Origin of the sequence: Agromyces bracchium, from assembly GCF_009709675.1 — a bacterium.
Classification (GTDB): domain Bacteria; phylum Actinomycetota; class Actinomycetes; order Actinomycetales; family Microbacteriaceae; genus Agromyces; species Agromyces bracchium.
Genome location: NZ_WMLB01000006.1, coordinates 284,533 through 331,729 on the forward strand (window position 1 = coordinate 284,533; position 47,197 = coordinate 331,729).

The 47,197-nt window shown below is 72.5% G+C and carries 44 protein-coding genes (1 of these 44 cut by a window edge); 20 read left to right on the plus strand and 24 right to left on the minus strand.

All coding sequences use genetic code 11. The features are described 5' to 3' along the window. Positions 1–212, plus strand: partial view of a diacylglycerol/lipid kinase family protein gene (locus GJ743_RS02555; protein ID WP_155050330.1) — the final stretch only. It extends 868 nt beyond the left edge of the window; 212 of the gene's 1,080 nt are visible here — the last part of the coding sequence; the start codon falls outside the window, past its left edge; it ends in the stop codon at positions 210–212. Between the two features lie 2 nt (positions 213–214). Here the strand turns inward: GJ743_RS02555 and GJ743_RS02560 are convergent, their stop codons facing one another. The 7 genes from GJ743_RS02560 to GJ743_RS02590 all read right to left on the minus strand — a co-directional run bounded on the left by GJ743_RS02560 (position 215) and on the right by GJ743_RS02590 (position 4,445). Further along, complete coding sequence (locus tag GJ743_RS02560) at positions 215–604, minus strand: PIN domain-containing protein (protein ID WP_155050331.1); 390 nt, start codon at positions 602–604, stop codon at positions 215–217. Next, on the minus strand, positions 601–864 hold the full coding sequence (locus GJ743_RS02565; RefSeq protein ID WP_155050332.1) for a hypothetical protein: 264 nt from the start codon (positions 862–864) through the stop codon (positions 601–603). Before GJ743_RS02565 ends, GJ743_RS02560 begins: the two co-directional genes overlap by 4 nt. A 92-nt stretch (positions 865–956) precedes the next feature. Continuing rightward, positions 957–2,150 (minus strand): UDP-N-acetylmuramate dehydrogenase, encoded by a 1,194-nt coding sequence (locus GJ743_RS02570; RefSeq protein ID WP_155050333.1) that lies wholly within the window; start codon positions 2,148–2,150, stop codon positions 957–959. 1 nt (position 2,151) lies between these two features. Beyond that, entirely contained in the window at positions 2,152–2,598 is a 447-nt protein-coding gene (locus GJ743_RS02575) for a MaoC family dehydratase (protein WP_155050334.1), read from the minus strand. Then, positions 2,598–3,044 carry an FAS1-like dehydratase domain-containing protein gene (locus GJ743_RS02580; RefSeq protein ID WP_328288716.1) on the minus strand — a complete coding sequence of 149 codons (447 nt, stop codon included), beginning with the start codon at positions 3,042–3,044 and terminating at the stop codon, positions 2,598–2,600. Before GJ743_RS02580 ends, GJ743_RS02575 begins: the two co-directional genes overlap by 1 nt. Positions 3,045–3,161: 117 nt before the next feature. After that, the gene (locus GJ743_RS02585) at positions 3,162–3,743 is read right to left on the minus strand and encodes a DUF937 domain-containing protein (RefSeq protein ID WP_328288717.1); all 582 of its coding nucleotides are present in this window, start codon (positions 3,741–3,743) and stop codon (positions 3,162–3,164) included. An 84-nt stretch (positions 3,744–3,827) separates the two neighbouring features. Then, positions 3,828–4,445 (minus strand): TetR/AcrR family transcriptional regulator, encoded by a 618-nt coding sequence (locus tag GJ743_RS02590; RefSeq protein WP_155050335.1) that lies wholly within the window; start codon positions 4,443–4,445, stop codon positions 3,828–3,830. Positions 4,446–4,629: 184 nt separating this feature from the next. On the opposite strand from GJ743_RS02590, the gene GJ743_RS02595 reads away from it, so the two are divergent. From GJ743_RS02595 to GJ743_RS02610, 4 genes are all read left to right on the plus strand, one after another. Then, positions 4,630–5,925, plus strand: coding sequence for an MFS transporter (locus GJ743_RS02595; protein ID WP_155050336.1), 1,296 nt, complete (start codon positions 4,630–4,632; stop codon positions 5,923–5,925). Beyond that, positions 5,922–7,610 (plus strand): amidohydrolase, encoded by a 1,689-nt coding sequence (locus GJ743_RS02600; RefSeq protein ID WP_155050337.1) that lies wholly within the window; start codon positions 5,922–5,924, stop codon positions 7,608–7,610. The genes GJ743_RS02595 and GJ743_RS02600 overlap by 4 nt, the downstream gene beginning before the upstream one ends. A 116-nt stretch (positions 7,611–7,726) precedes the next feature. Beyond that, entirely contained in the window at positions 7,727–8,101 is a 375-nt protein-coding gene (locus tag GJ743_RS02605; protein ID WP_155050338.1) for an ArsR/SmtB family transcription factor, read from the plus strand. Between the two features lies 1 nt (position 8,102). Next, on the plus strand, positions 8,103–8,756 hold the full coding sequence (locus tag GJ743_RS02610; protein ID WP_155050339.1) for an SRPBCC family protein: 654 nt from the start codon (positions 8,103–8,105) through the stop codon (positions 8,754–8,756). A gap of 94 nt (positions 8,757–8,850) precedes the next feature. On the opposite strand, the gene GJ743_RS02615 is transcribed toward GJ743_RS02610, so the two are convergent. The 12 genes from GJ743_RS02615 to GJ743_RS02670 form a co-directional block, all read right to left on the minus strand. Further along, positions 8,851–10,401: an APC family permease gene (locus tag GJ743_RS02615; protein WP_155050340.1), complete on the minus strand. Its 1,551-nt coding sequence runs from the start codon at positions 10,399–10,401 to the stop codon at positions 8,851–8,853. Between the two features lie 11 nt (positions 10,402–10,412). Continuing rightward, positions 10,413–11,288, minus strand: coding sequence for a universal stress protein (locus GJ743_RS02620; protein WP_328288718.1), 876 nt, complete (start codon positions 11,286–11,288; stop codon positions 10,413–10,415). Beyond that, positions 11,285–12,670, minus strand: a complete 1,386-nt coding sequence (locus GJ743_RS02625; protein WP_155050341.1) for a flavin monoamine oxidase family protein — start codon at positions 12,668–12,670, stop codon at positions 11,285–11,287. The genes GJ743_RS02620 and GJ743_RS02625 overlap by 4 nt, the downstream gene beginning before the upstream one ends. 109 nt (positions 12,671–12,779) lie before the next feature. Further along, the gene (locus GJ743_RS02630) at positions 12,780–14,246 is read right to left on the minus strand and encodes an NAD-dependent succinate-semialdehyde dehydrogenase (protein WP_155050342.1); all 1,467 of its coding nucleotides are present in this window, start codon (positions 14,244–14,246) and stop codon (positions 12,780–12,782) included. Between the two features lie 43 nt (positions 14,247–14,289). Then, on the minus strand, positions 14,290–15,615 hold the full coding sequence (locus tag GJ743_RS02635) for a Glu/Leu/Phe/Val family dehydrogenase (RefSeq protein ID WP_155050343.1): 1,326 nt from the start codon (positions 15,613–15,615) through the stop codon (positions 14,290–14,292). Next, positions 15,612–16,970: a 4-aminobutyrate--2-oxoglutarate transaminase gene (gene gabT / locus GJ743_RS02640; RefSeq protein WP_155050344.1), complete on the minus strand. Its 1,359-nt coding sequence runs from the start codon at positions 16,968–16,970 to the stop codon at positions 15,612–15,614. The genes GJ743_RS02635 and gabT overlap by 4 nt, the downstream gene beginning before the upstream one ends. 136 nt (positions 16,971–17,106) lie before the next feature. Continuing rightward, on the minus strand, positions 17,107–19,014 hold the full coding sequence (locus GJ743_RS02645) for an ABC transporter permease (protein WP_155050345.1): 1,908 nt from the start codon (positions 19,012–19,014) through the stop codon (positions 17,107–17,109). A gap of 2 nt (positions 19,015–19,016) precedes the next feature. Further along, positions 19,017–20,186, minus strand: a complete 1,170-nt coding sequence (locus GJ743_RS02650) for a type 2 periplasmic-binding domain-containing protein (RefSeq protein WP_155050346.1) — start codon at positions 20,184–20,186, stop codon at positions 19,017–19,019. A 106-nt stretch (positions 20,187–20,292) separates the two neighbouring features. Then, positions 20,293–21,435, minus strand: a complete 1,143-nt coding sequence (locus GJ743_RS02655) for an ABC transporter ATP-binding protein (protein ID WP_328288720.1) — start codon at positions 21,433–21,435, stop codon at positions 20,293–20,295. An 80-nt stretch (positions 21,436–21,515) separates the two neighbouring features. Beyond that, entirely contained in the window at positions 21,516–23,105 is a 1,590-nt protein-coding gene (locus GJ743_RS02660; protein WP_155050348.1) for a DHA2 family efflux MFS transporter permease subunit, read from the minus strand. Positions 23,106–23,136: 31 nt separating this feature from the next. Beyond that, a complete protein-coding gene (locus GJ743_RS02665; protein ID WP_196216883.1) occupies positions 23,137–24,762 on the minus strand; it encodes an LVIVD repeat-containing protein in 1,626 nt (541 codons plus the stop codon). A 125-nt stretch (positions 24,763–24,887) separates the two neighbouring features. Then, entirely contained in the window at positions 24,888–25,856 is a 969-nt protein-coding gene (locus GJ743_RS02670) for a LysR substrate-binding domain-containing protein (protein WP_155050350.1), read from the minus strand. 82 nt (positions 25,857–25,938) lie between these two features. Here GJ743_RS02670 and GJ743_RS02675 point away from each other — a divergent pair, with 82 nt between their 5' ends. The 12 genes from GJ743_RS02675 (at position 25,939) to GJ743_RS02730 (ending at position 37,856) form a co-directional block, all read left to right on the plus strand. Beyond that, positions 25,939–27,453, plus strand: a complete 1,515-nt coding sequence (locus tag GJ743_RS02675) for a 2-hydroxymuconic semialdehyde dehydrogenase (protein ID WP_155050351.1) — start codon at positions 25,939–25,941, stop codon at positions 27,451–27,453. Next, a complete protein-coding gene (locus tag GJ743_RS02680) occupies positions 27,450–28,313 on the plus strand; it encodes a 2-keto-4-pentenoate hydratase (protein ID WP_230386347.1) in 864 nt (287 codons plus the stop codon). The genes GJ743_RS02675 and GJ743_RS02680 overlap by 4 nt, the downstream gene beginning before the upstream one ends. Then, entirely contained in the window at positions 28,310–29,239 is a 930-nt protein-coding gene (locus GJ743_RS02685) for an acetaldehyde dehydrogenase (acetylating) (RefSeq protein ID WP_155050352.1), read from the plus strand. Before GJ743_RS02680 ends, GJ743_RS02685 begins: the two co-directional genes overlap by 4 nt. Continuing rightward, positions 29,236–30,288 carry a 4-hydroxy-2-oxovalerate aldolase gene (dmpG, locus tag GJ743_RS02690; RefSeq protein ID WP_155050353.1) on the plus strand — a complete coding sequence of 351 codons (1,053 nt, stop codon included), beginning with the start codon at positions 29,236–29,238 and terminating at the stop codon, positions 30,286–30,288. The genes GJ743_RS02685 and dmpG overlap by 4 nt, the downstream gene beginning before the upstream one ends. Beyond that, on the plus strand, positions 30,285–31,112 hold the full coding sequence (locus GJ743_RS02695) for a 2-keto-4-pentenoate hydratase (protein ID WP_155050354.1): 828 nt from the start codon (positions 30,285–30,287) through the stop codon (positions 31,110–31,112). The genes dmpG and GJ743_RS02695 overlap by 4 nt, the downstream gene beginning before the upstream one ends. After that, complete coding sequence (locus GJ743_RS02700) at positions 31,109–31,573, plus strand: RidA family protein (RefSeq protein WP_155050355.1); 465 nt, start codon at positions 31,109–31,111, stop codon at positions 31,571–31,573. Before GJ743_RS02695 ends, GJ743_RS02700 begins: the two co-directional genes overlap by 4 nt. Further along, on the plus strand, positions 31,570–32,094 hold the full coding sequence (locus GJ743_RS02705) for a 3-hydroxyanthranilate 3,4-dioxygenase (RefSeq protein WP_328288721.1): 525 nt from the start codon (positions 31,570–31,572) through the stop codon (positions 32,092–32,094). The genes GJ743_RS02700 and GJ743_RS02705 overlap by 4 nt, the downstream gene beginning before the upstream one ends. 4 nt (positions 32,095–32,098) lie before the next feature. Further along, positions 32,099–33,124 (plus strand): amidohydrolase family protein, encoded by a 1,026-nt coding sequence (locus GJ743_RS02710; RefSeq protein WP_328288722.1) that lies wholly within the window; start codon positions 32,099–32,101, stop codon positions 33,122–33,124. Beyond that, the gene (gene kynU, locus GJ743_RS02715; RefSeq protein WP_155050356.1) at positions 33,121–34,416 is read left to right on the plus strand and encodes a kynureninase; all 1,296 of its coding nucleotides are present in this window, start codon (positions 33,121–33,123) and stop codon (positions 34,414–34,416) included. Before GJ743_RS02710 ends, kynU begins: the two co-directional genes overlap by 4 nt. 83 nt (positions 34,417–34,499) lie before the next feature. Beyond that, the gene (locus GJ743_RS02720; RefSeq protein ID WP_155050357.1) at positions 34,500–36,053 is read left to right on the plus strand and encodes a PucR family transcriptional regulator; all 1,554 of its coding nucleotides are present in this window, start codon (positions 34,500–34,502) and stop codon (positions 36,051–36,053) included. 775 nt (positions 36,054–36,828) lie between these two features. Next, complete coding sequence (locus tag GJ743_RS02725; RefSeq protein ID WP_155050358.1) at positions 36,829–37,014, plus strand: DUF1918 domain-containing protein; 186 nt, start codon at positions 36,829–36,831, stop codon at positions 37,012–37,014. 74 nt (positions 37,015–37,088) lie between these two features. Then, complete coding sequence (locus tag GJ743_RS02730; protein ID WP_155050359.1) at positions 37,089–37,856, plus strand: SGNH/GDSL hydrolase family protein; 768 nt, start codon at positions 37,089–37,091, stop codon at positions 37,854–37,856. Positions 37,857–37,897: 41 nt separating this feature from the next. On the opposite strand, the gene GJ743_RS02735 is transcribed toward GJ743_RS02730, so the two are convergent. Together GJ743_RS02735 and GJ743_RS02740 are read right to left on the minus strand one after the other, a co-directional pair. Continuing rightward, complete coding sequence (locus tag GJ743_RS02735) at positions 37,898–38,392, minus strand: FBP domain-containing protein (protein ID WP_155050360.1); 495 nt, start codon at positions 38,390–38,392, stop codon at positions 37,898–37,900. Positions 38,393–38,575: 183 nt separating this feature from the next. Beyond that, entirely contained in the window at positions 38,576–39,940 is a 1,365-nt protein-coding gene (locus GJ743_RS02740) for an aminotransferase class V-fold PLP-dependent enzyme (RefSeq protein ID WP_155050361.1), read from the minus strand. Positions 39,941–40,272: 332 nt separating this feature from the next. On the opposite strand from GJ743_RS02740, the gene GJ743_RS02745 reads away from it, so the two are divergent. Further along, positions 40,273–41,859: a stealth family protein gene (locus GJ743_RS02745; protein ID WP_328288725.1), complete on the plus strand. Its 1,587-nt coding sequence runs from the start codon at positions 40,273–40,275 to the stop codon at positions 41,857–41,859. 21 nt (positions 41,860–41,880) lie between these two features. Here the strand turns inward: GJ743_RS02745 and GJ743_RS02750 are convergent, their stop codons facing one another. The 3 genes from GJ743_RS02750 to GJ743_RS02760 form a co-directional block, all read right to left on the minus strand. After that, positions 41,881–42,849: a phosphodiesterase gene (locus tag GJ743_RS02750; RefSeq protein ID WP_328288723.1), complete on the minus strand. Its 969-nt coding sequence runs from the start codon at positions 42,847–42,849 to the stop codon at positions 41,881–41,883. A gap of 148 nt (positions 42,850–42,997) precedes the next feature. Then, positions 42,998–43,570 (minus strand): hypothetical protein, encoded by a 573-nt coding sequence (locus GJ743_RS02755; protein WP_155050362.1) that lies wholly within the window; start codon positions 43,568–43,570, stop codon positions 42,998–43,000. A 207-nt stretch (positions 43,571–43,777) separates the two neighbouring features. Beyond that, a complete protein-coding gene (locus tag GJ743_RS02760; RefSeq protein ID WP_155050363.1) occupies positions 43,778–44,599 on the minus strand; it encodes a universal stress protein in 822 nt (273 codons plus the stop codon). Positions 44,600–44,706: 107 nt separating this feature from the next. On the opposite strand from GJ743_RS02760, the gene GJ743_RS02765 reads away from it, so the two are divergent. Both GJ743_RS02765 and GJ743_RS02770 read left to right on the plus strand, forming a co-directional pair. Then, positions 44,707–46,425, plus strand: a complete 1,719-nt coding sequence (locus tag GJ743_RS02765) for a GAF domain-containing sensor histidine kinase (RefSeq protein WP_155050364.1) — start codon at positions 44,707–44,709, stop codon at positions 46,423–46,425. Then, the gene (locus GJ743_RS02770) at positions 46,422–47,063 is read left to right on the plus strand and encodes a response regulator (RefSeq protein WP_155050365.1); all 642 of its coding nucleotides are present in this window, start codon (positions 46,422–46,424) and stop codon (positions 47,061–47,063) included. The genes GJ743_RS02765 and GJ743_RS02770 overlap by 4 nt, the downstream gene beginning before the upstream one ends. Positions 47,064–47,197: the final 134 nt, after the last annotated feature.

The window sequence follows — 47,197 nt, forward strand, 5'->3', positions numbered from 1 at the left end:
GCGTCGAGGCGTTCCGGACCACCGATCTCACGGTCGACGTGCGGCCTCGGAACGGACAACCGCCCGGGTTCGTGCACGACGGCGAGATCGCGCTCGAGGCGCCGGCCGCGGCATCCGCCGACCTGTCGGCACCCGGCTATCGCACGCGCATCCGCGTGGTTCCGGGCGCGGTCGACGTCTACCGGCCGGCGACGCACCCGCCCGCACGCTGAGGTCAGCCGAGGTCGACGACCGCGACGCCCACCTCCACCGCCGCGCGGGCGAGCCGGGCGTCCAAAGTCGCGAGCGGATGCCGCGTCGTCATGGCGGCGTCGAGCACGCAGCAGTCCGGCAGCTTCAGCCCGGTCTCGACGCGCAGTCGCGCGAGCCGGAACGCCCCACCTTCGCCGGGTGACCACTCCGCGATGCCGAGCGAACCGAGGTGCTGCTCGGCGACGGCGCCCCGCCCGACGCGGATCGGTCCGAGGAGGACCTCGGTCAGCGTCATGGCATGCAGGAGGAACCCCTCGTCGGGGTGGTCCCGGAAGAACTGCGTGGCGGCGGCGTGGTGCGCGTCGTGCGAAGCGAGGTGCGCGATGACCACGCTCGCGTCGAGCACGATCACTCGGGCCACTCCGCACGCAGGTTCTCGAGGTAGCCCGGTTCGTACGCGACGTCGAGGGCGCCTTCGGTGAGATCGACGGTCGCTCGCCACTCGCCCGCTCGGTCGCGCTCCTCCTCTTCGAGCGTCGCCGCGGCGCGCTCGAAGATGTGCGAGACCAACTCGGCCCGACCGGCACCGGGCCACGCCCTCGCAGCGGCGCGCAGCGCGCGTTCGACTTCCGGGGTCTCGGTGACCTGGAATCGCGGACGGAGGGTGGGCATGGCGCGAGTGTACCACCGCGAGAATCGGTGCAACACTTCCGGCCTCGAGACGACGCATCGACGCCGCGGGCCGCGGCATCCGTCACCGGACCCTAGAGCTCGACGCCCACCAGCACGGGCTCGGGGTGCAGCACGATCCCGAACTCGGCCTGCACTCGGCCCTGCACGAACCGCGCGAGCTGGGCGAGCTCCTCGGCGCTCGCGCCGCCCCGGTTCGTGAGGGCGAGCGTGTGCTTCGACGAGATCGCCGCGCGCGAGCCCGGCAGGGCGAAACCGCGACGGATGCCGCTCTGCTCGATCAGCCACGCGGCCGAGAGCTTCACGAGCGGCTCGGACGGATCGGCGTGGGCGTGCGCCTCGGCCGCCTCGACCTCGGCCTGGTGGGCGAGGAACGCGTCGAGCGGCGACTGCGCCTCGAGTTCGGCGAGCGGCACGACCTCGTCGGGCTCCTCGGGCTCGACGTACCAGCGCGGGGCGTCGCCGGGCAGCGTCCGCGCGACGTGCTCCGAGACGATCGGGTTGGTGAAGAACGAGCCGGCGCTCACCGAGTCGGGGTCGTCGGGGTCGAGCACCATGCCCTTGCCCGAGCGGAGCGCGAGCACCGCCTCGCGCACGTCGGCGATCGGCACGCGGTCGCCGAGTTGCACGCCGAGCGCGCCCGCGAGCTGCGCGTATGCGACGGGCGTGCCGAGCGCTTGGCCGAGCACCTCGCGCTCGGCGGTCGTGTCGTGCAGGGCGACCTCGATCGAGACGACGACGCCCGCGAGGCCCTCCTTCAGCACCGACGTACGGTAGCCGAGCTCGAGTTCGTCGGCCGACATGCGGCGCGGCCGATCCGCGCCCTCGTCGAGGACCTCGATCGCGACGAGGGCATCCGAGAGCTCCTGGCCGTAGGCGCCGATGTTCTGCACCGGCGCCGCGCCCACCGAGCCGGGGATGCCGCTCAGCGCCTCGAGCCCCGAGAACCCGCGCTCGACCGTGAAGGCCACGAGCTCGTCCCAGACCTCGCCGGCCTGCACGCGCAGGTGCACGCTGCCGGGCTGCACGCCGGGCAGCACCTCGATGCCCTTCGTCGCGATCCGGATCACGGTGCCGTGGAAGCCCTCGTCGCCGACGAGCAGGTTCGACCCGCCGCCGAGGACCATCCACCGCCCGCCCGACGCGTCGGCCTCGCGCACGAGGTCGACCAGCTCACGCTGGAGCGTCGCGGTGAGGAGTCGATCGATCGGGCCGCCGACGCGCAGCGTCGTGAGGTCGGCGAACGGGACGTCGTGCTGCTCGCTCATGTCAGGCGAGCACCACGCGCACCTGCGCCTTGCCGAGCACGGTCGCCCCCTCGAAGCTCACGGTGAGGTCGACGCGCACGGCGCGCGCCTCGGCGTCGAGCTGGCCGACCTTGGCCGTGACCGAGACATCCGCCCCCGCCTCGGGGTCGACGACGACCGGCCGGGTGAAGCGCACCTGGTAGTCGGCGACACGCGCGGGGTCGCCCGCCCAGTCGACGACGGGCTGCACGGCGAGGCCCATCGTGAGCATGCCGTGCGCGAGCACGCCCGGCAGGCCCACCGACGCGGCGACGTCGTCGCGGTAGTGGATCGGGTTGAAGTCGCCCGAGGCGCCTGCGTAGCGGACGAGCGAGTCGCGGGTCAGGTGGAATGCGCGCTCGGCGACGATGTCGCCGACGGCGAGCGCGTCGAAGTCGGGGGCCGCGGGGGCGGCGGCGGTCTCGGGCATCAGTCGTCTCCTCGCACGACGAGGGTGGAGATCGCGGTGACGACGTGCGCGCCCTCCGCGTCGGTGATCACGGACTCGGCCGTGACCATCGAGTGGGCGCCGAGCGTCTTGACACTCGAGACGGTCAGCGTCGCGGTGAGCTCGTCCCCTGCGACGATGGGCCGGGTCGATGTGAACCGCTGGTCGCCGTGGACCACGCGCGAGAAGTCGATGCCCGCGTCGGGCTCGGCGAGCAGCTGCGCGAGGGTGTGCTCCTGCACGACGACGGCGAACGTCGGCGGCGCGACGATGTCGGCGTGGCCGGCCGCGCGCGCGGCGTCGACGTCGAGGTTGATCGGGTTGGTCGCGAACACGGCGCGCGCGAACTCGCGCACCTTCTCACGGCCGACGAGGTACGGCGCGGTCGGCGCGAACTCGCGCCCCTGCAGCTCGGGGTTCACTGGCACCGTGCCAGTCTACGCAGCGCGCTTCGCGCGGCTTCGTCGAGGGCGGGCGAGCGGATGCCGCGGGCTCGCGTCGCGCGCCGCCTCAGCGCTTGCCGCGCGCTCGCGCTCCGCACTCCCTCAGCGCTTGCCGCCGCCGAGGAGCCCGCCGAGCAGGTCGCCCAGCCCGCCGAGCCCGCCGAGGCCGCCGGCCGCGCCACCCGAGGCACCGCCGCCGGCCGCACCGCCCAGCAGCCCGCCGAGCAGGTCGCCGATGCCTCCGCCGCCGCCTGTCGACGCGTCGGAGGACGACCCCTGCTGGCGCTTGGCGAACTGCCCGGCCAGGAAGCTCAGCACGATCGGCGCGAGGATCGGCAGCAGCTTCTGGATGAGGCCGGGCTCGGCCTTCCCGCCGCCCGATCCGAGCTTCTGCACCACCTGATCGGTGTTCGCACCGAACACGTTGTGCACGATCTTGTCGCCGTCGTCGGCGTCGACCTCGTCGAGGTTCACGCCGCCCTCGAACAGCTGCGGCGGATGGTGCTGCACGGCGCGTTCGAGCGAGGCCGCGCCCGCGGCATCCTGCGCGTTCGCCCCCATGCCGCCGAGGAGCGCCGGCAGCGCCTGGTCGACCGCCGCGCGCGCGGTGGCCTCGTCGACGCCGAGCCGCGAGGCGAGATCGGCGATCGGGATGTTGGCGATGATGTCGTCGTACGAGGCCACGGGCCGTCCTTCCGCCTGTGCGCCCTCCCCCGGGCGCCCACGCTCACGCTAGCCGCCGCGCGCGGTGCGCGGAACCCCAGCCCGTCAGTCCGCCTCGCGGAGCCGCGAGAGCCGCAGCCGCAGCGAGGCGAGCAGCAGGTCGAGCCCCTCCTCGAACGCCCGGTCGGACCGCGCGGCGCCGCGCTCCGCGCCCGCGAGCAGCCGCCCGAGCGTCGCGGTCGGCCCCTGCGGCTGCCAGATGTCGTCGGGCGAGGCGAGGTCGAGGCCGAACCCGAGCGCGAACGAGTCGAGGATCGCGACGACGGTGAGCACCTCGTCCTCGGGGAAGCCCGCGTCGAGGAGCCCCGTCGCGAGGTTGTCGTAGCTCGCGATGACGAGCGGGTCGGTGATCGTCTTGCCGACGATGAGCGGGATCGCGTTGGGGTGCTCGGCGTACATGCGCCGTTGGGCGCGAAGGGTCGCCGCGACGACCTCGTCCCACGTGCCCTCGGGGAGCTCGGGCAGGTACTGGGCCGCGATGCGGCCGCGGATGAGCTCGATGATCTCGTCGCGCCCGCGGACGTGGTTGTAGAGCGATGAGGGCGTGACGCCGAGGGTGCGCGCGAGCGCGTTCACGCCGAAGGGCTGCCCCGAGTCGACGAGCTCGAGTGCGGCGTCGGCGATGCGATCGGCCGACAGCAGCGGGACCTTCGGCCTCGGCATCTGCACCTCCTCGTCGCGCCCAGCCTAGGGCGACGTCGGAACGGATTCCGAATCACCTCTTCCCAACAGGCGGGTCGGCGTGAATAATAAACGAACAGCATTCGTTAGAGCGGATGCCGCACCGGGCGAACCGCGAATCCTCCCCCTTCGCACAACGACGTGCACTCCCCGACAGGAGACTCCCGTGACCGACCACACTCCCACCACGCGCGTGCCGCTCCGCCTTCCGGGCGCCGTCGCGACCTTCGGCATCGGCATCGCCGGCTACCTCGGCGTGAACCTCTCGCCGTACATGATCGCCGCGCTCCAGACCGCACTCGCCACCGACGTCCTCACCGCCAGCTGGATCGTCACCGCGACGCTCCTCGCGACCGCGATCACCGGCCTCGTGGTCGCCCGGCTCTGCGCCGGACCCCGACGACTCGCCGTGGCCCGCATCGGACTCGTGATCGCGGCCGCCGGCTTCGGCGTCGCCGCGTTCGTCCCGGTGCCCGCCGCGGTCGTGGCCGGCCTCATCGCGGGCGGCATCGGCGCGGGCGGCGCGGTCGCCTCGTCGGGCGCGGCCCTCGCCGCCTTCATCAACCCCGAGCGCGTGGCGGGCGTCAACGGCCTCGCCAACCGCGCCGTGATCACGGTGATCCTCGCGGTCGTGCCGATGATCGGCCTGGCCCCCGCGAGCGTGTTCGGCGTGCTCTCGCTGTTCTCGCTCGCGATGCTCGCCACGACGGCGTGGCTGCCGGCGGCGCCGATCCTCGCACCCGCCGGCGCGGTCCCGACCACCGCGACCGCCGAGCCGGGCGCGCACGGCGCTGCCGCGGCATCCGTCACCGCGTTCTCGGCGAGCTCGCGACGCGTGACGATCGCCGGCCTCGCGCTGCTCGTCTGCTTCGCCCTGTGGGCCGTGAGCGAGGACTCGCTCTGGGCCATGGCCGGCGTCATCGGCGCCGAGCAGGCCGCGCTGACCCCCGAGGGCCTCGGCATCGCGCTGAGCGGCGCGACCGCGGGCGGCATCCTCGGCGCCATCCTGATCACCGTCGTCGGCGACCGCTTCGGGCGCGCGCTGCCGCTCGCGATCCTGCTCGCCGCAGGCGGCATCCTGAAGATGGTCGAGTCGACCGTGACCGACCCGACCGCGTTCATCGTCGTGTTCATCGCGTGGAACACCATCTACGCCGTCGCGTTCCTCTACTTCGTGTCGACCGCCGCGGCGCTCGACGCCGACGGGCGCTGGTCGGGCCCGCTGCTCGCGGTCTACCTGGTGGGCTCGGCGCTCACGCCGGTGATCGGCGCCGCGCTCGTCGAGGCGTTCGGCTTCCAGGGCTTCGGCATCGTGCTCGGCATCGCGAGCTTCGCGCTCATCACCCCGGTGGTGCTCGTCGCGCGGTTCTCGCGCGAGGCGCAGGCCGCCGAGGCGACGGATGCCGCGGCCTCGCGCCTCGCTCCGGCCGACGCCGCCGACGCTCGGGAGGTCCGCGCATGAACCGCACCGTGTACGTGAACGCACAAGTGTTCACCGCCGACGAGCCGGAGTGGGCCGAGGCGATCGCCGTCGAGGACGGGACGATCCTCGCCGTCGGGTCGGCGGACGACGCGCGGGGTGCCGCCGCCGCCGGCGCCCCGGCCGGCTCGGATCTCGAGGTCGAGGTCGTCGACCTCGGCGGGCGGCTCGTGCTGCCCGGCGTCGTCGACGCGCATACGCACCTCGTCATGATGGGCGAGGCGCTCGGGCGGGTCGGGCTGACCGACGCACGGTCGCTCGACGAGATCCGGGCGCGGCTCGTCGCAGCGCGGGCCGCGGCACCAGACGCGCCGCGCGTGCTCGGCCGCGGCTGGCTCTTCGACTCCGTGCCCGGCGGCGCCCCCACCGCGGCCATGCTCGACGAGGCACTGGCCGACGTGCCCGTCTACCTCGACGCCAACGACTACCACTCGTGCTGGGTCAACTCGGCGGCGCTCTCCGAGCTCGGCATCACGCGCGACACCGCCGACCCGATCGGCGGACGCGTCGGCCGCGACGCCGACGGCGAGCCCGACGGCATGCTCTACGAGACCGCCGCGCAGCAGTACGCCTGGGAGCACCTCGCCGAGCAGGCGACCGACGCCGACCGCGACGCCGCCGTCGAGCGGACCATCGCCGCCTACCTCGCGACGGGCGTCACCGGAGTCGTCGACATGGCGTTCGATGAACTCGGGCTCGCCGCGTTCCGCCGCGCCGCGGAGCGGCGCGGCGGCACCCTGCCGATCCGGGTCGTCGCGCACTGGTTCGTCGCGAACACGGGCGACGCGGCCGCGAACCTCGCCCAGGTCGCGCGTGCGGCCTCGCTCGCGGACGAGGTATCCACGCCGTGGCTCCGGATCGCCGGGATCAAGCTCGTGCTCGACGGCGTGATCGATGCGTGCACGGCCGCGATGCGGCATCCGTACGTCGACGGCACGAACGCCGAGCCGATCTGGCCGCTCGACGCGCTCGAGCCGGTGGTCGCCGCCGCCGACGCCGCGGGGCTCCAGGTCGCGATGCACGCGATCGGCGACGCCGCGAGCGGGATCGCGCTCGACGCGCTCGAGCACGCGCACGCCGTGAACGGCGAGCGCGACCGTCGGCACCGCATCGAGCACCTCGAGTACGTCGACCGGGCGGATGTCGCGCGCCTCGCGCGCCTCGGCGTCGTCGCGTCGATGCAGCCCGTGCACGCCGACCCCGCGATCTGGGCGAACTGGGCCGCGATGCTCGGCGATGAGCGCGCCGACCGCGGCTTCCCGTGGACCGAGATCACCGAGGCCGGCGCGGTGCTGGCGTTCTCGACGGACGCGCCGACGGCGCCGCACGAGGCCCTGCCGAACCTCTACGTCGCTGCGACGCGGCGATCGGCGCTCGACGACTCCTTCCCGGCGAACCATCCGGAGTACGCCGTGCCGCTCGCCGACGCCGTGCGTCACGCGACGCGCGACGCCGCGCACTCGTGCCGCGAGGAGGGTGTGCGCGGGCGTCTCGCTCCGGGGCTCGCGGCGGACTTCGCCGTGATCGACCGCGACCCGTTCGAGCTCGGGGACGACGCGCTGCTCGAGGCCCGTGTCATCCGCACGGTCGTCGCGGGCCGCACCGCGTACGAGGCCGACGCCGGCTCGACCGAGGCGACGGACGGCGGGGCTCGCGCCGCCGCCTGACGCGCGCATTCGCAGGATATTCCGCCCGATGCCCGCCCCACGGCGCCCATCGGGCGGAATCTCCTTCGTATTGATTCACTCTTGACTTATATAAGTGCGTGGTGAATTAATGAACCATGCACGCGCTCGACATCCTCGGAGACCCGGTCCGCCGCCGGATCCTCGAGCTGCTCGCCGACGGCGAGCTGGCTGCCGGCGACGTCGGGCGCATCGTGCAGGCCGAGTTCGGCATCAGCCAGCCCGGCGTCTCGCAGCACCTGCGCGTGCTGCGCGAGTCCGGCTTCGCGACCGTCCGGGCCGAGGGCACCCGCCGCCTCTACGCGCTCGATCCCGAGCCGCTCGCCGAGGCGGCGCAGTGGTTCACGCCGTTCGAGCGATTCTGGGCGCCGCGGCTGGACGCCCTCGGCACCGAACTCGCGCGCGGCCGCCGGCAACGCCGGCTCGCGGCATCCGCTGACCCAGCACCGCACCCATCCGAGCAGGAGCACTGACATGGACATCCGAGCACAGATCGACGCCGTCGACCGCGGCGTCGCGACCGAGGAGCGCGACGGCGAGCGCCTGCGCGTGCAGACCCTCGCCCAGACCTACCCGTCGCCGATCGACGACGTGTGGGACGCGCTCACGACGGCCGAGCGCATCCCGCGCTGGTTCCTGCCCGTGAGCGGCGACCTGCGCCTCGGCGGCACGTACCAGCTCGAGGGGAACGCGGGCGGCACCGTCACCGCGTGCGACGCGCCGAACTCGTTCACCGCGACCTGGGAGTACGGCGGCGGCACGACCTGGATCACCGTCCGGCTCACCGAGGTCGACGCGGAGCGCACGCGCTTCGAGCTCGAGCACGTCGCTCGCGCCGCCGACGTCACCGACGAGATGTGGGCGCAGATGGGCCCCTCCCCCACCGGCATCGGATGGGACGGCGCGCTGCTGGGTCTCGCACTGCACTTCACCACGCGCGAGATCCGGCCCGACAACTCCGCCGAGTGGCTGCAGTCCGACGAGGGCATGGCCTTCATGCGGTTGAGCGCCGACGAGTGGGCGCGAGCGGATGTCGCGGCCGGCGCCGACCCGGCGACCGCGGCGGCCGCGGCCGACCTCGTGTACGGGATGTACACGGGCGCGGCGCCCGCCCCGATGCCCGAGTAGCCGGGAACGCCGAACCGCCCCGCCGGGTGTCGCCGGCGGGGCGGTTCGCATTACGTGGGGGCCGGCACGGTGAGCACACCGGCCCCGCACGGGCTCAGTCGGCGGACGCCCGCGAGAGCACCTCGCCGCGGAAGAACGCCGGGCGCTTGATCGCCTGCCAGATCATGATCACGACGCCCGTGAGCAGCACGACCATGCCGAGGATGAACACGAGGCCGACGCCGCCGATGTTCGAGCCGCTGCCGTAGTCGGGGTCCATGCTGTCGACGAGCGTCGTCACGAAGAGCACCGACAGGATGACGCCGCCCACGAGCGGGAACAGCAGCGTGAAGAAGAACTCGCGCACCGAGCGGAACCACGTCTTCCGGAAGAACCACACCGCGGCGAAGGCCGTGATGCCGTAGTAGAAGCAGATCATCATGCCGAGCGCGGTGATCGTGTCCCACAGGACGTTCTCGCTCACGAAGCGCATGACCGCGTAGAAGACGGATGCCACGACCGCCGAGACGATCGTCGCGTAGCCGGGCGTGAAGAAGCGCGGGCTGACCTGTGCGAACTTCGGCGGCAGGGCACCGTAGTGGCCCATCGCGAGGAGCGTGCGCGCGGGCGACACGAAGGTCGACTGGAGCGACGATGCCGAGCTCGTGAGCACCGCGAGCGAGACGAGCACCGCGAGCGGGCCGAGGATCGGCCCCGCGAGCGCGAAGAACACGTTGTCCTGGATGTCGGGGTTGCCGAGGCCGAACTCGCCGGTGCCGACGCCCGCGAACGAGATCAGCGAGACCGAGATGAGCAGGTAGAGCGTGACGATGATGAGCACCGAGAGGGTCGCCGCGCGACCCGGCGTCTTCTCGGCACCCTTGGTCTCCTCGTTCATCGTCAGGGTGACGTCCCAGCCCCAGAAGATGAAGATCGACAGCGACAGGCCCGCCGCGAGGGCGCTGAAGTCGCTCACCGCGAACGGGTTGAACCAGCTGAGCTCGATCGGCGTCGCGTCGAACGCGTTGCCGTTCGCGACCTCGACGAGCGCCGCGACCGAGAACAGCACGAGCACGGCGACCTGGAAGCCGACGAGCCAGTACTGCAGCTTCTGCGTGGTGCGCATGTCGCGGTACGAGATCATCGTCGCGCCGAGCATGAAGAGCAGGCACACGACGACGTTGACGAACGGGTTCGCCGCGATGTCGGCGATCTCGGGGTTGCCCACGACCTGCGAGATGAGCAGGAAGAGGAAGTCGACCGCGATGCCGGCGAGGTTCGAGAGCACCAGGATCGTCGCCGCGACGAGGCCCCAGCCCGCCATCCACCCGATCCACGGGCCGAAGGCGCGCGTCGCCCAGGTGAACGACGTTCCCGAGTCGGGCATGCGGCGGTTGAGTTCGCGGTAGCCGAACGCGACGAGCAGCATCGGGATGAACCCGAGCAGGATGATCGCGGGGACCTGCGTGCCGACCTCGGACACGGTCGGGCCGAGCGCGGCGGTGAGCGTGTACGCCGGAGCGATGCACGAGATGCCGATGACGATCGCGCCGATGAGGCCGACGGATCCGGCCGACAGGCCCTTCTTGGTGATGCCGTGCTCGGACGAGTCGACCGCGCGGGTCGCCTCGGTGAGCGGGGCCTGGTCAGGCGAGTGTTGCGACATTGCAGCGTCTTTCAGGAGCGGGTGGTGCGCGGCACCACGATCATCGGTGCCGGGAGCTCGCGCAGCATCTTCGCCGCGGTCGAACCCAGGAACAGGTGGCGCGGCGCCGCGAGGCGGCTCGAGCCGACGAGCACGAGCTCGCCCTGGTGCCAGTCGAGCGCGCGGACCGCATGCTCGATGGTCTCGCCCGTCGCGGTCTCGACGGTCGCCTCGATGCCGTCCGGAAGGGCCTGGCGGGCCTCGTCGAGCACCTCCTCGGCGTGCACCGAGCTGGTGAGCGCGGCGAGGTCGGCGTCGAGGCCGGCGGGAAGGTCGATGGGCACGAGCGAGAGCAGGCGCAGCGGCGCGTGCGTCGCGCGTGCGAGTCGGATGGCCGACTCGAGCAGGGCGTCGGCGCCCGGGCGCGTGCCGACCGCGGCCGTGATGCGCGTGATGCCCTGCGATGCGGGCACCTCGCGGGACCCGGACGGTGCGAGGAGCACGGGCACGTCGGAGGAGTGCAGCAGCTCGTTCGCGACCGAGCCGATGCGCGAGCGGCCGAGGAGGCCGCCGCGGGCGGTGCCGATCACGATGAGGCGCGCGTCGAACTCGTGCGCGGCCTCGATGAGGCCCTCGGCGAACGACTCGGCGTAGCGGAGGTGCAGCTTCGACGCGACATCCGCCCCCAGGTGCTTGGACGCCTCCTCGAGCCACTCGCGCGACTGCGCGCGCAGGTACCGCTCGTAGCCGGCGTCCGCCGGGACGCTGGAGTTGCCGGCCTCGGACGGCAGGACCATGACGACCTCGAGCGGCGCGTCGGCCGCCGCCGCGAGGCGGCTCGCGACGGCGAGCGCGTCGGCGCCCGCGGCGTTCGCGGTGTACCCGACGAGGATGCTGGTCGCGGTCACGCGAGTGCCCCGCGCGTCTCGAGGGCCTCGAGCGCCTGCGACGCGACGAGCCGGCCCATGCGGATGGCGCCGTCGACGTGCTGGTAGCCCTTGCCCGCCATGTCGGAGCAGGCGAAGCGGATCGGGCCGACGGGCGTGCGGAGGTCGGCGCCGTAGCGCGCGAGGCCGCCCATGTCGAAGCTCGCGGCGTACGCGCCGCGGGTCCACTCCTCCGAGCCCCAGTCGGACTCGTAGTAGACGACCGGGTGCTTCGCCTGCTCGCCGTAGTAGTGCGAGAGCGACTCGAGGATGCGCTCCCTGCGCTCCTCGGCGCTGAGGCGGAAGACCTCGTCGGCCGCCTCGTCGGAGACGAAGCCGACGAGCGTCCCGCGGGTGTCGCCGTGGTTGGTGTTGTCGTACGCCTCGTGCGAGAGCTCGTACGGGCTGAACGCGGTGCCCGAGAGCCCCTGCTCGCGCCAGAACGGCGTCTCGTAGACGGCGTGCACCTTGATGACGAAGCCCATCGACACGTGCTGGTGCATCTGGTGCTGGAGGCGCGGCAGCGGCGGCTCGTACGAGATGCGGTCGTAGAGGATCGGCGCGAGCGCGAGCACGACCTGCTGCGCGTGGACCTCGAACGAGTCGCTGATCACCGTGACGCCCGCCTCGGGCGCCTCGGGGTTCCAGCGGATGGTGCGCACCGGCTGGCCGAGCTTCACCGCGTCGCCGAGGCGCTCGGCGAGGCGGATCGGCACCTGCTGGAGGCCGCCGACGACGCGCTTGTCGAGGATGAAGTCGGCGTCGACGAGGTTCGAGAACGAGCCAGCGGATGCCGCCATGAGCAGCGCCTGCAGGGCCGAGAACGCGTGGGTCGGCTTGGTGAGCATCGCACCGGCGATGAACATGCCGATGTTGAGCTTCGCCTCCTCGTCGTCGGTCTGCGTGCCGAGCCACTCGGCGAACGAGATCTCGTCGAGCTCCTTGGCGCGCGGGTGCGCCCACGGCGCCTCGGGGTCGATCTCGGCGACGAGCTGGTCGAGCTTCTCGATGAGGCCGACGATCTCGCCCTCGGTCTGCGCGGGCACCGGGAAGATCTCTCCCTCGAAGAGGCGGCGCTCGCCGTCCTCCGCAATGTAGACGTTCCTGCCCTCGCGGTAGCGCTCGTACGTCTCGAGCCCGAGCTCGTCGAGCGTCTCGATGAGCGCGTCCTGGTCGGGCGAGACCCACTGGCCGCCGATCTCGAGCATGGCGCCGTCGACGTCGCCGGTCCAGAGGCGACCGCCGACGCGGTCGCGGGCCTCGAGCACGACGACGTCGCGCCCGGCCTTCACGAGCTCGGTCGCGGCCGTGAGGCCGGAGGCGCCTGCGCCGACGATGACGACGTCGGTCTCGATGCGTTGCATGGTTCTGGTCTGCTTTCTGTGCACGCCGGTGATCGAGTAGGCCCGGAGGGCCGTACCGAGATCTCGATACGCGGCTGCGCCGCTACTCGATCACCAGCACGATCCGGTCTCAGGCCGGGATCAGGGTGTACTTCGTGTCGAGGAACTCGTGGATGCCCTCGAAGCCGCCCTCGCGGCCGATGCCCGACTGCTTGACGCCGCCGAAGGGGGCGGCCGCGTTCGAGACGAGGCCCGTGTTGAGGCCCATCATGCCGGTGTCGAGGCGGTCGATCATGCGGTGGCCGCGGGCGAGGTCCTGCGTGAACACGTAGGAGATGAGGCCGTACTCCGTCGAGTTGGCGAGGCGCACGGCCTCGTCCTCGTCGGCGAACGTCGTGATGCCGAGCACCGGTCCGAAGATCTCCTCGCGGAGCAGGCGCGCGTCGGAGGTCACGTCGCCGAGCACGGTCGGCGCGTAGAACGAGCCCGCGCCGTCGATCGCCGAACCGCCGGCGAGGACCGTCGCGCCCTTCGAGACCGCGTCGGTCACGAGCTCGTGCGTCGACGCGACCGCGTCGTCGTCGATGAGCGGGCCGATGTGCACGCCGTCCTCGGTGCCGCGGCCGACGCTCATGCCCGAGACGCGCTCGGTCACGCGGCGCGCGAACTCGGCCGCGACCGACTCGTGCACGATGAAGCGGTTCGCCGCCGTGCACGCCTGGCCGATGTTGCGGAACTTCGCGACCATCGCGCCCTCGACCGCCTTGTCCAGGTCGGCGTCCTCGAACACGACGAACGGGGCATTGCCGCCGAGCTCCATCGAGGTGCGGAGGATGCCCTGGGCGGACTGCTCGATGAGCTTGCGGCCGACCTCGGTCGAGCCGGTGAACGAGAGCTTGCGGAGGCGCGGGTCGGCGATGATCGGGGCCGAGACCTTCGACGAGCTCGTGGTGGTGACGACGTTCACGACGCCCTTCGGCAGCCCGACCTCCTCGAGCAGCTGCACGAACGCGATGGTCGTGAGCGGCGTGAGCGCGGCGGGCTTGACGACCACGGTGCAGCCCGCGGCGAGCGCCGGGGCGATCTTGCGGGTCGCCATCGCGAGCGGGAAGTTCCACGGCGTGATGAAGTACGACGGGCCGACGGGGCGCTGCGCGACCACGATGCGGCCGGTGCCCTCGGGGTTCCAGCCGTAGCGGCCGGTGATGCGCACGGCCTCCTCGCTGAACCAGCGGAGGAACTCGCCGCCGTACTTGACCTCGCCGCGCGCCTCGGCGAGCGGCTTGCCCATCTCGAGCGTCATGAGGAGGGCGAAGTCGTCGGCCCGGTCCATGAGCGTGTCGAAGGCGCGGCGGAGGATCTCGCCGCGCTCGCGCGGCGCGGTCGCGGCCCACGCGTCCTGCGCGGCGACGGCCGCGTCGAGCGCGCGGATGCCGTCGGCGGCCGAGGCGTCGGCGATGGTCTTGATCACGTCGCCCGTGGCCGGGTCGCGGACCTCGAAGGTCTTCCCGCCCTCGGCGGCGACCCACTCGCCGCCGATGTACAGGCCGTCGGCGACCTGGTCGAGGAGTGCGGATTCCTGCGTTGCAGTGGTCATGCTCGGAGTGTCCGTTCGTTCGGTGTGCGCTGGTGGCGCGCGATCACGGGTAGAGGCCGCGGAGGCGGTGGGCCTCGGCGACACGCTCGACGGCCAGAGCCGTGGCGGCGGTGCGGAGCGAGAGGTCGCGGGCCTCGGCGTAGCCGAGGACATGACGCCAGGCGTTCAGCATCCGCTCCTCCAGTCTGCTCTCGACTTCGTCGACCCGCCACCAGTACGCCTGGTTGGCCTGGACCCACTCGAAGTACGAGACGATGACACCGCCCGCGTTGGCGAGGATGTCGGGGACGACCAGCACGCCGCGCTCCCGGAGGATGGCGTCGGCGGCCGGGGTGGTGGGGCCGTTCGCGCCCTCGACGACGACCTTCGCGAGCACGTCCGCGGCGTTGCCGCCGTGCAGCACGCCCTCGACCGCGGCCGGGACGAGCAGGTCGACGTCCTGGGTCAGCACGGCGTCGCGGTCGAGTTCGTCGCCGCCGGCGAAGCCGACGACCGAGCCGGTGGCGCGCACGTGGTCGGAGAGCGCCTCGATGTCGAGACCGGCGTCGTTGCGGATCGCACCGTATTGGTCGCTGACCGCCGTGACGCGCACGCCGCCCTCGGCGAGGAACCGCGCGGCATCCGCACCGACCTTGCCGAAGCCCTGCACGGCCGCGGTCGCACGACCGGGCTCGATGCCGGCGTGGCGCAGCGCGGCGAGCGCGATGTGCGTCACGCCGCGCGAGGTGGCCGACGCCCGGCCGAGCGAACCGCCGAGCGCGATGGGCTTGCCCGTGACGATGCCGGGCACGGTGTACCCGGAGTTCACCGAGTAGGTGTCCATCATCCACGCCATGGTGCGCTCGTCGGTGCCGATGTCGGGCGCGGGGATGTCGCGCTCCGGCCCGATGATCGGCAGGATCTCGCTCGTGTAGCGGCGGGTGACGCGCTCGAGCTCGCCGACCGAGTGGTCGCGCGGGTCGATCGCGATGCCGCCCTTCGCGCCGCCGTACGGCACGTCGAGCAGGGCGCACTTCCAGGTCATCCACATCGCGAGCGCGCGCACCTCGTCGAGGTTCACGTTCGGCGCGTAGCGGAGGCCGCCCTTGGCGGGGCCGCGGCTGAAGTTGTGCTGCACGCGGTAGCCGAGGTACACCTCGGTCTCACCGGAGTCGCGGCGCAGCGGCACCGCGACCGCCATCTCGCGACGCGGGGTCGCGAGCATGCGGTGCAGGCCATCGCCGTAGCCGAGCAGCTCGATCGCCTCGGCCAGCTGGGCGCGGGCGTCGACGAGCGGGGTCGGCTCGGCGTCGGCGACCGGGTTCACGGGCACGGATGCCGCGTCCGCGAGGATCACGGGCGACGCCGTCGTCGCCGTCACGGGGTTCATGCGCTGCGCAGCCCTTCCGCGACGACCTCGAGGCCCTCGACGAGCAGCTCGTCCGAGATGGTGAGCGGCGGGAGGAAGCGGATGACGTTGCCGTAGGTGCCGCACGTGAGGACGAGCACGCCGTTGGCGTGGGCGTACGCGGCGACCTTCGACGTGAGCGCCGCATCGGGCGCGCCGGTGGCGGGGTCGACGAGTTCGACGGCGACCATGGCGCCGCGGCCGCGGACGTCGCCGATGCGCGGGTCGGCGGTGCGGAGCGCGTTCAGGCGGCCGATGAGCACCGAGCCGATCTGCTTGGCGCGCTCGATGAGGCCGTCCTCCTCGTACGACTCGATCGCGGCGAGCGCCGCGGCGCAGGCGAGCGGGCTGCCCGCGTAGGTGCCGCCGAGGCCGCCGGCCATGGCGGAGTCCATGATGTCGGCGCGGCCGGTGACGGCCGAGAGCGGCAGGCCGCCGGCAATGCCCTTCGCGGTGACGATCACGTCGGGCACGATGCCCTCGTGCTCGCTCGCGAACCAGGCGCCGGTGCGGGCGAAGCCGGTCTGCACCTCGTCGGCGATGAAGACGACGTCGTTCGCGTTCGCCCACTCGACGAGCGCCGGCAGGAAGCCGGGTGCGGGCACGATGAAGCCGCCCTCGCCCTGGATGGGCTCGATGATGATCGCGGCGAGGTTCTCGGCGCCGATCTGCTTCTCGATCTGCGTGATGGCGCGGGCCGCGGCCTCGGCACCCGACAGGCCGCCGTCGCGGAAGGGGTAGCTGAGCGGGGCGCGGTACACCTCGGGCGCGAACGGGCCGAAGCCGTTCTTGTACGGGATGTTCTTGGCGGTGAGCCCCATCGTGAGGTTGGTGCGGCCGTGGTAGGCGTGGTCGAAGGCGACGACGGCCATCTTCTTCGTGTGGTGACGTGCGACCTTGATCGCGTTCTCGACGGCTTCCGCGCCGGAGTTGAAGAGCGCGGTGCGCTTCTCGTGGTCGCCGGGGGTGAGCCCGTTGAGCTTCTCGGCGACGGCGACGTAGCCCTCGTAGGGCGCGACGGTGAAGCACGTGTGGGTGAACGCGTCGAGCTGGGCCTTCACCGCGTCGACGACGCGGGGGTTCGAGTTGCCGACGCCCGTCACGGCGATGCCCGAGCCGAGGTCGATGATCGAGTTGCCGTCGGCGTCGACGATGACGCCGCCGCCGGCCGCGACGACCGAGACGGGGATGGTGTGCCCGACGCCCTTCGCGACGGCCTGCGCCTTGCGGGCGATGAGCTCCTGCGAGCGCGGGCCCGGGATGCTGGTGACGAGGCGGCGCTCCTGCGGGAGGGCGGGGCCGCCGACGGTGGTGGCCGTGGGTTCGACGATGGTCATGGGGTGCTCCGATGCGGTGACGACGGTGGCGATGTCGGGCAATGGTAGGCAGCCCGAAACGGATGCCACCCCCTCCCAGATGTACATCGGAAGGGGGTGGACGTGCCACGCCGTACAAATCGGTGTCGCCGGGAGGTCAGCGGCGCGACAGCTCCCGCACCTGCTCCGTCGCGACGGAACGCGTGTCAGTGGCATCCGGGTCATCCGTCGCCTCGACGGCCGCGGCCGCGGCGCCCAGCGCATCGGTCGCGCTCGCGACGACCCGCCCGCGGCGCGATGCGCGCCCGATCGCGCGGAGCGACACGAGCCACTGCAGGCCGTAGCCGATCGCGAAGACGAGGAGCGTGAAGATGAGGGCCATGGCCGCCCCCTGGTCGGGCGCGTAGAGCTGCGCCGAGCGCGGGTTGATCATCGCGTACATGTACACGGAGAGCGGACGCGACTCGGGCGTCGCGAGGAACGCCGGCAGCGTGAACTCGTTCGTGCCGAGGATGAACATCTGGATCCAGACGGCGAACACCGTGGGGGCGAGGAGCGGCGCGACGATGCGCCGGAACCCCTCGAGCCGGCTCGCGCCGCTGATCAGCGCCGCCTCCTCGAGCTCCTTCCGGATCTGCAGGGTCGCGCTGAACCCGGCGCGGTAGGCGATCGACACCCGGTACGAGTACGCGATCACGAGCGCGGCGATGGTGCCGGCGAGCGGGATCACCGGGTTGATCACCATGAACGTCAGGAACATCGCGAAGCCGGCGATGACCGCGGGGATGGCGACGCTCGACGATGCGAAGAGGTCCATGCTCCTCGTCCACCCGGTCGCGCGGGCACGCGCGATCCCGTACGCCAGCACGGTCGCCGCACCGCACGCGATCGTGGCGCTGCCGCCCGCGATGATGAGCGTTCGACCGAGCGACGCCCAGAACTCGCCGTCGGCGAGCACCTCGCCGAACGCCCCGAACTGCGTCTGCGTACGGAGCGCCTCGAACGAGAACGCCAGCGGATACGGGGTGATCGCCGACCAGAACAGGGCGAAGAGCGGGAGCACGGCCGTGAGCATGGTGAAGACGACGACGGCCAGGAGCACCGGGATGCGCCATCCGCCCAGTTTCATGGTGGTGGGCCGGAAGCCCTTGCCGGAGATCGAGGCCCGCCGCTCGGCGTCGCGCGTCGCGCGGAGGTAGATCACGAACGCGATCGTCGTGATCACGAGGAACACGCACCCCCAGGCGGCCGCGAGGCCGTACTGCGGCAGCTCGCCCGCGCCCGCACTGATCAGCGTCCAGAGCTTCAGGGCGAAGATCGACTTGCCGGACTCCTGGCCGAACAGCAGCGGCACCTCGAGGCTGCCGAGGCCGAGGATGAACGTCAGCACGGTCACGCCGAGCAGGCCCGGCCAGAGCATCGGAAGGGTGACCCGGCGGAGGGTCTGCCCCCAGCCGGCGCCGGAGACGCGCGCCGACTCCTCGAGCGAGCCGTCCATGCCCGTCAGGATCGGCACGATCATCAGGAACGGGAACGTCACGTTCGTGAGCGACTGGATGACGATCATCGTGGGGAACGAGTACGGGTCGATCGTCACGTCGGCCATGCCGGGCACGAGGTGGATCAGCTGGTTCAGCACGCCCGACTCGGGCGAGAGCATCAGCAGGTACGCCTGCGCCTTGACGATCGGCGGCACGATGAACGGCACGATGACGAGCAGCGAGATCACCCGCCGGAACGGCGCGTCGGTCCGCACGGTGATCCACGCGAGGCCGAACGCCATGAGCAGCGACAGCACCGTCGACCCGCCCACGAACGCCGCGGTCGACCCGAGCACGGCCCAGAAGTCCTCGCGCAGCCCCCACAGGGTCGCGAAGTTGTCGACCGACCACCGCGCCGACGAGACGCCGAACGGGAGGAACGGACCACGGAAGGCCGTGATCACCTGCACCGCCAGCGGGATGGCGAGCAGCAGGAAGATCACCGTTCCGGCGACGACCGTCGCGACCGTCATCGTGGTCGGCCGGGTCCGCCCGGCCCTCGTGGCCCGTTCCGCCCTGGACATGGCTATCCGTTCAGTGCCGCGTCGGCAGCGTTCGTGAGGGCGATCCACTCGTCGCGGGTCGCCTCGGTCTCGGTCTCGGCGCCGTTCTCGATGCTCTGCAGCAGCGCGTCGGCGTTCGTCTTCATGAGGCCGGTCGCCTGCTCGAACAGCGACGACGGCAGGCCGGGGTAGGGCACCTGGGTCGTCGCGAACCGCTCGTCGGTCATGCGCAGCTCGAGCCACGTCGGGTCGTAGGCGTTCCAGAGCGCCCAGAGCATGGCGCCCGGCTTGTTGGCGGCGTCGACGTTCACGCCCGAGAACTGGGCGAACACGCCGGAGTGCTCGAACGGCTGTGCCGCGAGGCTCGGGTTCGGGTTGAACAGCGTCTGGTTCAGGGCGATCGGCACGTCACCGCTCGAGAGCGGCGAGTTCTGGTCCTCGAGCACTTGGAGGGTGCCGGACGACTTCAGCTCGCCGATCAGCTCGACCATGGCGTCCTCGCCCTCGGCCATGCCGTACCCGGAGAACACGATCGGGTTGTAGTTCGCGATCGAGACCGTGCCCTCGAACTCGGGCGCGAGCAGGTCGTCGAGCGAGGCCGGGGCCTCGATCCGGTCGGTGTTGACCTGCATGAGCGAGCCGTTCATGCTGTCGGGCAGCATCTCGGGCGCGCCGAGCTGGAGGAACTCCTCGGGCACGCCGAACTGCGTCCAGTCGACCTCGTCCCAGTACCCCTCGTCGGTCATCGCGGCCGCGGAGAGCAGCGAGCCGGAGAGCACGTCGGTGTTGCGGCCGCCGGTGGCCTCGGCCGAGATGACGGCCGACGGCAGGTTGTAGGTCAGGCCTCGGGTCTCGATCTCGAGGTCGGGGTAGCGCGCGTTGAACTCCGCGATCACCTCCGGTGCGAGCTCGTACCAGTCCCAGACCACGAGACGACCGCCGTCGGTCTCCGTGGCCTGCTCGTAGAGGGCGTCCATTTGCCGGTCGATCTCGGGCCAGAAGTCCTCGTAGAAGTTCTCGCACCGGGTGAAGGCACCGATCTCGACCGCGTCGCAGGTCGCGCCGGTCGTCGCGTCGCCGGCCGGTTCGAGCGCGGCGGGCGCGTCGGCCCGACTCGAACTGCAGGAGCTGAGCAGCAGCATGCCCGCTGCGGCGAGGGCGACGGTGCCGCCCCGGAAGGTACGAACGTTCATGATCCCTGGTGCCTCTCTGTCGATGGAACGGGTGATGGTGCGGGTGGAGCGGTGGAGCGGGTGGGTGGGGTGGAGCGGGGGGCGCGGGTCGGGGCCGGTCGGTCGCCTAGGCCGCGAGCACGCGGCAGGCCTGCGGCGCGAGCTCGAGGAACACCGAGCTCCCCTCCGCGGGCGAGTCCATGGGGGCGCCGCGGGCGACGATGCGCCCGACGGTGGTCTGCTCGTGCACGATCTCGGCCTCGTACTCGACGATCTCGCCGAGGAACTCGACCCTGGCGACACGCGCGGCGAGCAGGTTGGGTCGGTCGACGGATGCCTCGTGCCAGCGCACGCTCTCGGGACGGATCGTCACGGTGACCTCGGCCCCGGTTCCGCTCCCGGCCGGGCACGGCGTGACGAGCTTGGTCCCGAACGCCTCGACCAGGGCGTCGCCGTTCGCGTCGCGATCGCGCACGACGGCGGGGATGAGGTTCACCCGCCCGACGAAGTCGGCGACGAACCGGTCGGCGGGCGCGAAGTACAGCTCCTTCGGGGCGGCCTCCTGCACGATCCGCCCGCCGTTCATGACGGCGACGCGGTCGGACATCGAGAGCGCCTCGGACTGGTCGTGCGTGACGTAGAGCGCCGTGATGCCGAGGCGCTGCTGGAGGCTGCGGAGCTCGTTGCGCATCGTGTCGCGCAGCTTCGCGTCGAGGTTGCTCAGCGGCTCGTCGAGCAGCAGCAGCCGCGGTCGGTGGGCGAGCGCCCGCGCGAGCGCGAGTCGCTGCTGCTGGCCGCCGGAGAGCGCGGTCGCCGGCCGATGCGCGTACGCGTCGAGCTGCACGAGCTCGAGCGCCTCCATCGCGCGCTGCCTGGCCTGCTTCTTCGGCAGCTTCCCGGCGGAGACCTGAAGCGGGAAGACCGCGTTGGCGAAGACGCTCATGTGCGGCCAGATCGCGTAGTTCTGGAAGACCATGCCGACGTCACGCTTGTCGGGCGAGACGTGCTCGCTTCCGGTCGAGAGCACGCGTCCGTCGAGCGAGATCACGCCGCCGTCGCTCGTCTCGAGGCCCGCGACGCAACGGAGCGTGGTCGTCTTGCCGCAGCCGGAGGGCCCGAGGAGCGAGGTGAATGTGCCTGGCTCGATGGTGAAGCTCACGCCCTTCACCACGGGGACCTCGGCCCCGTCGAGGCGGTAGTGCTTCTCGAGGCCGTCGACGACGAGTCGGCCGCCTCCGCGGGCTTCGGTCATGTCGGCGGTCGTGGTCACGGCCGGCCTCCTTCGGCGATCTTTGTATTCTGGATCCAAGGTTGCTTCGACGAGCGCCCCGGCGGAACGTGCGGGGGCCATCAGCGTTCGGCCCCCGATGTCGAGACTTCGGCGCGAGCGGATGCCTCGGCGTGGACGGATTCGCCGGCGCCGGCGGTCGCGTCCAGCCCGGCGGATGCTCCGCCGCGCGCGGCGCTCGAGGCATCCGGCCCCTCGCCCCACCCGACGGTGACCTTCGGCCTGGCGAAGCACAGCACCACGACCGCGCAGAGCGCGAAGGCGGCGACCGCGAGCAGGAGCGAGTGGCCCATGGCGACCGAGAACCCATCGACGACCGCTGCCGGAAGCCCGCCGCCCGCGCCGGGCGTCGCCTCCTCGGCGTCGAACCCGGGCAGCTGGGCCGACAGCGCGACGCTCATCAGCGCGGCGATCGCCGCGGAGCCGAGCACCGACCCGACCTGCCGGGTCAGCGTGTACACGCCCGAGCCGGCGCCGGCGTGCTCGCGTGCGAGGTTCCGGGTCGCGGTCGACGCGAGCGGCGCGAAGACGCCCGAGATGCCGATCCCGAGCAGCGCCGACGGCAGGAGCAGCAGCCAGAGCGGGGCATCCGGTCGGAGGACGGCGGCGTACCAGCCGAGCGCGACCGCCGAGGTCGACAACCCGGCGACCGCCACCCACTTCGGGTCGACGCGGTCGCTGAACCGCCCGACGAACGGCGCGAGCACCCCCGACACGACCGCCATCGGCGCGAGCATGAGCGCCGCCTGGGTCGGCGGGAGCCCGAGCGCGACCTGCAGGAAGAACGCGAGCGGGAGCGGCATCGCGGTCATCGCGACGCCGACGAGCGAGATCGCGACGTTCGAGAGCGCGAAGTTCCGGTCGCGGAACAGGCCGAGCGGCAGCAGCGGCTCAGCCCGATTGAGCGCCTGCCACGCGATGAAGCCCGCCATGACGATCACGCCGGCAACGATGACGCCCCACACGGTGACCGGGCCCACGATCGTGCCCCAGTCGTAGGTCGGTCCCTCCTGGACGCCGAACACGATGAGGAACATGCCCACCGCGCTCAGCACGACGCCGAGCCAGTCGAACCGGTGCACGCGCGTCTCGAGGCTCGGCACGAGCCGCCAGGCGGCGACGAAGGCGATGATCCCGACGGGCACGTTGACGAAGAACACCCACTGCCACCCGAGCGAGTCGACGAGCACGCCGCCGAGGATCGGGCCGAGGAGCGTCGCGACGCCGGCGACCGAGCCCCAGAGGCCCATCGCCGCCCCGCGCTGGTTCGGCGGGAAGACCCGGGTGATCACGGCCATCGTCTGCGGGGTCATCAGCGCGGCGCCGAGGCCCTGCGCGGCGCGCGCCGCGATGAGCATCGCGATCTCACCGGACAGCCCGCACCAGAGCGACGCGAGCGTGAAGACGACGAGCCCGACGAGGTAGACCCGCTTCGGCCCGAAGCGGTCGCCGAGCCGGCCCGTGATCAGCAGCGGCACGGCGTAGGCGAGCAGGTAGGCGCTGGTCACCCAGATCACCGTCGTCAGGTCGGTGTCGAGGTCGGCGAGGATCGCAGGGTACGCGATCGACACGATCGTCGTGTCGACGAGGATCATGAAGAACCCGATGACGAGCGCCCAGAGGGCGGGCCAGGGTCTGGTGCTCCGGTTCATGGTCGGCATTCGCAGGCGGATGGCTCTGGGCTCAGGTCTCGTCGGGGCGGTCGGCGCCCGGCAGGCCCACGACCGGTTCGCCGAGCAACGGGGTCGAGACCGCGTAGATGCCGTGGTTCGCGAACAGCCAGATCAGGTTGCGATCCCACTCCACGAAGATGCCGTGGACGGGGGCGGCGAGGTCGTCGTCGTCCTTCAGGCCCATGGGCGGCACGAAGTAGGCGCCCACCTTCGGGTCCTCGGGGTCGCGCACGTCGAAGACCTGCAGGCCCGCGGCGTAGAACGCGTAGGGGATCACGCCGCCGTGCGGGGTGCCGGTGTTGGTGAAGTACCCCGAGCGCTTCGGGCCGAACGAGCCGCGGCGCTGCGCCCAGTCGGTGAACTTCGCTTCCGCCGGCGGCAGCGGGCGCGGCAGCGTGCGCACGACGCGTGGGCTCGTCGGGTCGCTGACGTCGACCTGGTAGATCTCCTTGGCGGGCTCGTAGCAGTCGGTGTTCATCGGGTAGCCCGACACGTAGACGTAGCCGGTCTCCTCGACCTGGGTCGTGTCGACGTTGTCGCCCTCGGTGCCGGCGACGCTCGTCGGCAGCCGGCACCAACCGACGTGGTGGATGTTCGAGGGGTCGGAGACATCCAGCACGAAGAATCCCTGGCCGCCCTGCGCCGCGTAGGCGTACCTGCCGCCGGCCTCGACCGATCGCGGCATGAACACGCCCATGCGCGAGCCGAACCAGCTGGTCCGGTTGTTCCAGCGGTCGTTGCCGGCGAGGTACTCGGAGTCGGCTTCCTCCCCTTCGCGGGTGCCGGGCACCCACCAGGTCGAGAGCAGCTCGGGCTTCGACGGGTCGGAGACGTCGTAGGCGGCGTGGCCGGCGGCCCAGAGCGTCGTCTTGTACGGCTGGTTGGTGAAGGTGTTGTCGGGTGCGGTGGCCACGAAGAGGTACCGGTCGCCGTAGTAGACGGGCAGGTCGAGCACGCCGTTGCCCTCCTGGATCTCGTCGGGCCCGTGGTTCGGGTCGGTCGAGACCTGGGTGAGCAGGGTCCAGTCGCGCGGGCTCGGGCCGTTCATCTGCCAGGTGCGGAACCCGCGGAGGCCCTCCCACTCCTTCAGCTGCCCCTCGACGGTGTCGTCGATCCACTTGTTCGCGACGCGGCCCTTGAGGAAGTACCGCGGGGTCTCGCTCGCCTGGATCGCGATGTGCCGGCCGAGCCGCTCGTTCCACTGCACCGTGGTCGCGCCGAACTCGGGGCGGGGGTCGCCCCAGCCCCACTGCTCCTCGTCGACGACCTTCAGGTCACGGGGGTCGGTGATGTCGTAGAGCTTCCAGTGGTTGCCGCCGCCGTAGTGCAGCATGTAGCGCGTGCCCTCCCAGTCGTAGATGCACTGCCACGAGTGGCTCGTGTTCACGACGATCGGGTAGAACGCCTCGGCCTTCGCGTTCAGCGCGTAGGTCTCGGGGTCGCGGTAGTCCAGCTGTCCCGGCCAGTCGACGAACACGTCGCGCGGCACCGACGGCGTGTGCGCCGGCGGCAGGAAGGTCCCGTCGGGCTGCATCCCCCAGGTCCCGGCCTCGGGGTCGGCCGGCTCGCCGACGACCCGCTCGAAGTCCTCGGGGCGGTACTTCTTCGCTTCGGCTACGTAGGGGGATCCGGCCATGACGCCTCCAGGGTCGGGAGAAGAATCGGGTTCGACGCGTCCATGCGTCGACCCCTTCAGCGTCATCGGCCGGATCGATGCTGTCCAATATCTATACGGGTCGTTGCCATGACCGTATGGGCATATCAGCCGGATGGCGCGGCATCCGCCGTCGCGTACTCGCGCTCGAGCGCAGCGAGCCGAGCCCCCTCCTCCCGCAGGTGCACGAGGAGCGCGGCGGCCGCCGGAGAGGGCGTCCGATCCTTCGGCAGCGTGACGCCGACCGACCGGCGGATCGAGCTGAGCGGCGTCGGCAGGAGCTTCACGCCGCGGTCGTCGACCGCGATGAACATCGGCAGCGCGGCGATGACGTCCGTCGACACGAGGAGGCTCCGCAGCGTCAGCATCGACGTGCACTCCACCCGATCGGCCGGCAGCGGGAGCCCCTCGTGGAAGAACACCGCCTCGAGCTCGGCGCGGAGCGCCGTCTGCGCGACGGGGAAGATCCAGGGGTAGGCGAGCAGCTCGGCGAGCGAGGTGCCCCTCGAACCCGCATGGACCGGATGTCCCGCACGAGCCACGAGCCGGATGGGCTCCTGGTGCAGGCGCTCCTGCTCGAGTCGCACGGGCACGGTCGGCGAGAGCCGGCCGACCGTCAGGTCGAGGTCACCCGAGAGCAGGAGCTGCTGCAGCATGTCGGGCGTGCCCTCGCGGACGACCACGGTGAGGCGTGGATGCTCCGCCTTCAGCGCGGCGATGGCGCGAGGCAGCAGCAGGTTGGAACCGGCGAGGTGCGTGCCGACCGTCACCGTGCCGAGCTGGCCGGTCTGCAGGAGGCGGACCTCCTCGTCGGCCGCGCGGAGCTCGGCGATGACGGACCGGGCGCGCTCGATGAACGGCGCGCCGTACTGCGTCGGAGCGACGCCCCGCGGCATCCGCTCGAACAGCTGCACCCCGAGGAGGTCCTCGACCTCGCGGAGGCCGCGGGTCACGACGGGCTGGGTGATGTGCAGCGACTCGGCGGCGCGCACGAGCGTGCCCTCGTCGGCGATGGCGATGATGAGCACGAGGTGCCGGAGCTTGAGCCGGCCGTCGAGGAGTCGATCGGTGACCATGGCCGGGACTATAGCCGGATGGGCATGGCAGCGCATCACAAGAGCATTTGTCGGCATCGTTCGCGCTTCCTAGCCTGAACGCATGCCCTCCCCGACGACGCCGGCACCGATCACGGCCCCTCTCCCGACGCGGAGCCCGACCCCGCGCGAGCTCCGCAACGTGATCGGCGGCGAGTTCGTCGACGGGGTGGGCACCTTCGAGAAGATCGACCCCGTCGACGGCACGCTCGTCGCCGTGGTGCACGAGGCCGGACCGCGGGAGGTCGACCGCGCGGTCGCGGCCGCGCGTGCGGCACTCGAGGGCCCGTGGGGTCGCATGCCGGTCGCCGAACGCGCCCGGCTGCTCCGCCGGGTCGCCGACGTCGTCGAACGCCGCAGCGAGGAGCTCGTGGCCGCCGAGGTCGGCGATACCGGCAAGCCCGAGACGCTCGCCCGCGACCTCGACGTCGCGCGCGCGGCGGCGAACTTCCGCTCGTTCGCGGACACGGCCTCGGCCGCCGGCCTCGACTCGTACCTCACCGAACTCCCCGACGGTCGCCGAGCGCTCAACTACGCGGTCCGCGCCCCGCTCGGCGTCGTCGCCGTGATCGTGCCGTGGAACCTCCCCCTGCTCCTGCTCACCTGGAAGCTCGCACCGGCGCTCGCCTCCGGCAACACCGTCGTGGTGAAGCCGTCGGAGGAGACCCCGTCGTCGGCCACGCTGCTCGCCGAGATCCTCGCCGAGGCCGGGATCCCCGACGGGGTCGTCAACGTCGTGCACGGGTTCGGGCCGGGCTCGGCCGGCGAGCACCTCACCACCCACCCCGGCATCGACGGCGTGACCTTCACGGGCGAGTCGAGCACGGGCTCGGCCATCATGCGCGCGGTCGCCCCCCGCGTCCGCCCCGTCTCGTTCGAGCTCGGCGGCAAGAACCCCGCGATCGTGTTCGCGGACGCCGACCTCGACGCGGCGATCGCCGGGCTCGCCCGATCGACCTACCTCAACACCGGCCAGGTGTGCCTCTGCACCGAGCGCATCTACGTCGAGCGCGCCGTGTTCGACGACATCGCCAACGGCCTCGCCGCCCACGCCAGGCGCCTACGGCTCGGCCGCCCCGAGGATCCCGCGACCACGACCGGCCCGCTCATCTCGGCCGCGCACCGCGACAAGGTGCTCTCGTACTACGACCTCGCGATCCGCGAGGGTGCCGAACTGCTGGCCGGCGGAGGCGTCCCCACGCTCGGCGACGGCCTCGATGCAGGCTCGTGGATCGAGCCGACGCTCTGGACCGGCCTCGACAACGCGAACCGCACGGTGCGCGAGGAGATCTTCGGGCCGGCCGCGGTCGTCATCCCCTTCGACACCGAGGAGGAAGCCATCGCGCTCGCCAACGACACCGACTACGGACTCGCCGCGGTCACCTGGACCACCGACCTCGCGCGCGGCCACCGGGTCGCCCAGCGCCTGCGTGTCGGCATGTCGTGGGTGAACACCTGGTACCTGCGCGACCTCCGCAGCCCGTTCGGCGGCGTGGGGCTCTCCGGCATCGGCCGCGAGGGCGGCCTGCACTCGCTCGCGTTCTACACCGAGCCGACGAACGTGTGCGTGCAGCTGTGAGCGCGACGACGACCCCGAGGCGCGGCCAGACCGCCGCCGCCGTCGATGCGGTGCACGCCGCCGAAACGCTCCTCCGCGCCGCCGCGTGCGCCCGGATCCCCTGCGCGCCGGTCCGCGACCTCATCGGCGACGACGACCAGGAGACGGCCTACGCGGTCCAGTCCCTCGGCATCGCCCGCCGGGTCGCCGAGGGCGCCAGCATCGTGGGCCGGAAGATCGGCCTGACCTCGCCCGCCGTCCAGGCGCAGTTCGGCGTCGCCACGCCCGACTACGGGGTGCTCCTCGACGACATGGTCGCCGACGACCGCGAACCGCTCGACCTCGGCCGGTTCCTCCAGCCGCGCGTCGAGGCCGAGGTGGCGTTCGTCCTCGGGCGCGACCTCGACTCGCCGACCACGCACGTCGCCGACGTGATCCGGTCCACCGAGTTCGTGCTTCCGGCGATCGAGGTCGTCGACTCGCGGATCGCGGGGTGGGACATCCGCATCACCGACACGATCGCCGACAACGCCTCGAGCGGTGCGGTCGTGCTCGGGACGACCCCGCGGCGCCTCGACGGGCTCGACCTCGCCGGCGTCGGCATGCGCCTCGACCACGCCGGCGGGCCGGTCTCGACGGGCGCCGGCTCGGCGTGCCTCGGCAGCCCGGTCATCGCCGTGGCCTGGCTCGCACGGGCGGTCGCCCGGCACGGCCGCCCGCTCCGCGCGGGCGAGGTCGTCCTGTCGGGTGCGCTCGGCCCGATGGTCGACGCGACCCCGGGGGTCTTCCACGCGCGGCTCGACGGGCTCGGCGAGGTCCGCACGGAGTTCACCGGGCACGCGGCGACGGCCGCCGCCGCAACGACAGGAGCAGCAGCATGACGACGGCGGTCGCGATCATCGGCTCGGGCAACATCGGCACCGACCTCATGATCAAGGTGAAGCGACTCTCGGAGACCCTCCGCGTGGTCGCCATGGCGGGCATCGATCCGGATTCGGACGGTCTCGCGCGAGCACGCCGCCTCGGCGTCGCGACGACCCACGAAGGCGTCGACGGGCTCGTCCGCCTGCCGGAGTTCGCCGATGTCGAGCTCGTCTTCGACGCGACCTCCGCCGCAGCGCACGCGCGCAACGACGCCGTGGTCCGCGATCGCGGACGGCTCGTGGTCGACCTCACGCCGGCCGCGATCGGCCCGTACGTGGTGCCGGTCGTGAACCTCGGCGAGCACCTCCACGCGACGAACGTCAACATGGTCACGTGCGGCGGCCAGGCGACGGTCCCGATGGTCGCCGCCGTCTCGCGGGTCGCCCCGGTCGCCTACGCCGAGATCGTCGCGTCGATCGCCTCGAGGTCGGCGGGCCCGGGGACCCGGGCCAACATCGACGAGTTCACGCAGACCACCGCGCGGGCGATCGAGGCGATCGGGGGCGCGGAGCGCGGCAAGGCGATCATCGTCCTGAACCCCGCCGACCCGCCGCTCATCATGCGCGACACCGTCTACTGCCTCGTCGCCGACGAGGTCGACGAGCCCGCGGTGCGGCGCTCGGTCGAGGCGATGGTCGCGGACGTGCAGGACTACGTCGGCGGCTACCGGCTGAAGCAGGACGTGCAGTTCGACCCGGTCGACGAGCCGTACGTCCCCGCCCTCGGGCGGGGGTTCCGGGGAACCCGGATCACGATCATGCTCGAGGTGGCGGGCGCGGGCCACTACCTCCCCGAGTACGCGGGGAACCTCGACATCATGACCTCGGCGGCACTGCGCACCGCCGAGCGCCTCATCGCCGAGCGGACGGGGGTGCCGGCATGACCGGGACGACACCGCGGGTGTACCTCCAGGACGTCACCCTGCGCGACGGCATGCACGCCATCGCGCACCGCTACACGGTCGACGAGGTGCGCGCGATCGCGTCGGCGCTGGAGGCGGCCGGCGTCGACGCGATCGAGGTCGCGCACGGCGACGGGCTCGGCGGCTCGAGCGTCGCGTACGGGCATGGCGCCCGCACAGACGAGCAGTGGATCGAGGCCGCAGCTTCAGTGCTGCGGCGAGCGCGGCTGACCACGCTGATCCTCCCCGGCATCGGCACGATCGACGACCTCGCGCGGGCGCGCGACCTCGGCGTGACCAGCGTGCGCGTGGCGACCCACTGCACCGAGGCGGACGTCGCCGCGCAGCACATCGGCTGGGCCAAGGACCAGGGCATGGATGTCTCGGGGTTCCTGATGATGAGCCACCTCAACGATCCGCGCGGTCTCGCCGAGCAGGCGCGGCTCATGGAGTCGTTCGGCGCGGACTGCGTCTACGTCACGGACTCGGGCGGACGCCTCACGATGCGCGACGTCGCCGATCGCATCGATGCGTACCGCGAGGTGCTGGACCCCGCGACCGAGATCGGAATCCACGCGCACGAGAACCTGTCGCTGAGCGTGGCGAACAGCGTCACCGCGGTCGAGCACGGCGCGACCCGGGTCGACGCCTCGCTCGCGGGCCAGGGCGCCGGTGCCGGCAACTGCCCGATCGAGGCGTTCGTGGCGGTCGCCGACCTCCTCGGCTGGTCGCACGGCGGCGACCTCTTCGCCCTGCAGGATGCTGCAGAAGACCTGGTCCGCCCGCTCCAGCGCCGCCCAGTGCGCGTGGACCGCGAGACGCTCACGCTCGGCTACGCCGGCGTGTATTCGAGCTTCCTGCTGCACGCCGAACGTGCAGCGGAACGCCACGGCCTCGATGCCCGCGACATCCTCGTCGAGCTCGGCCGGCGTCGCATGATCGGCGGCCAGGAGGACATGATCGTCGACGTCGCGCTCGACCTCGTCGCCGCGCGCGACGCCTTCGACGGAGCCGAGGAGGGCGTCGCATGAGCACGAACGCCGCCGCCGTGGCATCCGTCGACCCCTCGACCGACCCGGCCGGGATCGAGGACCTCGCCCGCGCACTCGACCGTGCGGAGCGGCGCCGCACGCCCGTCGCCCAGTTCTCGGCCGATCGACCGCTCGACCTCGACACCGCCTACGCCGTCCAACGGTCGCTCATCGCCCGCCGAACGGCCCGCGGCGAGCGAGTCGTCGGCCTGAAGCTCGGGTTCACGAGCCGAGAGAAGGCGCGGCAGATGGGCGTCGACGACGTCATCATCGGTGCGCTCACCGATGCGATGCGCATCGACGACGGATGCCGCGTCCCGGACGACCGCGGCATCCACCCGCGCGTCGAACCCGAGGTCGCCTTCCTGCTCGGGCCGACCTTCGCCGACCCGGGCGCCGATCCGTCCACCGCGATCGTCGCGGTGGCCCCGGCGCTCGAGATCATCGACTCGCGGTACCGCGACTTCCGGTTCGACCTCGGCGACGTGGTCGCCGACGACGCGTCGGCCTCGGCGTTCGCCATCGGGCCCTGGCGTGCCGCCGACGAGGCCGGTCCGCTGGAGAACCGGGCGGTCGTCCTGGAGATCGACGGTCGCGCCGTGGCGACCGGATCCACCGCGGCGATCCTCGGCGACCCGGTGCGCGCCGTCGCCGCCGCGCGGCGGCTCGCCCGCGACCACGGCCTCGAGCTCCGGGGCGGCATGGTGCTCCTCGCGGGCGCGGCCACCGCGGCGGTGCCCATGCCCGCGAACGGCAGCGTCGCCGCCGAGGTGAGCGGACTCGGGCGCGTCGTCGTCCACGTCGGCGAGGAGGAGCCGCGATGACCGTCGAGGCGATCACCGTGCGCGGCGGAGCGACGCCGCGCGGCCGCTTCCCGCACGCCAGGCGCGCCGGCGAGTTCGTGTTCGTCTCGGGCACGAGCAGCCGTCGCCCCGACAACACCATCGCGGGGGCCGAAGCCGACGAGTTCGGCGCGACCCGGCTCGACATCGCCGTCCAGACCCGCGCGGTCCTCGAGAACATCCGAGCCATCCTCGCCGAGGCCGGCTGCACGCTCGACGATCTCGTCCAGGCGACTGCCTACCTCGTCGATATGAACGACTTCGCGGGGTACAACGCCGTCTGGGCGGAGTACTTCGACGAGACGGGCCCGGCCCGCACCACGGTCGCGGTGCATGCGCTCCCGCACCCGCACCTGCGGATCGAGATCCAGGCCGTCGCCCTCGCCCGGAACCCCATCAGCTCCACCACCAGAACCAGCACCACCATCGAGGAGGAACCGTGACCACCATCCCGCCCGTCATCGACTTCGCCGCCTGGATCCGCGAGCACGAGCACCTGCTGAAGCCGCCGGTGAACAACAAGCAGGCCTGGGAGCCGATCGGCGACTTCATCGTGCAGGTCGTCGGCGGCCCGAACCAGCGCACCGACTACCACTTCGACCCCTACGAGGAGTGGTTCTACCAGTACCGCGGGAACATGCACGTCAACGTCATGACCGAGGACGGCCCGCAGCGGATCGACATCCGCGAGGGCGAGATGTGGCTGCTGCCCGGCAACGTCTACCACTCCCCGCAGCGCCCGGAGGCCGGATCGATCGGCATCGTGATCGAGCGCATCCGCGAGGAGGGCACCCTCGAGAAGTTCGCCTGGTTCTGCCCGAACTGCGACACGAAGGTGCACGAGGTCGAGCTGCAGGTACGCGACATCGTCGAGGACCTCCCCCCGGTGTTCCGCGACTTCTACGAGAGCGAAGAGGGCCGCACCTGCCCGAAGTGCGGCGCCGTCCACCCAGGCAAGGGCTGACCGGGTGGGCTCGATCGACGTCCACACGCACTTCGTGCCGAGGAGCTGGCCCGACCTGAACGATCAGGTCGGGCCGGGCACCTGGCCGACGCTGCGCGTGGACTCCGAGCGGGAGGCGATGATCCTCGTCGGCGGGGCCGAGTTCCGGCGGATCGATGAGAGCTGCTGGGACGCCCGCGCCCGGCTCGAGGACATGGATCGGGACGGGGTCGACATCCAGGTCGTCTCGCCGACCCCCGTGTTCTTCTCCTACGACCAGCCCGGCGACCGAGCGGCCCGCGTCGCCCGCATCTTCAACGACCTCGCGCTCGAGGTCTGCGCGCCGGCGCCCGACCGGTTGATCCCGTTCGCCCAGGTGCCCCTTCAAGACACGGATGCCGCGTGCGAGGAGATCGATCGCGCGATCGCGTCGGGCCACCGCGGCGTCGAGATCGGCAATCACGTCGGCGACCGCGACCTCGACGACGAGGGCATCGTCACCGTCCTGCAGCACTGTGCGGCAACCGGGGTCCCGGTGTTCGTGCACCCGTGGGACATGCCCGGTTCGCCGAGGCTCGAACGGTGGATGGCGCGCTGGCTCACCGGCATGCCGGCCGAGACGCACCTGTCGATCATCGCGATGATCCTCGGCGGGGTGTTCGACCGCGTCCCGCCCTCGCTGCGGATCGCGTTCGCGCACGGCGGCGGCTCGTTCGCGTTCTGGCTCGGCCGGTTCGAGAACGCGTGGCACCAGCGGCCCGACCTCATCGGCGTCAGCGACCTGCCGCCCTCCTCGTACCTCGATCGCTTCAGCGTCGACTCCGTCGTCTTCGACCCGGCCGCGCTCCACCTGCTCGTCGACACGCTCGGCGCGTCGCAGGTGATGCTCGGCAGCGACTACCCGTACCCGCTCGGCGAGCGGCCGGTCGGCAGCGTCGTCGAGCGTTCCGAACGGCTCGACGACGACCAGCGGGCCGCGATCCTGCACGAGAACGCCCGGCGCTTCCTGGCGCTCACCCCGACCACGACCCGAGAGGCGGTCCCATCATGATCAAGCTGAGCGATGCGGCATCCGACCTGGCATCCGACCGGCGAACGCTCGACCGCGCGACCTGCGAGGGCCTCGACGCCGCCGACCCCCTGGCGTCCTTCCGGGATCGCTTCGACCTGCCGGACGGCGTCGTCTACCTCGACGGCAACTCGCTCGGCGCCCTCCCCCGGGCGACCCGGGCGCACGTGGACCGGGTCATCGCCGAGGAGTGGGGCGTCGGACTCATCCGGAGCTGGAACGACGCCGGGTGGTTCGCGAAGCCGCAGGCCGTCGGCGATCGCATCGCCCCGCTGATCGGCGCGGCGCGTGGCGAGGTCGTGCTCGGGGATTCGACCTCGGCGAGCCTCTTCCAGGTGGTCGCCGCGGCGGCCCGGCTCCGTCCGGAGCGGCGCGTCATCGTGGCCGAGCGGAGCAGCTTCCCGACCGACCTGTACGTGATCGAGAGCGTCCAGGAGGCCGTCGGCGGTGCCGAGCCGCTCGATCGGAGGCTCGTGCACGACGATGGCCCGACGCTCGACGACGTGCTCGACGACGACGTCGCGGTGGTCGTGCTCACGCACGTCGACTACCGCACCGGCCGGATGCACGACCTCGCCGAGGTGACCGCCCGCGTGCACGCGGCGGGCGCGATCATGGTGTGGGACCTCTGCCACAGCGTCGGGGCCGTGCCCGTCGACCTGGGTTCGGCCGGTGCGGACTTCGCGGTCGGGTGCACGTACAAGTACCTGAACGGCGGCCCGGGTTCGCCGTCGTTCATGTGGGCGGCGTCACGCCACCACGACGGCGCCCGGCCCGCGCTCACGGGCTGGCACGGCCACGCCAGGCCGTTCGACTTCGAGGTCGGCTACGAACCGGTCCCGGGGATCGGCCGGTTCCGGGTCGGGACGCCCCAGCTGCTCTCGCTCTCGGCGCTCGAGGCGAGCCTCGACATCTGGGACGACGTCGACATGGCGCTGGTGCGCGAGAAGAGCCTCCGGCTCACCGAGCTGTTCGTCTCGCTCGTCGACCGGCGACTCGCGCACTGGGACGTCGAGGTCGTCACGCCTCGTCGCTCCTCGCTCCGCGGAAGCCAGGTGGCCCTCCGCCACGAGGACGGCTACGCGGTCATGCAGGCGCTCATCGAGCGCGGCGTGATCGGCGACTTCCGTGCGCCGGACCTCATGCGATTCGGCTTCACGCCGCTGTACGTGTCGCACGCCGACGTGTGGGATGCCGTCGACGTGCTCCACGACGTGCTGTCGAGCGAGGTGTGGCGCGACCCGCGTTTCGCGCACCGCGGCGCCGTCACCTGAGGCGGCTCCGATCCACCGGGTTGTACACTCGGCGCTGAATGTTCGACTCGTCGTACATTCCGAACCGAGGCGAGGAGCACCCGATGAAGCCCACCGTGCGCACGCTGCTCGGCCGCGACGACCTCGCGCTCACGCTGCTCACCGACGAGGCCTCGCTCCCCGGCGCCGCGCTCGACGCCCCGGTGCCGTGGGTCCACAGCTCCGACCTGGAGGACCCGGCGCCGTTCATCGAGCCCGGCCAAGTGCTGCTCACGACCGGCACGCAGTTCGGCGCCGATTCCGGCACCGACGACCCGGCCGGCTTCGACGCGTACGTCGGCCGCCTGGCTGGCGCCGGGATCTCGGCGCTCGGCTTCGGCACCGAGGTGGTCCGCGCCGGCACGCCCGCGCTCCTCGTCGAGGCGTGCGCGACGCACGGCGTGCCGCTCTTCGAGGTCCCGTATCGCACGCCGTTCATCCGCGTGGCCCGCACGATCGCCGAGCTCAACGCGGCCGACGCGAATGCGCGCCAGGCCTGGGCGCTCCAGGCGCAGCGCGCGATCTCCCTCGCCGCGCTCCGCCCCGACGGCCTCGGCGCGACCCTCACCGAGCTGAGCAACCGGCTGGGCACCTGGGTCGGGCTGGTGGATGCCGCGGGCGCCCTCGACCGCGAGGCCCCCGTCGGCGGACTCGGCCAGCCCGCACTCGGCGAGGTCGTCGGCGAGGCGCGCTCGATGCTCCGCCGCGGCCAGCGCGCGAGCCGCACGCTCGAGGCCGGCGCCTCGGTCGGCACTCCGCAGCGGATGACCCTGCAGACGCTCGGCGCCGGCGGCGCGCTGCGCGGCGTGCTCGCCATCGGCGACTCCCCGGAGCTCGACCAGGCGGGTCGCGAGGTCGTGACCGCGGTCATCGCGCTCGCCGGCCTCGCGCTCGAGCAGAACCGGGACCTCGATCGGGCGCGCGGGCACCTGCGTTCGGGCCTGCTGCGCTCGATGCTCGCCGGCGACGTGGAGCTCGCGTCCGAGGTCTCCGCGGAGATGTGGGGCCCGCTGCCCGCCGACCCGGTGCGCGTCGCGGTCGCCGACCTGCCCCCCGAGCATCCCGACCGCCTCACGGAGTTCCTCGAGCTCCGCGTCGACGACCGCGACGGTCGCCTCTTCTTCGGTCGCGACGGCGAGTCGGTGGTCGTCGTCTGCGAAGACGCCGACCGCGACGTCGCCGACGAGCTCGCCGGCGAGTTCGACGTGCCCGTCGGCGTCTCCGACGCGGCATCCGTCACCGAGCTCGCCCGGCTGCACGAACAGGCGCTGCGCGCCGTCGAGCGCGCCCGCGAGACCTCTCCCGGCGTCGTCTGGTTCGACGACATCAGCCGCCAGGGCGTGCTCGCGTTCCTCGCGCGCACCGACGCGCGCGCGGTCGCCCGTGCGACGCTCGAGCCGCTCATCGAGTACGACCGCGAGCAGGGCACGACGCTTCTCGAGACCACGCGCACCTGGCTCGAGCACGGCGGCCAGTTCGACGCGACCGCGCAGGAGCTCGGCGTGCACCGGCACACCGTGCGCAGCCGGATCGCGCTCGCCGAGAAGCTCCTCGGCCGCGACCTCTCGGGCTTCCACGCGCGCGCCGACCTGTGGGCGGCGCTCCTCGCGACGGAGTGACGCCGGGGCTCGGCCCGGATCCCGTGGCGCCGCGTCTCCCCTGGGTCATGAGACGGTCATGCGGTCGCGGATGCGGCACCCGCGCGGACAGATTCGTCGGGCGAGTCATCCGCAACACCGACAGGATCAGGACTGGGGGCCGGCAGGTCCATCGACTCGGCAGCCCGCTGATCGACCGGCCATCAGACAGGGCCGGGTGGAATGTCGTCACTACTGGCGGGTGCTGGGGTGACATGCACCCGCCAATGCTGACGACAACTCCGCCGCGCGGCCCTCGCTCAGGGATCCTCCCTGGATCGTGACCGGTTCTGTTCGACTCGACCACGACGAGCGAGCCGAGGGGCGTGACGGTCGACGGATCCCGTCATCACTGGCTCTTGCGGCTTCTGACCCACATCGTCAGGGCGACGATCGCAGCCGCCAGGACGGCGGCGCCTCCGAAGGCGAGGGTGTTCCACACGGTGAAGGAGTCCACTCGCCGAGGTTCTCATGCGGGTGAGCACGAGCGCAACGCTTCGCCGCGAATGGCTCGCTGGGGATCGACCTCGCGGAGGTGGGAGAAAGGTGGCAGCGGCACATCAACGCACTCGCGCGATCGTCCGATCCGCCTGAACGGGCGCCGTGCTGGGTCGGGCTCATCTCGGCCGCAGACTCTCGATCGTCGCCTCCATATGCGCGACGGGCCGCGGTCGGGGAAGACCGGCGCTGCGGGCCGGAGGCCCTACCGGCCGCGCGGGCCTCGGCGTACCCTGACGGGAGGATGAGGAGGTTCGCGATGCAGGCGACGGTCGGTGACCGGCTGGTCATCCACGGCAAGCAGGTGGGCAGCGCCGAGAAGCACGGCGAGGTCCTCGAGGTGCGCGGGTCCGACGGTGGTCCGCCCTACCTCGTGCGCTTCGACGACGGGCACGAGGCGCTGCTCTATCCGGGAGCCGACTGCGAGCTCGAGCACGCGCACTGACCCCCAGCCGCCGGTGCGACGTCGGCGGCTGCGCGAGGTCCGGGCGACGGATGCCTCGCGATAGCGTGGAGGTCATGTTCCACTCGTACGCGGCGATCGGCGACAGCTTCACCGAGGGCGTCGGCGACGAACTGCCCGACGGCGTCTCCCGGGGCTGGGCCGACTTCGTCGCGCTCGGACTCGCGAAGGCCGCCGCGCCCGAGCCCGTGCGCTACGCCAACCTCGCGATCCGGGGCCGCAAACTCGGGCCGATCATCGACGAGCAGCTCGAGGCGGCCATCGCGCTCGGGCCCGAGGTCATCAGCTTCAACGGCGGCGGCAACGACATGCTGCGCCCGCGCATGCCCGAGGAGATGGTGGCGAACCGCTTCCGGCAGGCGATCCACCGCATCCGCGACAACGGCATCCACGTGCTCATGCTGAGCGGCGCGAACCCGACCGACCACCTTCCGCTCGGCCGCGTCTTCGACGCGCGCGGCGCGCGCCTCACGGTCGCGCTGCAGGACCTGGCGCAGCTCGACGGGGTGACGTTCGTCGACAACTTCAGCGACCGGTCGCTCCGTGACATCCGCTATTGGTCGGCCGACCAGCTGCACCTCAACTCGCTCGGGCACGCGAAGGTCGCCTCGAACGTGCTCACCGCGCTCGGCGTGCCCGTGCCCGAGGAGTGGGGCGTGGCCGAGGTCGCCGCCGCCCCGGCCGGGAAGAAGAGCCGCAACACCGCGACGTACTACCGCGAGTACGTGCTGCCGTGGATCGGCCGGCGCCTGACCGGCCGCTCGTCGGGCGACGGCCGCACGGCGAAGCGCCCGGCGCTGGAGCCCGTCGCGCTCGACGCCTGACGCCCACGCTCGCCCGCGCGCGGCAGCGCAGCGCAGCGCAGTCAGTCGGCGAGCACGCCCTGCACGAACGCACGCGTGCGTCGCGCGAGGCCGTCGATGCGCGCCCACGCGTGCGAGCCGCTGCGCACCTCGGCGGGAGCGAGCGGCGCGTGCAGCCGCACGTTCTCCTGGCACGACAGGTCGCTGCAGACGTAGGTGCCGACGGTGCTGCCGTTCCGGCCGGCCTCGCCCGCACGGCGGGCCGAGAACATGGTGACCTGGTTCGCGGGCTGCTGCGTGTGGCACAGGTTGCACATGCCGGCGCGGAAGCGCGATGCCGGCGGGTCGGCCGCCCGGAGCACGATCCCGACGGGCTCGTCGTCGATGAGCGTGACGAGGTAGCCACGTCGGCCGGCCTTGCGGTCACGCCAGGCGAGCGCGTCGACGTGCTCCCAGTCGACCAGCAGGTACTCCAGCGGCAGTTCGAGCTCCTCGAGTTCCCGATCGGTCGCGTTCACGAACGACGACCGGAGTTCGTCTTCGCTGAGCGGACGCATCCGACCCCCCTTCGACCCGAACCAGTGTAGGCGCGACGACGGATGCCGCGGACGCCGCGAGCGCGAATGAGAATCCGAGCCGTGCCGCACGTCCGGGCGCTGTGCGGTGGATTCTCATGCACCGGCAGAGCGCGGTCTGCTGGGCTCGCCGCCCGCTCAGGCGCGGGCGTCGTCGGCGCGGACTCAGGCGAAGCTCGGGCGCGGGCGGTCGTCGGTACGCGGACACCATCCCGCGGGCGTCCGGTCGTACGCGAAGGCGGGGCCGTCGGCCACGAGTCGCGCGAGCGCGTCGAGGAATCGGTCGACGTCGTCCGCCGACGACCCCGCGCCGAGGCTCACCCGCAAGCCGTTCGCCCGGGTCGCGAGCCGGTCGAAGAACGGGTGCGCGCAGAACCGACCGGCCCGCACCGAGATCCCGTGCTCCGCGGCGAGCGCGGCGGCGACGAGCCCCACCGATCCGCGCTCGAGCTCGAGGGTCGCGATCCCGAGCCGGTCGTCGAGGTCGGCGAAGCCGCGCAGCACGCGCACCCCGGGCACCGCGGCGAGGCCCTCGTGCAGGCGCGCGGCGAGCGCGTCCTCGTGCGCGCGTCGCGCGTCGTCGCCGAGCCGCTCGAGCTCGACGAGGGCGCGCGCGAGCGCGGCCACGCCGACCACGTTCGGCGTGCCCGCCTCGTGCCGCTCGGGCCCCGTCTTCCAGTCGGCGCGGTCGAGGGTGACCGCCTCGACCGCCCCGCCGCCGGCGAGGTGCGCGGGCGCCGCGTCGAGCCAGTCGGCACGGCCGACGAGCGCACCGGCGCCGAACGGCGCGTACGCCTTGTGCCCCGAGAAGGCGAGGAAGTCGATGCCGGATGCCTCGAGGTCGACCCGTCGGTGCGGCAGGAGCTGCGCGGCATCCACCGCCAGGCGCGCGCCGTGCGCGTGCGCGAGGTCGGCGAGGACGTCGAGCGGAAGCACCTCGCCCGTGAGGTTCGACGCCCCGGTCACCGACAGCAGCGCCGCGGGCCGGCGCGCGAGCTCCGTCGCGAGCGCGTCGAGCGTCGCCGCGAAGGTGGGGCGCGCGACCACGACGCGGCGCCCGCCGCGCTCCCACGGCAGCAGGTTGGCGTGGTGCTCGATGTCGAGCACCACGGTCTCGCCGGGCACGGCGCCGGCGAGGAGGTTCAGGGCGTCGGTGGTGTTGCGCGTGAACACGACGTGGTCGTCGAGCCGCGCGCCGACGTGGCGCGCGACGCTCACGCGCGCGTCCTCGAGCAGGGCCGTCGACGCCTGCGACGCGTAGCCCGTCCCGCGGTGCACGCTCGCGTAGTACGGCAGCACGGCGGCGACATGCGCCGCCACCGACGAGAGAGAAGGGGCGGATGCCGCGACGTCGAGGTTCACGTGCCGGACTCGGCCACCACCGAGCACCGGCACCTCGAGCCCGGCGTCGACGAGCTCGGCGAGCGGGCCGGGGCCGCCGGCCGCTCCAGACCCCGCACCGCGGGCGGAACCGGGCGCGCCCGACGCGGCGGGTGCGGCAGCGGGCACGGTGCTCGCGGTGCTGGTCATGACGCCTCCTGGCTGGCGGGTGCGTCGAGGCTACGGAAGCCCGCCACGGCGCCTCAACGGCGGCCCGTCACCGTGCGTCACGACGCGACACGCGGCGCAACACGGGCGCGGTGTCGAGCGCCGCGGAGGGTGTGCTCGCGCGGTCGTACGATTGACCCAGCCGGCGCGCTCGCGCCATCCGCCCACCCCGAACCGGAGCACCCCACGACGTGACGACGAACGAGCCCGACCAGCCCCGCGACGACCGCACCCCGATCGAGGGCGACGCCTTCCACCGGCGCGTGCCCGACGGTCGAGGGCTGCAGCTCAGCGGGGTCCCCGAGCTCGTCCTCGTGGAACCCGACGCCGAGCATGCGCGGTTCGACCGCGACGACCTCGTCGTGCGCCGCGGGCAGTTCGCGCTCCGGAACGGGCACGCGACGCCGCACGAGTCGATGGTCGAGGACCTGCTGGCCGTGGCATCCGCCCTCGACGACGACCGCATCGACTACCTGCTCGTGCGCCGCGACGGCGGACGCCCGGTGGTCGCGGTCGACCGGGCCGAGCGCAAGCGGGTCGTCCGGGCGCTCGCGACGGCGTTCGCGAACGAGCCGTTCTACTCGGCCACGCTCGTGCCCGAGACGGCGGCCGACGCCCCCGACGTGCTCGTCGCCGACGGCGAGCTGTCGACGAAGCGCAAGCCGCTCGCCGTGCGCCTCTACCGCCCCCGGATCGAGCCGGTCGGCCGCCTGCGCTACGGCGCGGAGTCCGCGGTCCAGCTCGAGTTCTGGCGCTTCGGCGACGACGTCATCGAGGCGCCGATCGAGAACGCGCTCATGCGCCGCACCCTCCCGCGCGGCGAGGCCGTTGAGGAGACGGTCCACCTGCACGGCCGCGACTGGCGCACGCTCGAGCACATGTGGCAGCCCCTCGCGAGCGACGTCGACTTCGAGATCGACATGGTGTTCTCGTGGGTCGACGGTTCCGACGTCGAGTTCCTCCGCGAGCGAGCGCGCCGCATGCAGACCTACGTGGTCGGCGAGGGCGACGACTCCGAGGCCCGCTACCGGCAGATCGACGAGCTGAAGTACGCGCTGCGCTCGGTGTACCTGTTCGCGCCGTGGGTGCGCCGCATCTTCATCTGCACCGACTCGCGCCCGCCCGCGTGGCTCGCGAAGCACCCGAAGGTCACGGTCGTGCGGGCGGAGGACATGTTCGCCGACACCACGGTGCTGCCGACGTACAACTCGCACGCGGTCGAGAGCCAGTTGCACCGCATCCCGGGCATCGCCGAGCACTTCCTCTACTCGAACGACGACATGTTCTTCGGGCGGCCGGTCTCGCCCGACCTGTTCTTCTCACCGGGCGGCGTGACGAAGTTCGTCGAGGCGGGCACGCGCATCGGCCTCGGCGAGTCCGACCCGAGCCGGTCGGGCTTCGAGAACGCGGCGCGCGTGAACCGCGCCCTGCTGCACGAGCGGTTCGGCAAGGTCACCACACGCCACCTCGAGCACTGCGCCGCACCGCTCCGCCGGAGCGTGATGGCCGAGCTCGAGGCGACCTTCCCCGACGAGTTCCGCCGCACCGCGGCGAGCCGCTTCCGCTCGGCGACCGACATCTCGGTCACGAACTCGCTGTACCACTACTTCGCACTGCTCACGGGCCGCGCGGTCGTCCAGACCGACGCGAAGGTCAAGTACATCGAGACCACGCTGCAGCGCGCCCTGCCGGCGATGAAGCGCCTGCTGAAGCGCCGCGACATGGACATGTTCTGCCTGAACGACGGCAGCTTCCCCGAGATCTCGGTCGAGGAGCGCACCGAGGCCGTCATCGACTTCCTCGAGCGGTACTTCCCGTTCGCGGCGCCGTGGGAGAAGCCCGAGACGGATGCCGCGTCGCGGGCGAGCGCGACGGACGACCGGCCGAGCCTCACGGCCTGACGAGCAGCGCCGCGGCGCCGCCTACGGCCGGGACGCGACCGTGGTCGGCGGCGCGAGCAGGGAGGCCGGCTCGACGACAGACGCGGTCTGCGACGACGCCCGCGCCGCGGCATCCGGGATCACGATGCCGTCGGCCGCGAGGCGGCGGGCCGACTCGTCGGCGTCGATGAAGTCGAGCGGCGCGTGGTCGCCGAGCGGCACGACCGAGTGCAGCACGGTCGACGGGTACACGTGCACGAGGTTGAAGGCGCGCGCGCCGTCCCATCCGCGGGTTCCGCCCGTGGGCACCGTGAGGTCCTGGGTATAGCAGCTCGCCGAGGCGACCGACACCGGGACGCCCGCGAACGTCGCGGCCGACGAGTAGTGCAGGTGACCGGCGATGATCGAGCGGATGTCGCTGCCCGCGACGACCTCGGCGAGCGCGGCCTGGTCGCGCAGCTCGACCGAGACGGCGAGGTCGAGCACGCTCGGCACGGGCGGGTGGTGCATCGCGAGGATCGTGCCGTGCGGTGCGGGGATCGCGAGCTCCTCGGCGAGCCAGTCGAGCTGCTCGCCCGTAACCTCGCCGTGGTGGTGGCCGGGAACGGTCGAGTCGAGCGTGATCACGCGGAGGCCGTTCACGTCGTCGACGCGGTCGACCGGGCGCTGCCCGCCGATGCCGTCGCCGAGCAGTCCGCGACGGAACGCGTCGCGCTCGTCGTGGTTGCCCATGACCCAGATGACGCGCGTGCCGAGCCGGGCGGCGACCGGGTCGACGATGCGCCTGATGAGCTCGTACGCCTCGGGCTCGCCGCGATCGGCGAGGTCGCCCGTGAAGACGATCGCGTCGGGGTGCCCGCCGGACGCCTCGAACTGCTCGAAGAGCTCCTGCAGGTGCCGGTCGGCCGCGACGCGGTCGTAGAGCCGGCCGCCCCCGGCGAGCAGGTGCGTGTCGCTGACGTGCAGGAGGAAGTGCGACGGCCGAGGGTGCTCGGCCTGCCGGGTGCTCACGTGGGCTCCGATCGTTGCGAGGTGCGTCCGGGTGGACACGACGCTAGCGCAGCACACGCGTCCGAACGATCGGTGAAGACGGAGTGTGTCGGAGCTGAACTCGGACGCAGCGCCGCCGCCGGCCGCGCCCGGGCGAGGGCGCGGTCGATCAGTCCTTCGTCTTGTCGGGGCGGTTCGTCGCGCCCGGTGGGTCTGGGCGGCCGTTGCCGGTGGGCTCCTCGGTGGGCTCGACGGGGTCGGTCGTCGGCTCGGGATCGGTGGTCGGGGCGTCCCCGGTCGTGGTGCCGTCGGCCGGCGCGGTCGGCCCGGGCGTCGGCGTGCTCGTCGGCGGCGCGGTCGTCGCGGCCGGGGACCCGGTCACCGGGCTCGGCATCACGAACTCGGACCCGGGCCGCGGGCGCGTGCCGTCCACCACCGATTCGCCGCCCTCGGCGAGCGGGGGCTGCGCGATCATCGCGGCCGTCGCGGCGAACGCCCCGCTCGAGACGACGAGCGCGCCGACGATGAGCACGAGCATCCGGTGCGCGGCCACCCACGGCAGCACCGGTCCGGCACGGAAGCGTGCGATCCACCGCGCGACGACCGTGAGCGCGACGGCCGCGGCGGTACCTGCTGCGGCGACGGCCCGGCTCAGCGGACCGGTCGCGGCGGCGGCAGGGGCCGCGTGACGCCCTCGCCGGCCCTCGCCCGCGCCCGCCCCCGGGTCTTCCATGCCGTCCATCGCCTCGTCCGTCGTTCCGTCGCAGTGCAGCAGCATACCTGCGGAACGGCGGAACTGCCTCCCGAACGGGGGGTCTTGACCTGAGCGGGCGGATGCGGCATCCGCTCGTCGCGATGACCGTCGCGCATGAGAATCCGGTGAACACCGCCGCGCGTGCGCCTGTCGGCCGGATTCTCATGCACGAACCGCCGGGCTCGGGACGAGCGATCAGGCGACCGCCCAGCCGACGAGGACCGCCTCGACGGCGACCTGCGGCACGACGACGACCGGACCGGCGAGGTTCATGAGCAGGTCGGAGTTCGTGCGCCCGAGCGGAAGGAACCCGCGGCTGGCGGCCCGTCGTCCGGTCACCGTCAGCACCGCCCGGCGCGACACCGCGATGAGCGCGTCGGCCGCGTCGCCGCCCGTGCTCCGGACGTCGACCTGGACGTCGGGGGCGAGCTCGTCGACGATCGACTCGGCCCGCTCGAGCGCCCGCTCGTGCACGTCGTCACCGTCCGCCGCGCGGAGGAGCACCAGCGGCTCGTCGAGGCGGCTCGCCTCCTCGATGGCGAACCGGACCGCCTCGTCGCTGTCGGATCCCTCGGAGACGCCCACCGCGACGCCCGAGCGACCGCGCCACGAGGTCACCGGCACGACCGCGCTCGGCGACGCGGCGACCGCGGCGAGCTGCAGGCTCCGCGACCCCATCGCGCGCCCGTGGAAGTACCCGACCTTGTGCGTGCCGACCACGACGAGGTCGGCGTCGCGCGAGGCCTCCGCGAGCGTCAGGATCGGGCTGCCGACCGCGACGATGCCCCGGACGTCGACCTCGGGCGCTGAGCGCCGAGCGACGTCGACCTCGCGTTCCGCGCGCTCCTCGGCGGTCGCGCGGAGTTCGACGAGCGCCGACTCCCCGAGGCTGCCCCATCCGTCGTCGACGACCGTGACCAGCACGAGCGCGTCGCCGGTGCGCTGCGCTCGGCGCGCAGACCACTCGACGGCGGCGCGGCTCGCGACGCTTCCGTCGGCTCCGACCACGATCGTCATGCGTCCAGCATCCGCGTCGACGACCCCCCGTCCGGGGCCTTTGGTCCCTCGCCCGGTCGCGACACGCCGAGTGGTAGATTCGCACCATCCGCCCGGATGGAGGTGGCATGCAGCACCCCGCGCCGCTGTCGTTCCCAGAGGGTCCGCGTGCCGAGTTGGACCGCGCCCTGAGCGAGCTCGTGGAGCGCGCCGGCGAGGTCATGCGTACTCAGGGCCGGTTGCGCGCGCTGCTCAACGCGACGCGCTCCGTGATCGGCGAGATCGAGCTCGACGAGGTGCTGCGGAGCATCGTCGCCTCGGCCGTCGAACTCGTCGACGCCGAGTACGGCGCGCTCGGCGTGCTCGCACCGCAGGGCGGGCTCGAGGAGTTCGTGCACGTCGGGATGCCGGATGACGCGGTCCGGCGGATCGGGCACCTCCCCGAGGGGCGCGGCCTGCTCGGAGCGCTGATCGACCACCCCGACCCGATCCGGCTCGAGACGATCGCCGGCGACCCGCGATCCGTCGGCTTCCCCGAGGGCCATCCCCCGATGGGCTCGTTCCTCGGCGTGCCCGTGCGAGTGCGCGACGAGGTCTTCGGCAACCTCTACCTGACGAACCGGCGCGGCGGCACCTTCAGCGACGAGGACGTCGAGCTCATCTCCGCGCTCGCGACCGCGGCGGGGCTCGCGATCGACAACGCGCGGCGCTACGCGGAGGCGCGCACGCGCGAGGCGTGGGCCGCGGCATCCGCCCAGGTGGTCTCGGCACTGCTGACCTCCTCGGTCGAGGGCTCGGCGGCGCTCCTCGCCGACGAGCTCGTCGACCGCGGCGCCGCCGACCGCGTCGCCATCCTCGTCGGCGACGACCAGACGTCGGTGCGCGTGCTCGAGGTGCGCGGCCGGGACTCCGACGCCTGCCTCGCCGGGACCGTGATCGACGAGGAGCGGACGCTCGCCGCGGTCGTGCTCGAGGGCGGCGAGACACGCGCGACGCCCGGTGGGCGCGTCGACCCGCCCGACGCGCTCGCCCTCCACCACGACGGTTCCTGCGGGCCGGTGCTCTTCACCGCGCTCCGATCTGGCGGGGTCCCCCGCGCGGTGATCGCCGCCGCGCGCCAGCCCGGAGCCCCGCACTTCACGGCCGCCGAGATGCGCATCGCCGAGGACCTCGCCGACCGGGTCTCACTCGCCCGGGAACTCGCGGCGGCACGTGAGGCGCAGCAGCGCGGCCTCCTGCTCGAGGATCGGGCGCGCATCGCGCGCGACCTGCACGACCACGTGGTGCAGCAGCTCTACGGCGCGGGCCTGGATCTCGAGGCCGCGGCGGCGGACTCCCCCGGCGCGGTGGCCGAGCGCCTCGGGTCGGCCGTGGAGGCGATCGACGAGGCGATCGCGCAGGTCCGCACGATCGTGTTCGCGCTCACCCCGCAGGACGGCGGAGCGCCGACGCTGCGGCACCGGGTGCTCGACCTCGCCGGCTCCGCGTCGCGGCACCTGCCGCAGCCCGTGGCCGTCTCGTTCGCCGGGCCCGTCGACCTGCTCTCCGAGGGATTGCTCGCCGACGAGCTCACGGCCTCGGTCCGCGAGCTGCTCTCGAACGCCGTGAAGCACTCGGCCGCGGCATCCGTCACGCTGACCATCATCGCGGCCGACGGTCGCGTCACGGCCGAGGTCGCCGACGACGGGCGCGGGATCGGCGACGCCGTGCGGCGGAGCGGGCTCGAGAACCTGCGGGTCCGCGCCGAGCGGCTCGGCGGCGCCTTCGACCTCGACAGCAGCACCGCCGGCACCCGAGCCCGGTGGACCGCCCCCATCACCCCCGCGGAAGGAGACCCGCACACATGACCCGAGTGTTCCTCGTCGACGACCACGAGATCGTCCGGCGCGGCGTCGCCCAGCTCCTCGATCGCGAGCACGACCTCGAGGTCGTCGGCGAGGCCGGCACGGTCGCGCAGGCGCTCGCCCGGATCGAGGCCACCAGCCCGGATGTCGCCGTCCTCGACATGCGCCTCCCCGACGGCGACGGCATCGACCTCTGCCGCGAGCTGCGGTCGCGGCATCCCGAGCTCGCGTGCCTGATCCTCACCGCCTACGACGACGACCAAGCCGCGATGTCGGCCGTGCTCGCCGGGGCCGCCGGGTACGTGCTGAAGAACGTGCGCGGCACGACCATCGTCGAGGACGTGCGGAAGGTGGCATCCGGCCGCTCGCTCATCGACCGCTCGATCGCCGCGCGAGTGTCGCAGCAGGCCAAGGCCGACGAGCACGACGACCCGCGCTTCAGTGCGCTGAACCTCCGCGAGCGGCAGGTCCTCGCGCTCATCGCCGACGGCCTCACGAACCGGCAGATCGGCGAGCAACTGGGCCTCGCGGAGAAGACCGTGAAGAACTACGTCTCGGGGCTGCTCTCGAAGCTCGGCTTCGAGCGTCGCACGCAGGCCGCGATCTACCAGATGGAGCGGCGCGCGCACGGCGAGCCCTGACGCGTCGAGCGACGGGCGCGCGGGACGGGCCCGGGGCGTGCGCCCCGGGCCCGTCCGCGTGGTGCGGTGACTCCTTAGAAGTCGAAGTCGCCGATGTTGTCGGCGTCGAAGACGTAGGGGTCGCCGAGCAGCAC

Coding starts and splice junctions, on each gene's coding strand:
- GJ743_RS02770 (WP_155050365.1), top strand. CDS start 46,422: ATGACCCGAGTGTTCCTCGTCGACGACCACGAGATCGTCCGGCGCGGC.
- GJ743_RS02630 (WP_155050342.1), bottom strand. CDS start 14,246: ATGACCACTGCAACGCAGGAATCCGCACTCCTCGACCAGGTCGCCGAC.
- GJ743_RS02740 (WP_155050361.1), bottom strand. CDS start 39,940: ATGACCAGCACCGCGAGCACCGTGCCCGCTGCCGCACCCGCCGCGTCG.
- GJ743_RS02625 (WP_155050341.1), bottom strand. CDS start 12,670: ATGCAACGCATCGAGACCGACGTCGTCATCGTCGGCGCAGGCGCCTCC.
- GJ743_RS02735 (WP_155050360.1), bottom strand. CDS start 38,392: ATGCGTCCGCTCAGCGAAGACGAACTCCGGTCGTCGTTCGTGAACGCG.
- GJ743_RS02695 (WP_155050354.1), top strand. CDS start 30,285: ATGAGCACGAACGCCGCCGCCGTGGCATCCGTCGACCCCTCGACCGAC.
- GJ743_RS02665 (WP_196216883.1), bottom strand. CDS start 24,762: ATGGCCGGATCCCCCTACGTAGCCGAAGCGAAGAAGTACCGCCCCGAG.
- GJ743_RS02760 (WP_155050363.1), bottom strand. CDS start 44,599: ATGACGATCGTGGTCGGAGCCGACGGAAGCGTCGCGAGCCGCGCCGCC.
- GJ743_RS02635 (WP_155050343.1), bottom strand. CDS start 15,615: ATGAACCCCGTGACGGCGACGACGGCGTCGCCCGTGATCCTCGCGGAC.
- GJ743_RS02650 (WP_155050346.1), bottom strand. CDS start 20,186: ATGAACGTTCGTACCTTCCGGGGCGGCACCGTCGCCCTCGCCGCAGCG.
- GJ743_RS02575 (WP_155050334.1), bottom strand. CDS start 2,598: ATGCCCGAGACCGCCGCCGCCCCCGCGGCCCCCGACTTCGACGCGCTC.
- GJ743_RS02570 (WP_155050333.1), bottom strand. CDS start 2,150: ATGAGCGAGCAGCACGACGTCCCGTTCGCCGACCTCACGACGCTGCGC.
- kynU (WP_155050356.1), top strand. CDS start 33,121: ATGATCAAGCTGAGCGATGCGGCATCCGACCTGGCATCCGACCGGCGA.
- GJ743_RS02675 (WP_155050351.1), top strand. CDS start 25,939: ATGCCCTCCCCGACGACGCCGGCACCGATCACGGCCCCTCTCCCGACG.
- GJ743_RS02725 (WP_155050358.1), top strand. CDS start 36,829: ATGCAGGCGACGGTCGGTGACCGGCTGGTCATCCACGGCAAGCAGGTG.
- GJ743_RS02660 (WP_155050348.1), bottom strand. CDS start 23,105: ATGAACCGGAGCACCAGACCCTGGCCCGCCCTCTGGGCGCTCGTCATC.
- dmpG (WP_155050353.1), top strand. CDS start 29,236: ATGACCGGGACGACACCGCGGGTGTACCTCCAGGACGTCACCCTGCGC.
- GJ743_RS02720 (WP_155050357.1), top strand. CDS start 34,500: ATGAAGCCCACCGTGCGCACGCTGCTCGGCCGCGACGACCTCGCGCTC.
- GJ743_RS02605 (WP_155050338.1), top strand. CDS start 7,727: ATGCACGCGCTCGACATCCTCGGAGACCCGGTCCGCCGCCGGATCCTC.
- GJ743_RS02600 (WP_155050337.1), top strand. CDS start 5,922: ATGAACCGCACCGTGTACGTGAACGCACAAGTGTTCACCGCCGACGAG.
- GJ743_RS02615 (WP_155050340.1), bottom strand. CDS start 10,401: ATGTCGCAACACTCGCCTGACCAGGCCCCGCTCACCGAGGCGACCCGC.
- GJ743_RS02765 (WP_155050364.1), top strand. CDS start 44,707: ATGCAGCACCCCGCGCCGCTGTCGTTCCCAGAGGGTCCGCGTGCCGAG.
- GJ743_RS02755 (WP_155050362.1), bottom strand. CDS start 43,570: ATGGACGGCATGGAAGACCCGGGGGCGGGCGCGGGCGAGGGCCGGCGA.
- GJ743_RS02565 (WP_155050332.1), bottom strand. CDS start 864: ATGCCCACCCTCCGTCCGCGATTCCAGGTCACCGAGACCCCGGAAGTC.
- GJ743_RS02590 (WP_155050335.1), bottom strand. CDS start 4,445: ATGCCGAGGCCGAAGGTCCCGCTGCTGTCGGCCGATCGCATCGCCGAC.
- GJ743_RS02670 (WP_155050350.1), bottom strand. CDS start 25,856: ATGGTCACCGATCGACTCCTCGACGGCCGGCTCAAGCTCCGGCACCTC.
- gabT (WP_155050344.1), bottom strand. CDS start 16,970: ATGACCATCGTCGAACCCACGGCCACCACCGTCGGCGGCCCCGCCCTC.
- GJ743_RS02645 (WP_155050345.1), bottom strand. CDS start 19,014: ATGTCCAGGGCGGAACGGGCCACGAGGGCCGGGCGGACCCGGCCGACC.
- GJ743_RS02730 (WP_155050359.1), top strand. CDS start 37,089: ATGTTCCACTCGTACGCGGCGATCGGCGACAGCTTCACCGAGGGCGTC.
- GJ743_RS02685 (WP_155050352.1), top strand. CDS start 28,310: ATGACGACGGCGGTCGCGATCATCGGCTCGGGCAACATCGGCACCGAC.
- GJ743_RS02610 (WP_155050339.1), top strand. CDS start 8,103: ATGGACATCCGAGCACAGATCGACGCCGTCGACCGCGGCGTCGCGACC.
- GJ743_RS02700 (WP_155050355.1), top strand. CDS start 31,109: ATGACCGTCGAGGCGATCACCGTGCGCGGCGGAGCGACGCCGCGCGGC.